Consider the following 44,635-nt stretch of genomic DNA (forward strand, 5'->3'; position numbering starts at 1 on the left):
GTGGGTGCTGGAGCAGGCCTGCGCGCAGGCGGCGATCTGGCAGAGGTCGGGGATTGCTCCGTTCCGGCTGGCGGTGAACGTGTCGGCGCGGGAGTTTACGCCGTCGTTACCTTCGCGGGTGGCCGATACCTTACGGCGCTACCAGCTCGATCCGTCGTGGCTGGAACTGGAGATCACCGAGAGCACGCTGATGCACGACTTCGAGCGCGTGACGGCGATCATGGACCGGATCACGGCGCTGGGGGTGTCGTTGTCGCTGGACGATTTCGGGACCGGGTATTCGAGCTTGTCGTACCTGAAGCGGTTTCCGATCCAGACCCTCAAGATCGACCGCTCGTTCACGACCGGGATACCGAAGGATGCGAGCGATTGCGCGATCGCGGGTACCATCGTCAGCATGGCGCGGCAGCTGTGTTTGCGGGTGATCGCGGAAGGGGTGGAGACGCTGGATCAGCTGGAGTTTTTGCGCGAGGCGGGGTGCGATGAGGTGCAGGGGTATCTGTATGCGGCGCCGTTGCCGGCGTATGATTTCGAGCGGTGTTTGCGGGATAACTGGTTATTGATCGGGTGAGCAGGATCCTGGGGTTTGTCCGGCTGCGCGCTGGCGGCTCATCAATGGCCGCTCGCTGATGCACATCGCTTCCGCGCAGGCGGGAGGCTCAGCTCGCCGGTCTCATCCTGGCACGTGAACAACCTGACCAGCCCAGATGATTTATGTATAATGCCGGTTCCTCACAGGAAGCGTGGCCGAGTGGTTGAAGGCAGCAGTCTTGAAAACTGCCGACGGGGGAACCCGTTCGTGAGTTCGAATCTCACCGCTTCCGCCACCCCATTCTAAGTCCTTGATTTTTAAGGCTTTTTATTTCCCCAGGAAAGTTTGGTGAGACACATTAGTGAGACACTTCACTATCTCAACCAATGCGTATCCCCTCACACCTCCGCCGTTCGGTAATCCCCCCGCAAAAAGAGCGCGTTTAGAAGTAGAATTTTCTACTTAAGACAGAAAGCTCTACATGAAGACGTCCCGCTTTACCGACAGCCAGATCATCGCCATCCTCAAGCAAGCCGAAGCAGGCAGCCCTGTACCGGAGCTGTGCCGCGAGCACGGCATCAGTAACGCCACGTTCTACAAGTGGCGCGCCAAGTTCGGCGGCATGGACGCGTCGCTGATGGCGCGCATGAAGGAGCTTGAGGAAGAGAATCGTCGCCTCAAGAAGATGTACGCCGAGGAGCGCCTGAAAGCTGAAATCGTCGCCGAGGCCCTCGCAAAAAAGTGGTAGCGCCATCTCGGCGGCGAGAGATGGCGCAACGTGCCGTAACGGAGCGCTCAGCGACGGTCAGGCTGGCCTGTCAGGCATTTGGCATCAGCCAGACCTGTTACCGGTACAAGGCCAAGCTCGACGCTGAAAACATTCTGATTGCCGACTGGCTGGTGCGGTTGACGAATAACCAGCGCAACTGGGGCTTTGGGCTGTGCTTCCTGTACCTGCGCAACGTCAAGGGCTTCCCATGGAACCACAAGCGGGTCTACAGGATTTACCGTGAGCTCGAGCTGAACCTACGCATCAAACCACGCCATTGGCTGGTACGCGAAAAGCCGTCGCCGCTAGTGGTGCCAACCGCGATCAACCAGAGCTGGTCGATGGATTTCATGCACGACCAACTTGCCGACGGGCGCTGCATTCGTCTGTTCAATGTGATCGACGACTTTAACCGCGAAGGCCTCGGGATCGAGGTCGACTTCTCGCTGCCGTCTGAACGCGTGATTCGGTCGCTCGACCGGATCATCGAATGGCGTGGCAGGCCGGAGGCAATTCGATGCGACAACGGCCCTGAATACATCAGCGCAGTGACCTCGGCGTGGGCCGCAAAGCGCGGTATTCGCATCGACTTTATCCAGCCTGGCCAGCCCCAACAGAACGCGTATGTCGAGCGTTATAACAGGACGGTTCGCTATGATTGGCTGGCCCATCATCTTTTCGAAACACTCGACGAAATCCAAGAATTTGTCACCAATTGGCTGTGGACCTACAATCACGACCGGCCCAACATGGCACTCGGCGGTATTACGCCAAAAACAGAAACTTGCCCTCGCCGCTTAACCTCTACTTTTAGCGTGCTCTAAAAACGGGGGGGATTACCGAGCCCCACAAGTTGGGGCTTTTTTTCGTCACACACGGTCAATTCCTGCCCGACCAGCCAGGAAGCTGCGCCCTCCGCACAACTGGCGAAAATTCCGAACGACAAAAAACACATGGACCAATCCCGTCACGAACGCAATAATCGTGTCAGGACCATCCATCACTTTCCCGCCACATGACCGACATCGACGTTAACCAGCCAGGCCCGCCACTGAGCGCGGAACACCGCAGCGAACTGGAATCGCTCCTCCACCCGATCAGGGAAGACCTGCCCACCGGTCCGCCGATCCGCTTCGCCCCCATTTTCGACGTGTTACGCGAGGCGCGCCGGGAAGACGATCCGCGTCTGCCGATGGGCGCTTGGGAGCAGCCTGGGAAGCGCGTCGATTGGGCCAGAGTCGAGATGCTCTGCAAGACGACATTGCGCGAATATGCCAAGGATCTGCAGATCGCCGCCTGGCTCATGGAGGCGTGGACGCGCCAGCATGGTTTCGAAGGGCTGTTGCGCGGTTTGCTGCTGGTGGAGGGCCTGCTCGTGCGTTTCTGGGAGACCGTGCATCCGCAGGTGGACGAGGATGGCGACCCGGGTTTTCGCGTGGCGCCGCTCGAGTGGATGAAAAATTCGTTGGCGATCACGATCAGGATCCACGTTCCAGTGCTGGGCCAATCCGGCGAGCCGCTCGGGCGATTCAGCCTGGCGGACTGGGAAAGCATGCCGCGCGACGCTTCCTCACCGGCTGCGCGAGAAATGGCGCGCAGGGCAACGGACGAGGGCGCCCAGCCGCTGCAGGCGCGTGCCGACGTCATCGACTATGCCAGGGCTTGCCGGGGAGCGGACGCCGAGCGCAGCCTTCGGCAGGTTCGCCATTGCGTGGCCGCCATGCTGTCGATCGCCAGCGTGACCGAAGCGCGCCTGGGTGAGGATGCGCCGGATATGTCGAGGCTGTGCGATACACTGCGCGCGGTCGAGCGCGTATTGCTGCAACTTGGGGCCACTGGCGAAGCCGGCGCCGTCCCTCGGGATGCGGTGCAGGAGCAGGCGCAGCTCGGCGCGGTCGCGGACAAGATCCCGCCCGAGCAAGCAGTGCCTGACGATGCTGCCCCGACAAGCCACACATCGACCGCCCACGACTCGCCGCCAAATGCGTCGGAACTGCTCGGCCGGCGCATCGACGCCATCTGCAAGGCGGCGGGAATCCATGCGCCAGGCAATGCCGAGCGCCTGATGGCGATGCAGATTGGACTGCTGCACGATCAGAACACGATCCTGCAAGGCGCCACGAAGGACGCGGCGGGCCAGGCGCGTCGGGCCGGGGCGGATGCCGCTTGCGCTGAGTTCACGGCGCTCGTTGGTGCCGTGCTGTCCAGCAAGGGGATGGCCCGCTAAATCGGCGCCGCCCGCTTCGATGCGGGCAAGCTGGTGCGTTCACCGGGCGGGCGGTATGGCCGTCTCGGGTTTCCAGACATAGATGCCGCCATCGGCCATCAAGCTCAAGGACAGCATGTCGCCCTGCATCATGTATGAGCGAACATAGCCCATATCCCTGGCGATGCGGCTGTCGAGCGATCCAGGCGGGCACATCGCTCGGGTCATCGCCAGGTTGCTGAACGTAATTGCGCCCCGGCCCGGCTCGCTGGTCCCGATGGTGTACGACGTCGAGCCCCGGTTGCAGTCCAGCTGGAACGCGGCGCGGCCGTCCGGCGTCAGCCGCATCGTATAGATCCGGTCCGGCGGCGGCCGCGTGTTGCCCTTGGCGTCGTCCATCGACTGGATTTCGTGCAGGCGCCAGGTCGTGCCGGTCCAGGCGATGGCCTGGGTGTCCGGTCCGGCGGGACTGGTCGGTGGCGCCGTGTAGGTGCTGCAGGCGGCGCACAGTACTGTCGCGAGCGCGACGGCAATGCTCGATGGCTTCGACATGGTTGGTTTCCTCACGCGTGTCCGGGACTGTCCCGGTGTAGTTCCTGGGGTTTGTATTTTCATCATCATCCCATGCGAGGGTCGACGGCAGGTGCACAGTTGGGTCATCCGATGAACACATGAGCGCGGGCCGCGTCGGCCAAACGCTGGAGCGCGTTCCCGGAGCCGGGAACGCCGCCAGCTTGTCTACGGCGCCTTGCGCTTCTTGCCCCCGGCCGCGAACATCTCGATCTTCTTGGTCGGCCCCGACACGATCAACAGGTCGGCCGAGCGGATCGTCGTCTCCGGCAGCGCATGCTGGAAGTCTTCGTTGGCGCGCTTGACGCCCACCACGGTCACGCCGAAGCGGCTGCGCACATGGGCTTCGGCCAGCGTGCGATTGTGCGTCTCGGCGGGCGCGTTGATCTTGGCGATCGCAAATCCATCCTCGAACTCGATGAAGTCCATCATGCGCCCCGTGATCAGGTGCGCCACGCGCGCGCCCATGTCGGCCTCGGGATAGATCACGTGGTGGGCGCCGATACGCTGGGCGATCTGCCCGTGCTCCGGCGTCATCGCCTTGACCCAGATGTCCTTGATCCCCAGTTCGGTCAAGACCATCAGGGTCATCAGGCTGGCCGCCAGGTCCGAGCCGATGCCGACGATCGCATGCGAGAAATCGGCCACGCCCAGCTGCAGCATCACGTTCTCGTTGGTCGAGTCGGCCTGGACCGCGTGGGTCAGGCGGTCGCCCCACACCTGCACTAGGTCTTCGCGCGTGTCGATGCCCATCACGTCGTGCCCAAGGCGCATCAGAGACTGCGCCACCGCGCCGCCGAAGCGTCCGAGGCCGATGACGACCACGCTGTCGCCGGCCGAAAACGCGAACTGCTCCGTAAAAATTCTACCCAACAATTGGATGCTCCTCAGGATAACGGTAAGGCATGCGCCGCTCGCCCAGCACCAGCGAGGTCGCGAAGGTGATCGTGCCGACCCGCCCCACGAACATGAGCAGGGCCAGCATCAGCTGGCCGGACACGGGCAGGTCGGCGGTGATGCCGGTCGACAGGCCCGCGCTGCCGAAGGCCGCGATCACCTCGAAAATGACCTGGTCGGTCGGGAAATGCGAGATACGAAGCAGGGCGACGGTGCCGAAGGCCACGATGACGCTGCCCAGCACCAGCACCGTGATCGCCTGGCGCTGGGCGGACGAGCCGACTCGGCGCCCGAACGCTTCGGTATCGGCGTGGCCCTTGGCTTCGGCAATCACCAGGAGCACCAGCACCGCCACGGTGCCCACCTTGACCCCGCCCGCCGTGCCCGCGCTGCCGCCGCCGATGAACATCAAAAAATAATGCAGGGCCCAGGTTTCGCGGGTTAGCGCCGCCACGTCGACCGTGTTGAAGCCCGAGGTGCGGGCCGCCGCCGACATGAACATTCCGTTCATGAGCTTGTCGACCAGGCCGAAGGCGCCCAGGGTCTGCGGGTTCTTCCATTCGAACAGCAGGATGGCGAAGTAGCCCAGCAACAGCAGGATCAGGGTGCCGGACAGGGTCAGCTTGGTGTGCAGCGACCAGTGGCGCGGATCGCGGAAGCGGTGGCGCAGGTCGTGCAGCACCGGAAAGCCGACGCCGCCGATGATGGCGGCCAGCATCACCGGCACCAGGATGCCGGCGTCGCCCGCGTAGCGGATCATGCTGTCCGGGTGGATCGAAAAGCCGGCGTTGTTGAAGGCCGACACCGCATGGAACAGCCCCACCCAGCCGGCCTCGCCCCAGGCCATGCCGTAGTCGGACTGCAGCCTGAGCGTCAGGATCGCCGCGATCGCCAGCTGGAACAGCACCGACACCACCAGCACCACGCGCGCCACGCTCGAGATGTCGCCCATGCCGATCGAGCGCGTCTCGGTCTGGGTCATCAGGCGCGTGCGCAGCTTGGGCGAGCGGTTCACCATCAGGCCGAGCAGGGTGGCGGCGGTCATCATCCCCAGGCCACCGAGCTGGAATAGCACCATGATCGTCGACTGGCCGAAGCCGGACCAGTAGGTTCCCGTATCGACCAGGACCAGCCCGGTCACGCACACCGCCGACACCGAGGTGAAGAAGGCTACCATCAGCGGCGCGGCGCTGCCGTCGGCGCGCGCCAGCGGCAGCATGAGCATCGCGGTGCCCGCGAGGATCGCCAGCAGGAAGCCCAGGGCGACCGCGCGCGCGGGGTGGATGACCTTGTTCATCGGCAGTGTGGTTTATTTCGCTTGCGTGGGCGGATCGACGTCGAAGTCCATGGTGTCGAGGTCGCGGTCGGAAGCCAGCGGCGCGCCCATGAGCTTGAGCCAGGTAAAACCGATCGTCCCCGCGATCACCGAAGCGGACAGGATCGCCATCTTCGAGGCATTGATGATATCCGCATGTCCCACGAAAGCGAGGTTCGTGATGAAGATCGACATCGTGAAGCCGATGCCGCCCAGCATGCCGGCGCCCAGCACGTGGCGCCAGGCCAGGTCGAGCGGCAGGCGGCACACGCCGATCGCGACCGCCGCAAAGCTGAACAGCAGGATGCCGACCGGCTTGCCGAGCACCAGGCCAACCAGGATGCCCAGGCTGTTGAGCGAACTTAGCTCGCCGGCCCAGTCGGCGCCGATCACGATGCCGGTATTGGCCAGCGCAAAGATCGGCAGGATCAGGAAGGCCACCGGCTTGTGCAGCACGTGTTCCAGGCGGTGCGACGGCGAAGCGGCGTCGTCTTCCAGCGCGGAATAGGGGATGGTGAAGGCCAGCAGCACCCCGGCGATGGTCGCGTGCACGCCCGACTTGAGCATCAGGAACCACATCAGCGCGCCGCCGAGCAGATAGGGCCACAGCGCCAGCACGCACAGGCGGGTGTTCATCAGGCGCAGCGCCACGAAGACCGCGAGCGCGCCCACCAGGTGGGCAACCGACAATTGCGCGGTATAGAACACGGCGATGACGATGATCGCGCCCAGGTCGTCCATCACGGCCAGCGCGGCCAGGAACACCTTGAGCGAGGCCGGCACGCGCTTGCCCAGCAGGGCCAGTACGCCGAGGGCGAAGGCGATGTCGGTGGCCATCGGGATGCCCATGCCGGCTTGCGCCGGCGTGCCGCCGTTGAGGGCGAAATGGATCGAGGCCGGCACCACGATGCCGCCCGCCGCAGCCAGGATCGGCAGCAGCGCGGTGCGCATGTCGGACAATTCGCCGTTGACCAGTTCGCGCTTGAGTTCCAGGCCGACGAGCAGGAAGAACACCGCCATCAGGGCGTCGTTGATCCACAGTTCGACGCTCAGGCCGCCGAGCGGGATGTGCCAGAAGCCCAGGTAGGAAGGACCCCAGGCCGAATTGGCGATGGCCAGCGATACGAGGGTGCACAGGATCAGGATGGCGCCGCCGGCCTTGCCCGATGCAATGAATTCTTGGAATGTTTTAGAAAGTCGTCGTTCGATGCGCATAAAGGTCCTCCAGCCGTGACGGCGTGCATGCCGTCCGGCGTGTCTCATGAATTGGCGGCCCACGGACCGGCGTGGCCTGCGGTGAGTGAAGGTGGAAAGCGATGCGGCCACGATATGGCCGAAATGATGAGAGGATGAGTGACAGGTGACATGATGATGTGCGTGAGCGAGCCGCGTGGCGGCCCGACCAGCGCAAATCCTGTCATACCCTCAGCGGTATGATCACCCAGACAATATTATAGGCGATGTTCCGCCGCACCGGCGACGTCTCGTTTGTGTGGCGCAGGTTCAACGGCGAGACGCGGCCGCCGCGTCGATCTCGCCGCCCCAGGGATCCTTGAGCGCCTCCGGCTTGCCCGATGCCGAGAAGTCCATGATCCGGTCTTCGCTGCGCGCGTAGCGCGGCCAAGCCGGCAAGCCCGCGCCATTCGGATCGCCACGTTTGGCGAAATTTACCATATACGTGCTCATCGCCTTGCCGACGGCGACGTCCTTGGCCGTCGCCTGCTCGCCGTACTTGACCGTCACCGTATCGAAGAAGAAGGGGATGTCGGTTGCGTGACCGGCACCGGCCCCTGGCTTGGCGACGGAATCGGCCACATACGAGAAGCGGTAGGCGTAGACCGGCACGCCATGGCCGGCCAGGGTCGCCGCCAGGCTGCGCGCGCCGGCGACCATATAGCCGGTCTTGCCGCCGATGTCGGCGCTGGTGGCGCCGATCATCACCGGCACCTCGTGCATGCGACCGGCGCCGAAGGCGGCGCCCGAATCGATCGCCAGCCTGCCGTCGGCGAACGGGCCGTGATAGGTCGGCATGCCCTGCATCCTGAAGTTCGCCAGGTTCATCCCGTCCACCACCTGTTCGGCCGGCAGCGCGCGCAGCTTGTCGAGCGCCTTCGGATCGTCGGCCGCGATGCCCTTGCCGGCTGCGAAGTTCACGCCGACCTTTTCGGCGCCGGCCAGCGGCGTCGGCGCCGTGCCGCCATCGCCGCCCGACATCACCACGGCCTTGGCGAACAGCCCCCGGCTCTGTGGCGACGTGAGCAGGAAATTGACCGACATGCCGCCGGCCGATTCGCCGCTGATGGTGACATTGGCGGGATCGCCGCCGAAGGCCGCCACATTGCGCTTGACCCACTGCAGCGCCGCGATCTGGTCCATGAAGCCGTAGTTGCCGAGCGATGCCTCCCGGCCGGCTTCCTGCGTCAGTTGCGGATGGGCGAAGAAGCCGAAGCGGCCGATCCGGTAATTGAAGCTGACCACCACCACGCCCTGTTTCGCCAGCTCGGCGCCGGAATAAGTCGGCGGCGACGAGCCGCCATTGACGAAGCCTCCGCCATATATCCAGACCAGCACCGGGAGCTTGCCCTTGGCATCCGCCGGCTTCCAGACGTTCAGGTACAGGCAGTCTTCATCGGGCTTGGTGCCGAGCGGCGCGGCGTCGCTGGGGAAGGGCAGTTGCATGCAGTCCGCCGCATAGCTGGTCGCCTGGCGCACCTCGGCCCAGGGCTGCACGGGCTGCGGCGCGCGCCAGCGGAGCGTGCCCACCGGCGGCGTGGCGAAGGGGATGCCTTTCCAGCTGGCGATACCGGCGTCGACCTTTCCCTCCACCTTGCCGCTGTCGATCGTCACCACCGGACCCGCGAGCGACAGTGGTGCGGCGATGGCCAGGGTGGCGGCGAGCAGGGGGTAGAGGGGGGAACTCGGCATCGGGGTCTCCTTATTCATTATGTAAGCGTGTGGCCATGGTAACCGAATCGCTCAGCCGAAGCCGGCGAACGCGTCCTTGAGGAAGTCGACGAAGACCCGCACCCGCGGCGACAGCTGGCGGCTCTGCGGATACAGCACATACACGGGCAGGGCCGGCGGCGCGAGATCGGGCAGCAGGACTTCGAGCTCGCCCCGGTTCAGCTCGTGCTCGACGCGGTAGCGCGGCACCTGCACGATGCCCAGTCCGGCAAGCGCGCCGGCCGTGTACATATCGGCGCCGGTGACCGACACCGCGCTGCGCAAGGTTAGCTGGCGCAGCGCGCCGTCGACCAGGAATTCGAGCGGATACGGCTTGCCGGTCGCCGAGGAGATGAAGTTGACGGCCTGGTGCTGCCGCAAGCCGTCGGGCGTGGCGGGCCGGCCATGGCGTTCCAGGTAGGCCGGGCTGGCGCAGGTCACCTGCGCGATCTGCGCGATTTGCTGGGCCACCATCGACGAGTCCTGCAGGTTGCCGACGCGCAGCACGCAATCGATGCCTTCGCGCACCAGGTCGACCAGCCGGTCGCCTTCGCCGATCTGCAGCTCGATGCCCGGATAGCGCGCCAGGAAAGCGGGCAGGCGCGGCGCCACGACCCGGCGCGCCAGCGTGGCTTGCAGATTTACGCGCAGCAAGCCGGTTGGGGTCGCGCGGGTGAAGACGCTTTCCATTTCGCCGAGGTCGGCCAGCAGGCGCACGCAGCGCTCGTAATACGCTTCGCCGTCGAGCGTCGGCGCAACCACCCGCGTGGTGCGGTCCAGCAGACGGGTAGCGAGTCGCGCTTCCAGGCGCTTGATCGCATTCGTTACCGTCGCACGCGGCAGCGACAGCTCCTCCGCCGCCAGCGTGAAGCTGCGTCGCTCCACGATGCGCGTGAAGATCTGCATCTCCTGGAAGCGGTCCATATGCGTGGTCATCGATATCGTCCTTGTGCCAGTCGGCAAAAACGAATGGTGACATGGTCGAATGTCTTATTCCCCATATTCGATTTTTCCGAAAATGCCTGTTCTAGAATGGAGAGAAATGAATACAATTTTTTGCTAAAAGAAATGCTACAACGACGTCAGCTTGCGTTAAAGTGTTGCGTTCTGTCCAAAATCCTCGGCGACCGATAAATTTCCCTTGTGCATTGTTTCCAGCGATGAACTCACCCGTGGTTTCAGCGCTATCATGACGGGTTATTACGTTTACGCAAATCTCTTATGCAAGGTCTGCTCTGCAAATTTCGCCTGTCCACCCTGATGACCTTGGCAGTGTGCATCACCGTGGCATTGACCGTGGCGTTGCAACTGACGGTGGTGAACCATTTCGCCGTACGCCAGGCCAATGCCGAAGCCGAGCTGCGCCTGCAACAACTGTCGTGGCAGATGCGCGATGCGCTCAATCGCGTCGTGGAGCAGGCCGTCGGCGACGCCCGCCTGCTGGCCGCCTTGCCGTCGGTGCGCCAGGCGCGCAATCCCGCGGCGGCGCGCGTCACGCTCGAGAGCCTGCAGCAGACCTTCCCCGACTACGCCTGGATCGGCATGGCCGACACCACGGGCACGGTGGTCGCCTCGACCATGGGGCTGCTGGAAGGGAACGACGTCAGCATGCGTCCCTGGTTCCAGGTCGGCCGCGATGGCGTACGCGCCACCGACTACCATCCGGCGCTGCTGCTGGAGAAGCTGATGCCGCAAAGGCCCGACCCCTGGCGTTTCGTCGACGTGTCGACGCCCGTGTTCAGCCAGGAGGGCGAGCTGTTCGCCGTGCTGGGCCTGCACCTGAGCTGGGAATGGGCGCGCCGCCAGGCGCAGATGCTGCTCACGCCGGCGCTGCGCGAGTATGGCGCCGAGATCCTGGTCGTGCGCGCGGACGGCACCGTCATGCTCGGGCCGCAGGAGCTGGTCGAGCAAAAGATCGATACCGCCAGCCTGCGCCGCGCCAATATGGGCGACACCGGCGCGCTGCGCGAAGCGTGGCCGGGCGGGCGCACCTACCTCACCGGATTCAGCCAAACGGGCAACGCCGGCAACCCGGCGACGCTGCGATGGTCGGTGCTGGTACGGCAGGATGAAGAAAGGGCCCTGCAGGGGGCGAGCGAGCTGAAACGCCGCATGCTGGCCTGGAGCACATTATTGGGCCTGCTGCTGGTGCTCGCGGCCGCGCTGCTGGCGCGCCGCCTGGCGCAGCCGATGGCCCAGCTGGGCCAGGCGATCGAAAAGGTGACCGAGGCCACGGCGAGCGGGAAAGACTTGCCGGCGATTCCGCAGATTCGTGGTTTCCATGAAGCGAACATGTTGTCGGGCACGATGCGCGACCTGGTCAGCAGCGAAGCGCAATACCGGCGCGCGCTGCAGCAGATGAACGAGCATCTCGAATCGAAGGTGGCCGAGCGCACCGCCGAGCTCAATGCGCTGTTGCTGCGCGACGTGCTGACCGGCTTGCCGAATCGCCGCGCGCTCATGGAGGCCTTGCCCGAGGCCATGGCCCGGGCCTCGCGCGGCGCGAGGCCGGCGGCGCTCCTGTTCATCGACATGGACGGGTTCAAGGCGGTCAACGACACCCATGGCCACGAAGAGGGCGACGAGCTGCTGCGCCAGTTCGGCGCGCGCCTGGCCGCGGCCGTGCGCAAGACCGACCTGGTGGCGCGCCTGGCCGGCGACGAATTCGTGGTGGTGCTCGAGATGCTCGCCAGCCCCGGCGACGCGGAAGATACCGCGCGCAAGCTGCTCGCCTGCATCCGCGAACCCTACACCTTGCGCACCACCGACGTCACGGTGGGCGCCAGCATCGGCGTGGCGCTGTTCGCGCCCGCCGACAAGCCCGACCTGGACGCCTGGCTGGCACGCGCCGACCATGCCATGTACGCCGCCAAGCGCGACGGCAAGAACGCCGTCAGGCTGGCCGCGGTGCCGGTCTGGCATGCGGCGGTGACCGGTACCGTTTCCTGATCGTTCCTCGAGTTCCCACCATGACCCAAATCAGCCAGATCATCGCCACCATCAAGCGCCAACTGAAGCTGCAAGGCTTGACCTACCGCGACGTCGCCGTCGCGCTCGACCTGTCCGAGCCCAGCATCAAGCGCCTGTTCGCCAGCGAGCAGTTCACGCTCGAGCGCATCGTGGAAATCTGCAGCCTGCTCGGCTTCACCCTGGCCGAGATCGCGCAGGAAGCCCAGAACGGCCAGCGCCGCCTGCGCACCCTGAGCGCCGAGCAGGAAGGGGAACTGGTGCAGGACGACAAGCTGCTGCTCGTGGCGGTGTGCGCGCTGAACCATTGGCGCATGCTCGACATGCTCAATGTCTACCGGCTGAGCGAGGCCGAGTGCCTGCAATACCTGCTGCGCCTTGACCGCCTGCAACTGATCACGCTCCTGCCCGGCAACCGCATCCGGGTCAACGTCGCGCGCGACTTCGACTGGCTGGCCGACGGCCCGATCCGGCGCTACTTCAACGGCCAGGGCATGCCCGAGTTCGTGGCCGGCGGCTTCGACGGCAGCGGCGAAACCCTCGATTTTGCCCACGGCATGCTCACCGACAGCGCGCGCGCCAAGCTGCAGCACGAGCTGCGCCTGCTGCGCGCCCGCTTCGCCCAGCTGCACGAGGAAAGCCTGGCCGCGCCACTGGCGCAGCGGCGCGGCAGCGGCCTGCTGCTGGCGCTGCGCGAATGGGAGCCGGCCGCCTTTGCCGCGCTGCGCCGTTGACGCCGACATTTCTGGAAGCATCGTAAAGGTTGCACCGGTTCATCATTCGGTGTACGGTGGACAGCAATGGACGAACCGTGCGCCAGATCAAGGACGACCATCAGGTCATGCGCTGGCGCATAGGCGAACCGAAAGGCGAGCCGAAACTCTCGGTTATGTGAGGTATTAGACAGATCAGGTTGCCATAACAGGCAGATAGTAGGTGTCAGGGAGAGATTGACGCCATGAGAATGTCCATCGTCGCATTGGCCGTGCTCGGAGGGAGCGCGGCGTGCGCTTCGGCGCAGAATGACCCGGCGCCTTTGCAAGGGGCCGGCGCCGGAGCGATCCAGGAAGCGGTCTGCGGGCCGGACTGCCTGGCGGAGCTGCAGCTGGCGGCGCGCGCGGAAGCGGTGCCGTCGGGACTGTCCATCTTCACGCACGAGCGCGCAACCGACCTCGAGCGCGCGCACACGCGCGAACGCCAGGGCGTCGTCACCATCGGGCGCCAGTACAACCTCGATTACACCACCCTGAACGACGTCGGCGACCCATTCCAGGGCGGCCTGGCGGCCCAGTCGGCACCGCGCGGCATGCGCGCCGACGACAGCGTGGGCTACGAAGGCCGCGTCGCCGGGATCAGCACCGGCGCCAAGTGGCGCAAGGGCGATGTCGACGGCTCGCCGTCGGGCCGGGCCTGGGGCATGACGGTCGGCTTCAACCTGGGGCCGCTGAACATCCGCGCCGCCCACCAGAACCGCAACGTGGCCAAGGTCACGCGGGTCAACGAGATCGACATCACGATGGCCGCCAGGAATTCCATCGTCGCCGCCAATATGCGCTTCGATTGGGGCACGGCCTACGCCGCCTACAGCGCAAACCGCGGCTGGGGCAATTCGCCGCTGTTCAATCCGGACAATCCCTATGGCGCCAGCGTCGCCGCCACACGCTCGACCGACAGCCGCGACGTGCTGATGGGGGTGGCGGTGCCGGTGTCGCGCCAGACCACGCTGCTGGCGTCCTACGTGCAGCGCAACGACCGCGACCCGGCCAACAACGACGCGCGCCAGCTCGCCGTCGGCGCCAGCTATGCGGTGTCGCGCCGGCTGGATTTCTATGCCGCGTACTCGCGCATCCAGCACCTGGCCGGCGCGCATCTGGGGGACAATCGGGGCGATGGCTCCGCGCTCAACGTGGGCATGCGGCGCGCGTTCTGAGTTTGCCTGCCGTGCCTGCGCTGCGACAGACAGTGGCAAAATTCAGTACTCTGTCTCCATGGTTCATCAACACATATGGAGGCATTATGACTGGCACCAGCACACTTGATCCGGACAACTTCCCGGAACGCCCAGACCGCAACCTGGGCAAGGGCCACGGCATCGACGCGCTCGGCCCGAGCGATATTTCGGACACCGGCAGCGACGTCGTCGGCGGCCCCGGTTTCGCCGGCAATCTCGACCCTGAGCAGACGCTCGATTTCGACGAAGGCACGACGTCCGACCTCGAAGCCAGCCATGCCGGCGACACCGCCGGGCCCGACGTCGGCGACGCCGATTTCTCGGGCGACAGCGATATGGGCGGCACCGGCGAGCGCGCCGCGGCCGGCCGCGACGCCGTGTCCAGGGATGGCGCCGACATCGATACCGACCGCATCGAGTCCATCCCCGATCTGCCGCTGACCGAGGAGGACACCGATTTCTTAACGAGCCGTCCGCCGACTCAGGGCGAAGGCCGCTAGCAGGGCGCCGCCGCCCAGCAGGGCGGTGGCGATCTGCTTCGAGCGCAGCTGGGCCGCGGTGTACGGGCTGCGCTCATGGGTCTGGTAAATGCCCTGACGCTCGCGCAGTTCGCGCGTGTGGTCGGGCTTGTGCAGGGCGTCGCGGCGGCCCGGATCGGCCGGCGCATCCGATTTCTGGCCCTTGAACATGGTCGCCGTCACGTATTTGTCGAAGGCGCGGGGCAGGAAGCGCGCCCCTGACGAATTCATCTTTGCCGCGCCGCCGACGAACACGTCGCGCTTCGGATGCTGGGCCGAATACAGGATGGCGTCGGCCACCAGCTCCGGCGCATACACCGGCGACGGCAGCTTCGGTTCCTTTTCCATATAGTTCTTGGCGTGCACCGCGAACATGGTGTCGATGCCCGACGGCTTGACCAGGGTGATCGACATCGGCGCGCCTTCCTTTTCCAGTTCCATGCGCAGCGAATCGGTGAAGCCTTTCACCGCGTGCTTGGACGCCGCGTACATGCCCTGCAGCGGGATGCCGTGGTCGGACAGTTCGCTGCCCAAATTGATCAGGGCGCCGCCGCCGCGCAGCTTCATGCGCTTGACCGCTTCCAGCGAGCCGTTCACGACGCCCCAGAAGTTGGTCTGGAACAGGCGGTGGTGGTCTTCGGGCGAGATATCCTCGATGCGGCCGAAGATCGAGATGCCGGCATTGTTGACCCAGGTGTCGATGCGGCCGAATTCGCGGATGGCGGCGTCGCCGATGCGCTCGACGTCCTCGATCTTGCCGACGTCGGCGGTGACGGCGATGACGTCGGTGCCGCGCGCGCGCAGTTCGTGGACCAGTTCATCCAGCGCATCGTCGGCGCGCGCCGCCAGCACCAGGCGGGCGCCGCGCTCGGCGGCCATGCGCGCGGTCGACAGGCCGATGCCGCTGGTGGCGCCGGTGATGACCATGACTTGCTCGTTGATCTTGCGGAGTCTGACTGACATTGGGTGATCCTTTCCGTGTTCGGGTTATGCGGGGAAGGACCGCCGCGTTCGCGACAGCGATGCGCGGCAGGCCACGAGTTAGTGAATTGTTCACTTCGTGACCGAGTTTGCTATTTCAAGGGATTTTTTGGCGCGCGGGTGAAGCGATGCGTCATGCGCGAAAAAAACGCCGCCCCACCAGTGGCGGGAACGGCGTCCAGGAGACATGGTGCGGTGTAGGGCTTACTTCTTGGTGTAGATCTGGTCGAAGATGCCGCCGTCGGCGAAGTGGTTCTTCTGGGCCGCGGTCCAGCCGCCCAGCTCGCTGATCTGGAACAGCTTGATCTGCGGGAACTGCGACGCGTACTTCTTGGCGAACTTGTCGACCGCCGGGCGATAGTAGTTCTTGGCGATGATGTCCTGGCCTTCGTCGCTGTACAGGTATTCCAGGTAGGCCTGGGCCACCTTGCGGGTGCCTTTCTTGTCGACGTTCTTGTCGACCACGGCGACCGGCGGCTCGGCCAGGATGCTCAGCGACGGCGCGACGATCTCGAATTTGTCGGGGCCGAGTTCGCGCAGCGCCAGCAGCGCCTCGTTTTCCCAGGCCAGCAGCACGTCGCCGATGCCGCGCTCGACGAAGGTGGTGGTCGAGCCGCGCGCGCCCGAATCGAGCACCGGCACGTTCTTGTACAGGGCGCCCAGGAACTCGGCCGCCTTCTGCGGATTGCCGCCCGGCTGGCGCAGCGCGTAGCCATAGGCCGCGAGGTGGTTCCAGCGCGCACCGCCCGAGGTCTTCGGATTCGGCGTGATCACCGAGACGCCCGGCTTGACCAGGTCGTTCCAGTCCTTGATCTTCTTCGGATTACCCTTGCGCACCAGGAACACGATGGTCGAGGTGTACGGCGCGCTATGGTATTGCAGCTTCTTTTCCCAGCCCGGATTGATCAGGCCCTTGTCGCGGATGGCGTCGATGTCGTAGGCAAGCGCCAGGGTGACGACGTCGGCCTGCAGGCCGTCGATCACGGAACGCGCCTGCTTGCCCGAACCGCCGTGCGATTGCTTCACGGTGACGTTGTCGCCGGTTTTTGCTTTCCAGTGCTTGGCGAAGGCCGCGTCGAACTCGTGGTACAGCTCGCGGGTCGGGTCGTACGACACGTTGAGCAGGTTGACGTCGGCGGCAAATGCCGAGGTCTGCACCAGCAGGGTCAGTGCTGCCAGCGAATGGATGAAGGTTTTGCGAAGCATTTATTATCTTTCTGGAGGGTGGGAAACCGTAGCGTACGGTCTCGGCCCACCGAAAGAGAAGGAATAAATTCAAGCATCCATATGCATTTTTCCAACGTAGATCAGCTTGCGCATCCCTGCCTGCTACTTGTCAGTGTGCCTTGGAAAGAATGAGCAGCCAGCGGCGGAACAGCAGGATCTCGACGTGGCCGGCCTCGACGCCGGTATCGCACTCGATGACCGGATTGACCGCGTAGAAGCGCTTGCGGAAATCGCGGGTAATGAGGATTTCGCGGCGGCCGATGCGCGCCAGGAAAGGGACGGGTGCGTGTTCCAGGCCGAAGGAGCTGTTCAGAGTGGTCATGTTCGTTTCCTCGTATCGAAGTGGTTGTGCAGTGAGGAAAGAATAACACAACTACTGTACAAATCTACAGCTACTGTTCGGATATACAGTAATTTTTTGCGTGTGTGGTTTTTTCGCCAAGTCAGTCATAATCAATGTCATGAGCAATATCCTGCCCCGTCTTCACCGTTTTGCCGCCGCCCGCTTCTCGCCGGAAGGCGAGTACGGCCTCCATCTCACCGTCGGCATCGCCTTCCTGCTGCTGGCGATGGCGGGTTTTGCCCGGCTGGCCGGCGCCGTCGTCGCGGGCGCCCCGATCACCCAGCTCGACGTGGTGGTGGCCGACTGGCTGCACGCGCACGCGCGCCAGGGCGGCCTGCTGCGCGATGCGCTGCTGGTGCTGACCCACGTCCACAGCACGCCCGGCGTACTGGCGATCGCCTTCGGCGTCGGCGTCTGGCTGTACCGGCGCGGGCATCGCTACTGGGTCGTGGCGCTGGTCTCGAGCGTGCCGGGCGGGATGCTGCTCAATGTGGCGCTCAAGCATACCTTCGAGCGCGCGCGTCCCCATTTCGAGGAGCCGATCCTCACCCTCACCACCTATAGTTTCCCGAGCGGGCACACGATGGCCGCCACCGTGCTGTACGGCGTGCTGGCCTGCTACTTCGCGCGTCATGCCAGGTCGTGGATCGGGCGCCTGCTGCCCTTCGTACTGGCGGCGCTGATGATCGGCCTGATCGCGTTCTCGCGCATGTACCTCGGCGCCCACTACCTGACCGATATCCTGGCCGCGCTGGCCGAGGGCTGCGGCTGGCTGGCGATCTGCATCGGCGGCGCCGCCACCCTGAACCGGCGCCATGCCCGCGCCGCGCGCGAGCGCGGCGAGCAGGGCGGGGCGCCGCCGCAAGAGATATAAAGACATCAAGGAGACCCCGATGCGCACTCTCGTTCACCTGTCCGACCTGCATTTCGGCCGCGTCGACCAGGCGCTGCTCGGCCCCTTGCGCGAACTGGTCGAGCGCATTGCGGCCGACGTGGTCGTGATCTCGGGCGACCTGACCCAGCGCGCCAGGGTCGAGGAATTCGAAGAGGCGCGCGCCTTTCTCGATTCGCTGCCCGGTCCGCAAATCATCGTACCCGGCAACCACGACATCTCGCTGTACAACGTGTTCCGCCGCTTCATGCGGCCGCTGGCGCGCTACAAGCGCTACATCACCGACGAGCTCGAGCCCGTGTTCATCGACGACGAGATCGCCGTGGTGGGCGTCAACACCGCGCGTTCGCTAACCATCAAGGACGGCCGCATCAGCCACGAGCAGGTGGCGGCGCTGCGCGAGCGCCTGGCGGGCCTCCCGCCGGAGGTCACGCGCATCGTCGTCACCCATCACCCCTTCGACTTGCCGGAACACTTCGAGAAGCGCGACCTCGTGGTGCGCGCGCCGATGGCGATGGAGGTGTTCGCCGAGACCAACGTCGACATCCTGATGGCCGGCCACATGCATGCCAGCCACGCCGGCAGCACGGCGGCGCGCTACCAGATCGCGGAATACGCGGCGCTGGTGATCCAGGCCGGCACCGCCACTTCCACCCGCGGGCGCGGCGAGGTCAACTCCTTCAATGTGGTGCGGGTGGAACCGCAGCGGGTCGAGATCGACCGCTATGGCTGGGACGTGGTAGGGGGCAGGTTCGCGCTGGTCACGACCGAGAAGTTCGTGCGCGCCGGGAGCATCTGGTCGCCGCACAGCGACGGGATGCTGGCGGCCGGGCTCTGAGTCAACGAGCTGTCAAATCCAATATTCAGTCAGGCGCGACATCATCTCGCGCAGCCGATCGCCCCAAGGCCGTCGCTTCCAGTCGGCCAGCTTGATCTCCTTCGAGTGCCGCAGGTCCTCCCTGAACGCCGCTTCCATATCGCGTCCGAAGTGCGGATCGAGCACCACCACATTGACCTCGTAGTTATGGATGAAGCTGCGGCGGTCGATATTCGCCGAGCCGATCGACGACCACATGCCGTCGATCACCGTGGTCTTGGCGTGCAGCACCGCCACCTGCAGCTGGAAGATGCGCACGCCGCCTTCCAGCAGCTCGTGGTAGAACGATTCGCCCGCATACTTGATGAAGTCGTGGTCCGACACGCCCGGCAGCACCAGTTGCACGTCGACCCCGCGCTGGGCCGCCGCGATCAGGCCGTCGACGATCTGCCGGTCCGGCACGAAGTAGGCGGCCGTCATGTGGATCGATTTCTTCGCCTCGCCGATCGCCAGCACCAGCGATTTGTAGATTTCCGAATCGCGGTCGGGCGACGTCGCCAGCACCCGCACCACCTTTTCGCCCACCGGCGCCAGTTTCGGGAAGTACTCGATCTCGGGCAGCTCGCCCGCGTCCTGGTGCACCCAGTTGTCGATGAAGGCCCATTGCAGGGCGCCGACGGCCGGACCCTCGATCTTGATGTGGGTGTCGCGCCAGCCGACGTCTTCTTCGTTGACCTTGCCGGCGCGCTTGTTCGAGCGGAACAGCGAGCTGTTGGCATAGGTGCTGCTGATATTGATGCCGCCGGTGAAGGCGACCTTGCCGTCGACGATCATGATCTTGCGGTGGTCGCGGTTGTTCAGCGCCCATTTGCCGGGCCGCTTGGTCGGGTTCACCGGATTGAACACCAGCACGTTGATGCCGGCCTGTTGCAGGCGCTCGAAGAATTCCTTCGGCGTGGCCAGGGTGCCGACGCCGTCGACGATGATGTTGACGGTCACGCCCTCGGCGCGCTTCTGCATCAGGATCTCGGCAAACTGGGTGCCGATCTCGTCATGGTCGAAGATATAGGTTTCGAGGTTGATCGAGGTCTTCGCGTTCTTCGCCGCCTCCATCATGGCGCGCATCGTGGCCGGGCCGTCGAACAGCAGCGAGACCTGGTTGCCGGCGATCAGCGGCACGCCGGTCGCCTGCTCTTCGAGCACCGCCAGTTGCTTGAGGTCGGGCGAGGCGCGCGCCCAGCGCCGCTTGAGCAGCGCCGCCGCCTGTCCGTCCTTCAGCTCGCCGCGCGGGGTGGCGACGGTGGGCACGGCTTTGTCGGGTGTTCCAACGATGGTGCTGCGGTCGGGCAGGGCCTTGCATGAGGCGACCACGCAGACGAAACCGATGAATCCCAACCAGGCGGCAACGCGCTTCTTGTTCATTTTGTTCCCCTCGAGGACACGGTATCGGGCGGCGGCAGTTGGCGATGCCGCGGGCCCAGGAAGAATTCGACCGGCGAATAGGCGAAGCGCCGGCCCAGTGCCTGCACCAGCAGGATCCAGCGCTTGAAGACGATCTTGCGTGCGCGCAGCGCCACCCACAGCGCGAGGCCGAAGCTCACCAGGAGGTTGACGGTGCCGATCAGCAGCACGCCGGCGGTGGCGTTGGCGATCTGGGCCCAGGTCATGCCGTAGTCCAGGGCCACCAGGGCCGTGGCGAAGTTGGCGGCCGAGAAGGTGATGTGACGGATGTCGATCGGCAGGCCGAGCAGGAAGCCGATGGTGCCGGTGGTGCCGAGCAGGATGCCGAAGAAGAAGTTACCCATCAGGCCGCCGAGATTGTCCTCGACATAGCCGCCCAGGCGCGCCGTGCGCTCGGCGCCCAGCAGGCGGCGCAGGCCGCGGATCTGCTGCACGCGCTGCCCCATGCGCGTGTACAGCGCCTTGTTGTCGTAATAGCCCGAGATCAGGCCGGCCACGAACAGCCAGACGCCGGCGACGGCGGCGTAGAACAGGGCCGGGCTGTGCAGCGGGTCGATGTCGTTCAGCAGGTGCAGCGCCTTGATCGGGTCGACCAGGTGGTGGCCGGTGTACCAGCGCACGAACTCGGCGATGCCCAGGGCGACCGGGAAGGCCACCAGCACGTTGCCGAGCACCGCCACCATCTGGGTGCGGAACACTTTGTTGACCAGTTCGGCCAGCTTGTCGACGTCGATGCCGCGCCCGCTGGCGGAGCGGTGCAGCGAGGCCGCGATGCGCTGCGCCGTCATGGCCGGCTGCTTGGTGGCGACCGTGAAGTGCAGCATGTGGATCAGCACGAAGCCGAGCGAGTAGTTCATGCTGAACAGGAAGGCCTCGACCAGCGGCGGCGTCCTCAGGTAGCCCAGCAGGATCTTGAACAGCGCCATGAAGCCGACGATGAAGCCGGCGCCGGACGAGGACCACAGCATCTTGCGCAAGTCCTTGCGGTCTTCGGCGATGTAGTGCTCGCCGGTGCGGCTGGCGTTCTCGGTGACGTTGCGCGCCAGCAGGTGCACATTGTCGCGCACCAGGCCGCTGACCTGGTACTTGGTGTTGTGGGCCTCGATCAATTCCTCGGCCAGCGCGATCGCGGCGCGCTGGCGCGGTGTGAGCAGCGGGGCGTCGGGCAGGGCAAGCTGGCCCGGCCTGTCGGCTTGCGGCGCCACGGGCGGCAGCACCTCGCCGTCGATGACCAGCTCGTCCATGATTTCCGGCGCCGGCGCCGGGGTCGAGCCCTTCTCGTCGGTGACGTCGACCAGGAACAGCAGCTTCTGCAGGCGGTCGATGCTCTGCTGCACCGCCACCAGCAGATAGGTGAGGGCGATGCTGGTGCCGTTCGACAGCGCCAGGCGCCGGATCTTGAGCACCACGTCCTCGCACTGGTCGAGCATCACCAGCAGGTGGCGCGCGTCGTCGGGACGCTCGCGCTCACCGCTCAGGTAACGCGCGTATTCGTCGAGGTAGCGGTTGGCCTCGATATTCTGCATCAGGAAGGGCGAATCGAAATTCTCGATCTGGCTGTAGCTGTGCACCAGGCGCGGCTCGAGGCCGAGCGCGCAGATGCGGCAGGACAGGGTGCGGATCGCGTCCAGCAAGCCCTTGAGCGTGACCACGAGCGCGCGGCCGGGCGCGCTGCCGTCTGGCGGCGCGGCATTGGCGATGACGTCGAACAGTTGCATCCAGTCGCCGTCGGGCACCGCGCGGATCCATTCGAAGTCGTCCTCGCGGTACAGCACCTGGTCGAGCGCGTCCGACAGATACAGGTCGTCGAGCGCCGGCGGCAGGAGACGGTAGGTGATGCGGCTCTTGAGTTCGGTGACGAAGCCGTCGTTCGACAGGATGCCGATATCGCTGTAAAGACTGGTGTGCCGCCGCTTCTCGAGCAGGGTCGTGATGTAGCGGCGCAGCGCCCAGGCCTGGACTGGATTGCCTTTCAGGAGCTGGGTCAGCGTGCGCACCGCCTGGGCGGGATCGTCCACGTCCTGCCACACCCAACGCTGGCGCGGGCGCAGGTGGCAGACCAACTCGACCAGCAGGTCGATGTTGTCGCTGTAGGGATCGATCCGTTCGAGAGTAGCGAGCATGAAAACAATTTTTACTGGAAAGCCGTAGTGTACGCGACGAGGCCGGTAAATATGGTGTGGCAACGAACAGTAAGGGAATGGATGAAACCGCCGGCAGCGGGATATTTGCAAGTCAGGCGAAATAGTGCTTGCTCTCCCGAGTGTTTCCTTGGAGCATGTTCTTGCTGCGCGGCGCCGTTGCCGCGGCGGCCGCATGCGAAAGGCGACGAGATGAAACGAAGAATACTGACCGTGATGCTGTCTTGGGCTATTGGGGGCGCCGCCATGGCCCAGCAGGCTGTGCCGCTGCCGGCATTGGGCGCCGACCTGGGCCAGACGACGGTCTCCGGCCTCGATTCCGGCGGCTTCATGGCCGGCCAGCTCGCGGCCGCCTATTCGAGCCGGATCGCGGGGGTAGGCATCATCGGCGGCGGCCCCTTCTATTGCGCAGGCACCTACCCCGAGCGCAGCACGCTGGAGAATGCGGCCGATGCCTGCATGAACCCGATCGCCCGGCCGGTCGGCGCCGATGGTGCGGTGTCGTTCAGGAATGCGCGCAAGTTCGCAGCAGACGGCCGCATCGATCCGGTGCAGAACCTGGCGCGACAACGGGTGTACGTCGCCAGCGGCGGCAACGACGTGGTGGTCAGGACCTCGGTGGTGGAAGAGGTGCGGACGTTCTACCAGCAGGCGGGCGCGGCCCCCGGCCAGATCAGGTATGTCTTCAACGGCGAGGCCGGCCATGCGATCGCCACCGATAATCCGGACGACCCGCCATGCGCGGCCACCCAGCCTCCCTATATCAACAATTGCGGCTTCGTGCAGGCGCACGACGTGCTGCGGCACCTGTACCCGGAACGCACCCGCGCGGCCGGCGGCGCGCCATCGGGCCAGCTGATCCGCTTCGACCAGCGTGAATTCGTCCGCGGCCTGCGCACCAGCATGGATGCCGAGGCGTATGTCTACGTGCCGGACGCCTGCCGTGGCGGCGGATGCGCGGTGCACGTCGTCTTCCACGGCTGCAGCCAGGGCGCCTCCGAGATCGGGAGCCGGTTCTACCGGAATGTGGGCTACAACGGATTCGCCGATGCCAACCGCCTGATCGTGCTGTATCCGCAGGTGTCCCGTTCCAATCGCATTCCAGCCAACCCCAGGGGCTGCTGGGATTTCTGGGGGTATTCGCAAGACCAGCAGGGCGCCCTCTTCGCGACGAAGGGGGCGCCGCAGATGCAGTCCGTGATGGCCATGGTCGAGCGGCTTGGCCGCAAGTGATGTGCGCGAGCCCCGCTAGCCCGGGCGGCGTGGCGCGGCGGCGGCGCTGGACGGGCCGGCGCCGATCCCGCTACACTGGTACGGTTTTGCAATGATGAAGGAAACCATGTACCTCACTTATTACAACGGCCAATGGGCTGAAGGTAACACTCCACTGTATGGCGCGATGGACCACAGCCTGTGGCTCGGTTCGTCCGTGTTCGACGGCGCGCGCGCGATCCGCGGCAAGCTGCCCGACCTGCGTCCGCACCTGGAGCGCGTCATCGCCTCCGCCGAAAAACTCGGCCTGCGCTGCCCGCTGACGGTCGAAGAGATGGAAGCCCTGGTGCGCGAAGGCGTGACCAAATTCCCGCCTGATGCCGAACTCTATATTCGTCCGCTGGTGTTCGGTTCCGAGGGCTTCCTGATCCCGGTCGCCGAAAAAAGCCAGTTCGCGCTGACCCTGTTCGATGCGCCGCTGCCACCGTTCACGGGCTTCTCGGCCTGCCTGTCGACCATGCGCCGTCCGCAGCCGAACATGGCGCCGACCGACGCCAAGGCCTCGGCCCTGTACGCCAATTCGACCCGGGCGATGCGCGAAGCGAAGGAACGCGGCTTCGACCAGGCCATCATGCTCGACGCCGAAGGCCACGTGGCCGAATTCGCCGCGTCGAACCTGTTCCTGGTGACTGAAGACGGCAAGGTGGTGACGCCGGCGCTGAACGGCACCTTCCTCGCCGGGATCACCCGTGCGCGCGTGATGGCGCTGCTGGCCGAGGCCGGCGTGCAGGTCGAAGAGCGCAGCGTCAAGGCCACCGAACTGAATACCGCGCGCGAAATCTTCAGCACCGGTAACTATGGCAAGGTCACGCCATGCACCCGTTATGAGGACCGCACGCTGGAAGCGGGCCCGGTCGCGCGCCAGGCGCGTGAGCTGTACCTCGCGTTCACCGAAGCGGCGTAAACCAGCTGCATCGGAAACGACAAAGGCCGGCATTGCCGGCCTTTGTCGTTAGTGGGAGGGCGATCAGCCGCGCGCGGGTTCGGCGACGTAGATCTCGACGCGGCGGTTGCGTGCCTTGCCTGCGTTGTCGTTGTTCGAGGCGATCGGTTCGCGCGAGCCGCGGCCTTCGATGGTGATGCGGTTCGGGTTCACGCCGCGGCCGGCGAGGAAGTCGCGGGTGCGCGAGGCGCGGTCGACCGACAGCGGCTGGTTGATCGCATCGCTGCCGGTGCTGTCGGTGTGGCCGATGATGACGACGTTGGTGTTCGGGTTCTCTTGCAGGGTCTGGGCGAAGCGCTGCAAGATCGGCTGGAAATTGCCCTTGATGTCGGAACGGCCCGTGTCGAACGAGATGTCGCTCGGGATTTCCAGCTTCAGGCGGTTGTCCTGGGTCTGCGTGACTTGCACGCCGGTGCCCTGGGTGGCTTGTTCCATCTGCTGCTTCTGCGCTTCCATGCGCTTGGACCAGATGTTGCCGATCACGGCGCCCGCGGCCGCGCCGATGGCGGCGCCGCCGGCAACGCGGCCACCGCCGCCGCCGCTGGTCGTGCCGCCGATCAGGCCGCCCAGGCCGGCGCCGATGCCGGCGCCGGTCGCGGTGCCGCGCTGGGTGGCGGACATGTCGGCGCAACCGGTCGCGGTCAGGGCGACGATGGCGATGGCGGCGGTGGTTTTGATGAAGTTTTTCTGCATAGTGGAACTCCTTAAGTAAAAAATCCGTTTCGTCGTCACGCCCGAATCAGGCGCGACCGCGAAACGGATTGGGTGCTGCGACAAGCGTGACTTGTCATTCTACTGCTATATGCCGCGTCCGCTGATCAGGCGTACCAGGATCATGATGACGGCGACGACGAGCAGGATGTGGATGAAGCCGCCGATGGTGTACGAGGTCACCAGGCCGAGCAGCCACAGGATAACGAGAACGACAGCGATGGTATACAACATGATGGTTTCTCCTCTACTGTTTGCGCCGGTTGCGCTGTGATTCCAGTATGTACTTGCCCACTGTTGTGTACCGTTCGATGGCGTACATTATGCGCAACTTTTTTGTTTTCGCAATCCCGGGATCCAGCCCATCATGCCCACCAGGCCGGTGCAGCCGATCAGGCAGGTGAGCAGGCCGCCCGCGATCAGGAACACGATGTCCTGCGGTTGCAGGTGTCCCTGCCCATCGGGCGATCCCCCGGCCGACAACAGGCCGAACAGAGTGAGTACGATTCCCCAGACGATGATGCCGATCCATGCCATGCTGTTCATGCGCTTCTCCCACGGTTGATGGTGTCCCGCTTTTCGTTTCAGCGTGATTCGATTGTCGGGTCAGCTCATCCATATTTCCGTGCGTTGGCGCACATTGCATTCAGGAAAAAGATTGGCCGGGACGCTTGCGCAATCCCGGCCATGTGCTAGCCATGCAGCCTGCCTGATTCAATCCATCGGATTCAGGCGACCGCGCGCAGCTTGCCCTTGACGATGCGCACGCGGTCGCCGCTGCGCCATTGCGGCTGGCTGTTCTGGCGGAAGGTGCGCAGGGTGCCGTCGTCCAGGCGCACGCGGATCTCGTAGCTGGTGGTGGCCTTCATATTGCCTTCGACCTGGTTGCCGACCACGGCGCCGCCGATCGCGCCGGCCGCGGTGGCCAGGGTGCGGCCGTTGCCGCCGCCGACCTGGTTGCCCAGCAGGCCGCCGATGACGGCGCCGCCGGCCGCGCCCAGACCACTGCCTTCGGCGCGCTGGGTGATGGTGCGGACCGATTCCACGTTGCCGCAGTTCTCGCACCAGTTGCGCTCATTGGCGGCGACCTGGGTCGGCCTGGTTTCCTTGACCGGCGTCGCCACCACTGGCGCGGCGACCGGTGCGGGGGCTGGCACCGGCGCAGGCGCATATGCCTGCTGCTGTGCCTGCTGTGCCGGCGCGAGCGGTGCGCCCGGATAGGCGGCGTAGCCCGGCGCCTGCTGGGGAACGTCCTGCGGCAGGGTGGAGGCCAGGGCCTGGCGGTCGGCTTCGGTCAGCGGACGGTTGGCGGTGCCGCCGGTGGAGGAGGGCAGCCAGCCCATGATGGCGGCGGTGCCGACCAGGCTGAACAGCACGACCGCAGCGGCCGCCAGCAGCAGCAGTGGGTGGGTGCGGTTCTTGATGGGATGTTGTGGGGGCGTATTCATCTTTATTCCTTTCGTATGGCGTTGACGCCTTGGTACGTTGATTGTCTTCAGGAACAACCCGGGGTTCCGTGCGTCACCGTACATACTCGCTCAAGGGGCGACGGTTACGCTGCCATAAATTGTTTGCAAATGTATCTGGAACGGGGCGCTTCCGGCTTGCGCTGCGTACTGATCCTTACAATTCTCTCTGAGGAAAGAATGAACTCTGCCGTCCATCCGCCCGTTACCGACTGCAACAGCAACCTGCTGCTGGCTGCGCTGCCGTCGCAAGAGATGGCGCGCATGCTGCCGATGCTGGATCAGGTCAGGGTAGAGGCAGGGCAAATACTGTGCGAAGCTGGCGATCCGATCGAGCACATTTATTTTCCCCACGATTGCCTGGTGTCCCTGCTGGGTGTGGCCGAGGGACGCATGACGCTCGAGGTCGGCCAGGTGGGGCGCGAAGGCATGCTGGGCGTGACCACCGCATTGGGCCACGACACGACCCAGGTGCGCGCCGTGGTCCAGCGCGCCGGCAACGCCAGCCGCATGGATGGCGCGCACTTTCGCAGCGAGGTCGAACGCAATCCGGCGCTGCAAAAGGTGCTGTACCGGTATACCGATGCGCTGCTGGCGCAGGCGATCCAGATCGCCGTCTGCAGCCGCTTCCACGTGCTCGAAGCGCGGCTGGCGCGCTCGCTGCTGGTCACGCGCGACCGCCTGCAATCCGACAAATTCCACCTGACCCATGAATTCCTCGCGCACTCGCTCGGCGTGCGCCGCGTCGGCGTCACCAAGGCTGCCAGCGCGCTGCAGCAGCAAGGCCTGATCGACTATAGCCGCGGCAATATCGAGATCCTCGATCCCGAAGGACTGGCGGCGGCGGCCTGCAGTTGCTACGCCATCGTCAGGGAGGCCGGCGCCATGCCGGTCGCCAAGTAGAAACGCCCGGCAAGCCGGGCGTTTTGCTGTCGGACGCCGACGCCGATCAGTTGGTGGTCTTGACCTGGTTGCCGATCACGCCGCCGACGGCTGCGCCGCCCACGGTGCCGAGCGCGCTGCCGCCGCTCACGGCGCCACCCAGCACGGCGCCGGCGCCGGCGCCGATGGCGGTGTTACGGTCTTGCTGCGACATGTTCGAGCAGCCGACCATGCCGAAGGCGGCGGTTGCCAGGGTTGCGGTCACTACCAGCGATTTGATGTTTTTCATGATGATCTCCTTTGATGGGGTTACTTCAGGCGCAAGTCATTCCTGACCGATTTGACGCCCTTGACGGTTCGTGCGACCGAGGCCGCAGCGGCTACGCTGTCGGCAGAGCTCACGAAGCCGCTAAGCCGGACAATGCCTTGATACGTGTCGACATCGAGATCGGAAACCGTCAGTTCGGGATCGAGCCTGATGGCGCTGCGCACGCCGGCGCTGATGGCTTCGTCATTGACGGTCTCGGCGCTGCCGAAACCGGGAATGCCTGAGGCACAACCTGCCAGCGGTCCGCAGGCCAGGAAGGCCAGCAGGACTGGAATGCTTGCGTGACGCTTGATGCTCGATCCGTTCATTCGGGTATGTCGCTTTCTCGGTGACTTGGTTCAAGACTAGAGTCCGTTGCTAATTTGATCTGTTCGGCAACACACAATCGGCGCGCCGTGTTGTTACAGGGTGTTTCAGCGGCGACGTGGTGCGAGCCCTGTTCGACCGCTGTGGAAATCAATGTGCGTCAACGAACTGAGTGCCGGGCATAACAGGTTTATAACGTTCTCTACAACACTTCCCCAGGAGAATATGCGATGAATAAACATCAAACGATGACCGGGCTTCGCCTCAGCTGCGCCGCAGTTGTGCTGACACTGACCGCGTGCGCCAGCCCCGACCAGGCCCCCGCGACGGCCGACGTGGCGGTCTCGCGCCACGCGGTCGAGAACGCCGTGTCGGCGGGCGCCGCCGAACTGGCGCCGGCCGAGATCAGCGCCGCGCGCGACAAGATGGGGCGCGCCAACCAGGCCCTGGCCGCGCGCGACTACAAGCTGGCGCGCGAACTGGCGATCCAGGCCCAGGCCGACGCCAAGCTGGCCCAGAGCAAGGCCGTCTCGGCCAAGGCGACTGCCGCTTCGACCCAGCTGAACGAAGACCTGCGCGTGCTGCGCGAGGAAGTCGATCGCGCCAACAGCCAGTGAGATGAACCGTTGACGTCCGCATGAACGCATGAGTCCGCGCCGTCGAACGGCGCTTCAACAAAAAGAGGAACAAGAACATGAAAAACCGTAAATCCGCCGTCTCGATCCTGGCCGCCGCCGTGCTGGCCGCCGCCTGCGCCAGCGCCCCGGTGACCACCGCGACCCTGGACCAGGCGCGCGCCGACTTCGTCAGCGCCAACAACAATCCGCAAGTGTCGACCTATGCGCCGATGGAATTCAAGCAGGCCAGCGAAGCGCTCGACCAGGCCAACCAGGCCGCGCATCGCCGCGAAAGCCTGGAAGACATCGACCGCCTGGCCTATGTCGCCAAGCAGCGCATCGCCACCGCGCAGGAAGTGGCCAAGGCCAAGGCCGCCGAAGCCGACATCGCCGACGCCGCGCGCCAGCGCGACCAGGTCCGCCTCGAGGCGCGCACCGCCGAAGCCGAGCGCGCCAAGCGCGAGGCCGAAGCCGCCACCGCCGCCGCCCAGCAGGCCCAGGCCCAGGCCCAGTCCGCCCAGCAGCAGAACGCCGCCCTGGCCGAGCGCGCCGCCCACCTGGAAGCCTTGCTGAACGACATCCAGGCCGTCAAGACCGAGCGCGGCTACGTGGTGACGATTGGCGACGTGCTGTTCGCGACCAACCAGGCGACCCTGAATCCGAACGGAATGTCGACCCTGCGCAAGCTGGCCGACGTGATGCGCGAGAACCCGGACCGTACGGTGCTGGTCGAAGGGTTTACGGACAGTACCGGCAGTGCAAGCTACAACCAGGACCTGTCGCAGCGCCGCGCCAACGCGGTCGCCAGCGCCCTGGGCGAAATGGGCGTGCCGCGCGACCGCATCTCGATGAAGGCCTACGGCCAGGCATTCCCGGTGGCGTCGAACGACAACGCTTCCGGCCGCCAGCAGAACCGCCGCGTCGAGATCGTGCTGTCCAACGATGGCGCCCAGATTCCACCACGCGCAGCAATGCGTTGAACCGCTTTGAACACTGATTAAGGAAATACCATGGAACAAACGAACAACCTGGCACATGGCTTCGACATCTCGGCGATTCGCCGCGCGGCGGCCAACCTCGACGACGGCGCCGTCACCGAGGGTTACCAGGCCGACCGCGAGGCGGTCATCGCGATGCTCAACGACGCCCTGGCCACCGAACTGCTGTGCGTGATGCGCTACAAGCGCCATTACTACACGGTGGCCGGTCCCAACACGGGCCACATCAAGGCCGAGTTCCTCGAGCACGCCCAGCAAGAGCAGGACCACGCCGACCGCATCGCCGAACGCATCGTACAGCTCAACGGCTCGCCGAACTTCAACCCGGCCACGCTCACCGCGCGCAGCCACGCCGAGTACGACGAGTCCGACGACGTGCAGGCGATGGTGCGGGCCGACCTGATCGCCGAGCGGGTGGCGATCGAGTCCTACCGCCAGATGATCGCGGCGATCGGCGACAAGGATCCGACCACGCGCAATATGCTCATCGACATCATGGCGGTCGAAGAAGAGCATGCCGACGATATGCGCGACCTGCTGGCGTGAGTCGTCAGTCCCGTGCTGGCCAGGGCCCCGGCCCTGGCCAGCACGGGGCGTTTGCGTCCGTTTTTTTGATTTTCAGTGACAGGAGTAGAACATGCTAGAAACTTCCCGCAATACCAACGGCAGCATGCACCCGATCAGCGGCAGCACCTATGCAACCCAGTCCGACATGAAGGCGCTGGTGCGCGATGCCCAGTCGATGCTGACCGCGGCCGCTTCGCTGACCGGCGAAAAGGCCGAGGAACTGCGCGCACGCGGCATGGAGCTGCTCGACCGCGCCCTGGGTGGCGCCAGCCTGTTGCCGACCCAGGCCGTGGAAAAGGGCAAGGAACTGGCCCACACCGCCGATGTCTACGTTAAGGACAATCCGTGGCGCACGATGGCGATCGCGGCCGGCGTCGGTGTGCTGCTCGGCATCCTGCTGAGCCGCAAGCAATAAGGCCGGAGAGCTGACGTGGATAAACAAGACGCGATCGTACATAACCCTGGTGTCATCAGCGGCATTTCCAGCCTGTTCAAGAGCCTGTTCGGGCTGGCGGTCTCGCGCGTCGAACTGGCGGCGCTCGAGCTGTCCGAGATCCGCAACCACGTGATCGAGCTGCTGGCCATCTTCGCGGCCGCGGTGCTGGCGGTCTGGTTCGCCATCGCCTTCGGCGCCATGACGGTGGTCGCGCTGGCGTGGGAATCGATGGGCTGGACCATCCTGCTGATCATGTTCGCGGTCTTCGCCCTGATCACGGCGGTGCTCGTGACGAAGGGGCTGGCGCTGCTCAAGCAGAACAAGCTGGCCTTCCCGGCGACGATGAAAGAACTCAAGAACGACCGCGAGATGTTGATGTAAGCGGTTGATGCAAGAGGCCGTTGCAAGCGGCTGTTGCAAGCGCCTACCAAGGGAGAAAGTATGCAGAATCAAAACGGAACGACAGGATTGGCCGGTCACCAGCACAGCCTGGATCCGGCGGTGCGCAAGGCGGAGCTGCTGCGTGAAGGCGAGTTCTTCCGTGCAGGCGTGGCGCACGCCAAGGCCAGCATCCAGTACGGCATCAAGCCCGAAGTCATGCTGCACTCGGCGATGGATCACGCGACCTGGGCCTTGCGCGCCCGGGCCGATGCCATGCTGAAGCCAACCGGAACCAATGTGTCGGTGCTGTTGCCCTATGCGCTGGGCGTCATCAACTTCGTGCGCCAGCGCCGGCTGGGCAAGCAAGCGGCGGGCGCCGCCCTGGTGCTGGGCGCACTGGGCTGGTACGTCAATCGCAAACGGGCGCAGCAAATACCAGAATAAGGGTAAGCTGTATTCCAGACGTTGCTGCAGGGGCTCTTGCGGCAACTCCCAGCCCGAACGTGGCTGGAGCATGCGGCCGGAATATCAACGATCGCGCCGCCATCGAGAACGACAGGGCGGATCGTGTAGTACAGAATATCGTGGGGCTTGAGCGGCGTCGCAATCGGGGATTGGGCGCCGTCTTTTTTTGTCGGCTGAACATATAACGCATGCCTCGGCTGGCGGTTGACGCGCCGCGCGTTCATTTTTTTCGGCAAGATTTCCTGCGCACGGTTGGCATACGTCTCGCCTTGCGCAAGCCGATGCTTCGCGCGCAGGCTCATGCGTTATGCTGGAGTTCATCCCGATCGCGAGGCGCACCATGCATCCGTCCAATATCGTCCTGCTCGAATTCCACCCTGAACGCGACGACCTCAGCCCCGACAAGGAGTTGCGCAACGGCCTGTCGGTGGCCCTGCGCATGGGCGATACCTTGTGGCTGGCCAACGACGAGTCGCTCAGCATCGAGCGCCTGACGCTGGCGGCCGAGGACAGCCGCGGCAAGACCAGTTTTGCGCGCGCGCACCGCCAGTTCGCGCTGCACGACTTCCTGCAACTGCCCCTGCCGCCGCATGGAGAGGAAAGCAAGCGCATCAACGAAGCCGATATCGAGGGCCTGGCCAGCGACGGCGATTACTTGTGGCTGACCGGCTCGCACAGCCTGCGCCGCAAGCGGCCGGAGCAGGGCGACGGCGTGCGGCGCACGCACAAGCGCCTGGCCAGCGTCAGCGCCGACGGCAACCGCTACCTGCTGGCGCGCATCCCCCTCGTCAGGCAGGACGGCGGCTTCACGCTGCAGAAGGAAGCCGCGGACAAGGGCAGGCGGCGCACCGCGGCGCAGCTGCGTGGCGACGAGCACGGCAACGAACTGACGGGGCTGCTGCGGCAGGATGAGCACTTCGGTCCCTTCCTGGCCATCCCCGGCAAGGACAATGGTTTCGATATCGAGGGCATCGCCCTGGCCGGCAAGCATGTGCTGCTGGGCCTGCGCGGCCCGGTGCTGCGCGGCTGGGCCGCGATCGTCGAAGTGGCGCCGGTCGAGGATGGCGAAGAGGGCTGGCTGCGGCTGGCGCCGCTCGACGACGAAGGCGCCCTGTACCGCAAGCATTTCCTCGACCTGGACGGCCTGGGTATCCGCGACCTGTGCGTGCAAGGCAAGGATCTCCTGATCCTGGCCGGGCCGACGATGGACCTCGATGGGCCGGTGACCTTGCTGCGCTGGCCCGGTGGGGCGCGGCCCGGCAAAGCCTCGGTGGTGGGCCGGGACATGCTGGAACACGTGCTGGCCCTGCCGTTCGGGCACGGCGTCGACCATCCGGAAGGCATCTCGCTGTTTTCGAGCCAGGACGGGCGCGAAGAGGGGGTGCTGGTGGTGCATGACGCGGCCTCGCCCAGCCGCCAGATCGGCGACAGCATCCTGGTGGCCGACGTGTACCCGCTGCCGCCGCGGCGTAAAAAGAAATAGGCGAAAAAAAGCGGCCATCGCGATGGCCGCTTTCGTCGATGCGCCTCGAACTTATTGCCGCGGCATCGGCTTGCCGAGCTGCGCCGTCTCGCGCTGCCAGGTGGCGCGCGCCTCTTCCATGCACGACTTGCGTTCGGCCGCCGGCGCCTTGCGGCAGGCGTTCTGCGCTTCCTGCAGCGCCGCGCCGAGCTCCTTGCGCAGCGTTTGCTGCGCCGGATCGTCGCGGTACCAGCGCGGCGGATCGCCTTTGGCAATCTCCTGGGCCTGTTGCCGGGCGACGGTCGGGTTGACGGCGGCGTCGGTGCCGGCTTGCGCTGCTTCCTGGGCCGATGCGTGGGCCGATGCCGCGAAGGCGGCGCCGGCCAGTGCACAGGCGCAGGCGCCGCGCACGATGCGGGTGAGAGTAGCCATGGTTGTGCTGCCTCGTGCCGCTGGATCAGTAGCGGTAGACGCGGCCGTCGACGATGCGCACGCGGTTGCCCACGCGCAGATCGTAGGCACTGTCCTGGGTCACGGCGCGGTATTCGCCGTTATCCATGCGCATATTGATCTGGTACATCTCCGGGCCTGCGGCGTTGCGGTTCTTCTCGACGTTGTTGCCAACCACGGCGCCAGCCAGGCCGCCGGCCACGGTCGCCGCGGTACGGCCGCCGCCGCTACCGATCTGGCTGCCGGCCAGTGCGCCGACCACGCCGCCCAGCACGCCGCCGGCGCCGCTGGTGCGGTTCTCGCCCTGGACCACCTGGATCGATTCGATCACGCCGTAGCCGGCCGAGGCGGTGCTGCTGCCCGAGCCGTAACCATTGTTGTAGCCGTAGGGCTGGGAGCTGTTGCTGGCGCAGCCAGTGAGAAGCGCGCCGGTCGCCAGCAGGGCGACGATAAATTTACGGTTAGCATTCATGTTGTTCTCCTGACAAAAGTATGTGTCCAGAATAGTCAGGTGCCCAATGAGGGTCTGTGCGTTGCCGCACCCACCTTGTTTCGAGGGTAGAGCCTCCCGCTATCACTCTTTTAGCGATGGGCAGCGCATCCGGTTTCGGCTAGTGGCTTGTTCTATATCTACTCATCTATATGCGCGGGCCAAGAGTCTGTTAGTTGTGTTCGGCATCGAACAGAAACCGGGTGCGCGGCATGTAAAGATGTCTCCAATGTTGACAAATGGAGAACAAAAACAATGAAGACGTCTCACGCGCTCCTTCTGATCGGTGCAGCTCTCGGCTGGGCTGGCCAGGCTGTCGCCCAGCAGCCGGCGCCGGAGCCGAAGACCGTCTATCAACAGGCGATGGATGCCGCCGAAGCCGCCTACGACATCGCCAAGGCGCGCTGCGATGCGGTGGCCGGTGTCCCGCACGAGATATGCGTCGCCGACGCTCGAGCCGCCCGCGTGCGTGTCGAGGAAGAAGCGGGCGCCGCCTACAAGAACACGCTGGCGGCCTATACCCAGGCGCGCATGCGCATCGCCTCGGCCTATTACGAGCGCGACAAGACGCGCTGCAGCGCCGCGCTTGGCAACGACCGTGAAGTGTGCCAGCGCCAGGCCAAGGCAACCCTGGTGGCCAGCCAGGCCGACGCCCGCGCCGACCGCAAGGCGATCGAGGCGCGCCTCGAAGCGCAGGACGCCAGGATCGATGCCGAATACCGCGTCGCACTGCAGAAGTGCGATGCCTTCGCCGGTGACGTCAAGGAAGGGTGCGTCAGCACCACCCGGACGGCCTACGGCAAATGAAAGAACCTGCGGGCCGGATTGCCGGCGCCGCCCAACCCGCCCGCAAGGGTATTGCACCACCATGACTATCAATAAGGAGCCATCATGAAAATCGCCAAGAACCTCATTTCCGCCGCTTTCGTCGCCACCGTCGCCATCACCGCCGTCGGCTGCTCGTCGACCAACCAGCAAGCCAGCACCGGCGAGTACGTCGACGATACCGTGATCACCACCAAGGTCAAGGCTGCCCTGATCAACGACCCGAACGTGAAAGCGCGCGAAGTCAACGTCGAAACCTTCAAGGGCGACGTCCAGCTGTCGGGCTTCGTGGCCGATCCACGCGATGCGCAGCGCGCCGTCGAGATCGCCCGTGGCGTCAAGGGCGTGACTTCGGTCAAGAACGACATCCGTGTGAAATAATATGCGCTCAGCCGGGGCGGCCCGGCATCTCGTTCAGGCAAACCATGCAGCTAGCACCAACCGATCCGGCCATGCCGGCAGCGTCCAACCCTTCGCCTGAACCAGCCGCCCCTCCTGGCGACGCCGCCCGCGCGGAAACGCGCGCGGCTGGCGACGACATCGCCTTGCACATCGGCGGCATGCGCGTGCCGCTGCACGTCAATGCGCGCGGACTGTCGCTCGGCATCCTCGCCACGATCGCCTTCGTGTTCGCGCTCCAGTGGGCGCAGAAATTCTTCGTGCCGCTGCTGCTCGGCATCCTGATCGCCTACACCCTCAATCCCGTCGTGCGCTGGCTCGAACGCTGGCACATCAAGCGCATCATCGGCGCCACCCTGGTCACGGCCGTGATCGTGGGCGCGATGGCGGGCACCCTGTACCGGCTGCAGGGCGAGTTCTTCAATATTCTCGACGAATTGCCGACGCTGACCCACAAGGTCACGCGCATCCTTACCAATACCAGCGGCCAGCGCTCGACCCTGCAGCAGATGCAGGCGGCGGCGGCCGAGATCGAGCGCGCCGCGAGCAATGTCGGCGCCGACGCCAAGCGCCTGGCGCAGCAGCGGCGCCAGTATCCGCCGCCGGCCGCCGCGGCGAGTTCGCCGATCCGCGTGATGGACTGGGTGCTGGCCGGCTCCATGAGCCTGGCCGCCTTCATGTCGCAGGCGACCATGGTCGTGTTCCTGGTGTTCTTCCTGCTGCTGGCGGGCGACACCTTCAAGCGCAAGCTGGTCAAGCTCACCGGCCCCTCGCTCACGCGCAAGAAAGTCACGGTCCATATCCTGGACGACATCAATACCTCGATCCAGAGCTATATGTTCATGCTCCTGGTGACCAATATCCTGCTCGCCCTCATGATGTGGGGCGCGCTGCGCCTGATCGGCCTCGAGAACGCCGGCGCCTGGGCCGCCTTTTCCGGCGTGGCCCACCTGATGCCGTATTTCGGTCCCCTCGTCATCACGGTCGCGACCGGGATGGCGGCCTTCCTCCAGTTCGAGACCCTGAGCATGGTGATGCTGGTGGCGGGCGCCTCGCTGGTGATCGCGACCCTGGTCGGCATGGTCGTCGCCACCTGGATGACCGGCAAGATCGCGCGCATGAATCCGGCCGCGGTCTTCGTCAGCCTGCTGTTCTGGGGCTGGTTGTGGGGCGTCTGGGGCTTGCTGCTCGGCGTGCCGGTGGTGATGGTGCTGAAGGTGGTGGCCGAGCGGGTCGAGGGGATGGAAGTGGTGGCGGAGCTGCTGGGCGAATGATCATCCGGCGCGCTCGCTGGGTGTAGGGTGGAAGGCTCTGCCTTCCACGCGTTCAGATATCGCCTGTGTTGCGGTGACGCATACCCTCGTCGGACGCGTGGAAGGCGAAGCCTTCCACCCTACATGTCTTACGCGGTGCTGGCCTTCGGTTCGACGCCGGTGATTTCCTTCGGCTTGTTGTGCAAGCTCCCCATTTGCAGGGCGTACTGGCGCGCGAATTCGGCGCCCAGGAAGAAGATCTGCGCCGAGTAATACACCCACAGCAGCAGGGCGATCAGCGAACCGGCGGCGCCGAAGCTGTCGGTGGTGCCGCTGTTGCCGATATACAGCCCGATCCCGAACTTACCCAGCGTGAACATCGCGGCAGTGCCGAGCGCACCGATGGTAACGTCCTTCCACGACAGCCGCACGCGCGGCAGCAGCTTGTAGATCACGCCGAACAGGGTGGCGATGACCAGGAAGCCGACGCCGGAGGCGATCCAGCCCATGACGATGGCGGCTTCCTGCCACACACCGGTGATGAACTTCTCGGCCACCGTGGTGGCGGCGCTGACGACCAGGGACACCATCAGCAGGAAACCCAGCACCAGGACCATGCCGAACGACAGCAGGCGGGTGCGGATCGTGTTCCAGATGCCGGCATCCGGCGGCGCCGGCAGGCCCCAGATCTCGTCCAGGCTGTCCTTCAGCTCGGAAAACACGGTGGTGGCGCCGACGATCAGCAGCACGGTGGCGACGATCGTGGCGAAGCGGCCCGTTTCCTTGTTCTGGGCGCCGGCCAGAATGGCCTGGATCGTGTCCGCCCCCTGTGCACCCAGCAGTCCGCGCAGCTCGGCCAGCAACTGGCCTTGCGCGGCTTCCTCGCCGTAGAAGAAACCGGCCACGGCGATCACCAGCACCAGGATCGGCGCCAGCGAGAACAGGGTGTAGAAGGCCAGTGCTGCGCCCTTGCTGGAGGCACGGTGGTCCAGCCATTCCGTTACCGCGCAGCGCAGGACTTTCAGAATCTGGTGCGTGTAAGGGAACCATTTCTTAACTGCCATATCCCATCCTCCAAATGAAAAGGGGGCCGAAGCCCCCCGAATTAGCGTTGCCGCCTAAGCGATTACTGCTGCACTGGCACTTCGACCGTGATCTGGTCGACTTCGACGCGGCGGTTCGGTTCCAGGCAGGCGATCAGCTGAGCGCGGTTCTTCTGGTTGCACTCGACCAGCGGGTTGGCTTCGCCCTTGCCGATGGCGCGCAGGCGGTTGCCGTCGATGCCCTTGCCGACCAGGTAATCACGCACGGCGTTGGCGCGGCGCTCCGACAGCTTCTGGTTGTAGGCTTCCGAACCCAGACGGTCGGTGTAGCCGGTGATCTCGACGTTGGTGACCGAGGTGTCGGCCTGCAGGGCAGCGGCGATCTCGTCCAGCTTCGGCGCCGGGGTGATCACTTCAGCCTTGTCGAAGGCGAACAGCTTGGTGGCTTCCAGGGTCACTTTCTGGAAGCGTGGTGCTGGTGGTGGCGGCGGTTCGACCGGAGCCGGTGCTGGAGGCGGCGCCTCGACCACTGGGGCTGGAGCCGGTGCCGGTGGTGCTGGCGGCGGGTTGAACGCGTAGTTCAGGCCGACGGTCAGCATCTTGTTGTTGCTGCGCTTGAAGCCGAATTCTTCGTCATCACGCAGGAAGCCGCGCACGGTGCGCAGGTCGGCTTGCAGCGACCATTGCGGGGTCAGGCTGGCCTGGAAACCGATACCGACGGTGGCGTACGGCGAGTTTTTCTCGACGAAGCGGCCGGCGACGCGGTTCTCAACCTTGTCACGCTCGGCGCCCAGGCCGAACAGGACGAACGGACGGAAGCGATCGCGGCTCAGCATCAGCAGGGCGTCGACGCCCAGCAGGGTCTGGCGATAGTCGTTGATGCCTTGCTCGAAGCGGGTCTGGCTGGCGCCGATCTGGATATCCCAGTTCTGGTGCACCGCCTTACCGAACTTCAGGCCGCCACCGGTGTCGCGATCATCCACGCCGAAGTCCGCATCCGGCTTCACGTGGTTAACGCTTGGCTGGATGTACCACGATGGGTTGATCTCTTGGGCGAGGGTGGCGCCGGATGCGCACAGCAGTGCAGCAGCCAGGGCGATCTTCTTGGTATTGTTCACAGGTAACTCCCGTAGGTTAAAAGTTGATGACAACGCATACGTCAGCTGCGATGTTGGATAAAGAATAACAGTGCAAGTTCCATAAGCTCGGTGCGGTAGCGCACCCAACGCGGAAAGGCTGTGCGATTTTACAACAGTGGTAAAAACTCCACATTTCCAAGATGAAACGAACTGTAACGACGCTGTCATGTTCAGAGTGCGCGTGCAGGGCGTACGCACTGTCACCCGGCTGTCATGCCGACATATTTATATTAGGTAGGTGACATGCAATCCTGACATCGTCATGCGGTGTACGCATGCATGCCAAAAGAGGGCTTGCATTTTTGTATCGTCACGTGTCGGTAGAGGCAGACGAAAAATGCTTTTAGGAATGTTGTCGAATGTTGGATGGCGCACAGACCATGATGTCTGATGCAGGCAATCTTGAGTCCAGTTAAGCGGAACCGAGATGTTGTCAGGGTGTCATACGACACACAGCGACCCGGACCACACAGTCTCACTCTCTATATTGGAGCTCATCGATATGCATGCAACGACTCAGCACAACGCGGTCCCAGGCGAAACCGGCGCAGTGCACACTTCCGGCAATTCGGCGCTGATCGAGCGCGTCCCACCACAACCGACCGAGCGCGCCCCGATTTCGCTGGCCCCGATCGAGCGTGTGCGTTCGACCTCGGCCACCCAGCGTCGCATCGAAAACATGCAAAAGCTGATCAACGAGCTGTCGAACCACGAAATGCTGGCCGACGAGATCGCATGGTTCCTCAAATTCTCGCCATCGGGCGCCCGCAAGTACATCCGCGACCTGCGCGAAGCCGGCGTGATCGAACTGGCGCGCTATATCGAAGGCACCGCCACCTACCTCGGCAAGGCCGTGTACCAGATCTCGCCGGATCCGGAGCGCGTCAAGGCCTTCCTGGCCGCGATCTGCCAGCCGAAGCGCGAGGGCGCCGCCCCACGCAAGGAGCGCCCAGGCCTGCGCGAACAGAATATGGCCGGCAGCGGCCGCCATTTCCACATCCTGGCCGACGACACCCATTACGCGATCCGTGTGAACCGCAGCCCGGTCGCCCGCGATCCGCTGGTGGCAGCACTGTTCGGGCCGGCGCCAGGCCAGAACGCCGCCACCGCCAAGGAACGCGCCTGAGTGCGCGCCCGGGGCTGCTGCGGTAGAGACCCGCAACGGCTCCGGTTCGACGATCGCTGTCGTCATTTTTGCCGCGCTTGATGCGCGGCTTTGTTTTTTTATGGGGCCACCGCGCCGGGCCCTTCAGGTAACCAACTTATTGCAACTCCTGTGTTGAAAACCGGTCAATAATCCTCACTTGTCTGCCATGCCGCCGCTCAGCCGGCAGGTTCAACCAGATAGGAGTGACGATGTTACCGAGTGCCGAATCGCTGGAAGGCAAAGCAGTCCCGAACGTGGTCTTCAAGGCCAGGCCCGACGACCAATGGCGTGATCTCAGTTCCGACGAGCTGTTCAAGGGCCGCACGGTCGTCGTGTTTTCCCTGCCGGGCGCCTTCACCCCAACCTGTTCCTCGACCCATTTACCGCGCTATAACGAACTGGCGCCGGTGCTGCGTTCGCATGGCGTGGACGACATCCTGTGCGTCTCGGTCAACGATGCCTTCGTGATGAACCAGTGGAAGGCCGGCCAGGACGCGGCCAATATCACGGTCATCCCGGATGGCAACGGCGACTTCACCGAGGGCATGGGCATGCTGGTCGACAAGCGCGAGCTGGGTTTCGGCCGCCGCTCATGGCGCTATTCGATGCTGGTGCGGGATGGCGTGATCGAGAAAATCTTCATCGAGCCGGAGCGCGAAGGCGATCCGTTCGAGGTCTCGGACGCCGATACCATGCTGGCCTACCTGGCGCCGGATGCCGAAGTGCCGGAACCGGTGGTCATGTTCTCGCGGCCCGGCTGCCCCCATTGCGCCCGCGCCAAGCAGGCGCTGCGCGACAACGACATCCACTATACCGATATCTCCGAAGACCAGAAGATCAATACCATCGTCCTGCGCGGCGTCACCGGCCGCATGACCTGGCCGCAGGTCTTCGTCGGCGGCGAGCTGATCGGCGGCGCCGACGAGGTGCAAGCCTGGCTGGCCGGCAAGGCTTGACCATGGAAGCAATCGCAGTCGGTGCGCTGGGCCTGGCCGCGCTGGCGGCCTGGCTGTGGCCGAAGTGGCGCCTGCGGCAGGCGCTGGCGCGGCCCTTGCCGGCCTCGCATGCCGCCATCCTGGCGCGCAACCTCGCCCAATACCGTGCGATGGACGAGGGGCAGCGCCGGCGCCTGCAGCGCATGGTCCAGCAATTCCTGCACGAGAAGAAATTCGTCGGCTGCGCCGGCCTGGACGTCACCGACGAGATGCGGGTGACGATCGCGGGCCAGGCCTGCCTGCTGTTGCTGGGGCGGGTCGCAGACACCGGCAAGCCCGCCATCTATCCCACGCTGGACCTGATCCTGGTCTATCCCGGCGCCTTCCTGGTGCCGCGCAAGCAGGTCGACGTGTCCGGCGTGGTGACCGAGGAGCGCCAGGATTTACTGGGCGAATCCTGGGGCGATGGCCGCGTGATCCTGTCGTGGGACCATGTGCGGCGCGCCGGACATGCCGACTCGGCCGGCCATAACGTGGTGCTGCACGAATTCGCCCACCAGCTCGACAGCGAGTCGGGCAATACGAACGGCGCCCCCTACCTGGGCAGCAGCGAGCGCTACCGCAGCTGGTCCGAAGTGCTGTCGCGCGACTATGCCAACCTGCGCCAGGAGGCCATGTGGGGCATGCAGGGCGTGCTCGACCATTATGGCGCGACCAATCCGGCCGAGTTCTTCGCGGTGGCCACCGAAAGCTTCTTCGAGCAGCCGCACCAGCTGGCGGCGCGCCATCCGGCCCTGTACGAGGAATTCCTCAAGTATTACCGGATCGATCCACGTCAATGGCAGAGCGCACCACCGCCGCCTGCGGAGGAACCGCCGAGCTATGGGGTGGTCTATGGACAGTGGCGGTAGCAGGGTGATATCGGTGGCAATGAGCAGCGTGCGATCGCGTACAGAGCGGCCGGCGCGGCCCGCGTACGCTTGAGCTACCGTAGTTGCCACTTAGTTGCTACTCTTTTGCCACGTAAAATTGGGGAGGAATCGCCGATGTCCACCATCATCGCAGGACGTTTCCAGCTTCAGGACGACGTCGACCGTGCGCGCGACGCCCTGGTCGACGCCGGATTCGATGCCGACCGCATCAGCGGGTTTTACCTGACCCAGCCCGGCCAGCACGATATGACGCCCATCGGCGGCGACCACATCCAGTCGCCCGGCGCCAAGGAGGCGCCCGAAGGCGTGGTGAAGGGCGTGGCCACGGGCGGCGCCGTCGGTGCGGCCGTGGGCGCCGCCACCTCGCCCGTCACCGGGCCGCTGGGGCCGGTGGTCGGCGGCCTGGTGGGCGGCCACGTCGGCTCGCTGTTCAGCTTCAGCAAGATGAAAGAGCGGGGCGAACCAGAAGAGGGTGGCGAAAATGCCGTGCCGCCGCGTCCGGCCGGCATGCTGGTGGCGGTCGCCTTCGACGATCCCGACCTGCAGGCGCGCGCCGTCGACCTGCTGCGCCAGCTGGGCGCCCACCACATCGAGCGGGCCCAGGGCAATATCGTCGGCGGTGATTGGGCCGATTTCGATCCCGCCAGCAGGCCCGACGTCATCGCCTGAGCCGTCCAGGATCAGCGCACCGTATTGGCTGCGCCGTTCGTTGCACATGGGCTTTGCCCCTTCACACTTGATCCTAATCAACAGCCTGCTGTTGTCGTTTCCCTACACTCGGATGCTCGCAGTCGCGTCATTGGCGCCAACGAGAACAGGAGGTCGACATGGCAGGAGACAAGGTAGCACGGCAAGAAAAGCGGGTAGCCCTGGTGACGGGGGCGATGGGTGGGCTGGGCACGGCGCTATGCCGGCGCCTGCATGCGGAGGGGTTTTTGGTGGCGGCGACCCATTCGCCGCAGAATGCGCGCCGCGATGCCTGGCTGGCCGGCCAGGAGGCGGACGGCGTCAAGGTGCGGGCCTACGAGCTCGACGTTTCCAACGGTAATGCCTGCGAGAGCGTCGTGCGCCGGGTGCTGGACGACTTCGGCCGGATCGACGTCCTGGTCAATAACGCCGGCATCACGCGCGACCGCAGCATGCGCAAGATGAGCCAGGAAGACTGGCATGCGGTGATGGGCGCCAATCTCGACAGTGTGTTCAATATGACCCGGCCGGTGCTCGAGGCGATGATCGCGCAGCGCTGGGGGCGCATCATCAATATCTCTTCGGTCAATGGCCAGCAAGGCGCTTTCGGCCAGGCCAATTACGCCGCGGCCAAGGCGGGCATGCATGGCTTCACCAAGTCGCTGGCGCTGGAAGTGGCGCGCCACGGCATCACGATCAACACGGTCTCGCCCGGCTACCTGGACACCGCCATGGTGGAAAAAGTGCCGCAGGACGTACTGCGCGACCGCATCCTGCCGCAAATCCCCGTCGGCAGGCTGGGCAAGCCGGCGGAAGTGGCGGGGCTGGTGGCCTATCTGGTGTCGGACCTGGCGGGCTATCTGACCGGCGCCAATATCGCCATCAATGGCGGGCAGCATATGTACTGAGAGTAGGGGCCGCCATGCGGCGGCCACCTTGCCGGCATCCGCAGTTCAGGCCGCGGCCGTCGGCGGCGTCGGCGTGAGCGCATCGAGGGTGGTGCTGTGCAGCTGGATTTTCTCGATGGCCAGCACGATCGGCGTCGGCTGGCCGGCGGCGACAGCGCCGGCCAGGGACAGCAGGCCGCCGACGAGGCCGGTGACTTCGCCGATCACGCCGATGCGCCGGATCTTTTCGGCGGCGGCGGCGGTGAGGGCATTGAGCCGGCTTTGCGGCTGGCCGAGGCCCTGGATGACGAAGGCGGCGGCGTCGGCATACAGGGTGTTGGCGCGCTGGCGCAACACCATTTCATCGTCCAGCAGGCGGCGCATGGCGTCCTGCACCGGGACGGGGACGCCGCGGTCGTCATAGCTGCGGATCTCGCGCAGGATGCGTTCGTGCAGGCGGTCGGCTATCGTCGACAAGCCATCGGCCAGTTCGACCACCTGCTGCATGCTGGACAGGCCGCCGCCGTCGCCAGCACCGTGGGTGGTCCTGGTGGCGTCGCCTTTGGCATTGGCGGTTGGCGCGGCCTGGGCGCTGGCGGTAGTGGTGACCTTGGACGGAGTGGCACCGTCCTGCGCGGCGCCCGCATCCGAGCGGGTGCTCTTGTCGTGTGATGGCTCCTGCATGACGTCCTCCTCAATCGCCGTTCAGCCCATCGCGGATCATGCGCAGGTCGCGGGCGTAGTTGGCGAGCATGCGCCGCGTCTCGTCGCCCGTCAGCTTGTTCATGTTCTCGCGCATCTTCTGGTGGCCGAGCGCCACCTTGGTCAAGCCCTGCAAGGCCAGCTCGTAGCGGCGGTCGATCAGCTTGTACTCGGTCGACTTGTTCAGGTAGTGCACCTTGGCCAGGGTGACGAGCATGCGATCGGTGTTGCGATTCGAAAACGGAAGCTCCACATCGAAGAGGCTTTGTTGCATAAATCAATTGAGCGCGTAGTACCCCAAACCCCAGACGGATTTACGGCATGGTCACCGCTACGGTCGTGGGCGTGCCCAAGCGCGTGAAGCGATTGAGGATGGCGGCAC

General features: G+C 65.0%; 49 protein-coding genes, 1 tRNA gene and 1 pseudogene (1 of these 51 running past the window's edge). 28 read left to right on the plus strand and 23 right to left on the minus strand.

Translation table 11 applies throughout. The features are described from left to right. From J3U95_RS22335 to tssA, 4 genes and pseudogenes are all read left to right on the plus strand, one after another. Positions 1-571, plus strand: the final stretch of a protein-coding gene (locus tag J3U95_RS22335; protein ID WP_208280833.1) for a putative bifunctional diguanylate cyclase/phosphodiesterase. The gene continues 1,484 nt to the left of window position 1, outside the view; 571 of the gene's 2,055 nt are visible here — the last part of the coding sequence; its start codon lies beyond the left edge, outside the window; the stop codon is at positions 569-571. Positions 572-737: 166 nt separating this feature from the next. After that, positions 738-827 (plus strand) — tRNA-Ser (locus tag J3U95_RS22340). A 186-nt stretch (positions 828-1,013) separates the two neighbouring features. Beyond that, positions 1,014-2,102 (plus strand): annotated as a pseudogene (locus J3U95_RS22345) (IS3 family transposase). 214 nt (positions 2,103-2,316) lie between these two features. Next, on the plus strand, positions 2,317-3,528 hold the full coding sequence (gene tssA / locus J3U95_RS22350) for a type VI secretion system protein TssA (protein WP_208280835.1): 1,212 nt from the start codon (positions 2,317-2,319) through the stop codon (positions 3,526-3,528). Positions 3,529-3,567: 39 nt separating this feature from the next. On the opposite strand, the gene J3U95_RS22355 is transcribed toward tssA, so the two are convergent. The 6 genes from J3U95_RS22355 to J3U95_RS22380 all read right to left on the minus strand — a co-directional run bounded on the left by J3U95_RS22355 (position 3,568) and on the right by J3U95_RS22380 (position 10,156). After that, positions 3,568-4,059 (minus strand): META domain-containing protein, encoded by a 492-nt coding sequence (locus J3U95_RS22355; RefSeq protein WP_208280836.1) that lies wholly within the window; start codon positions 4,057-4,059, stop codon positions 3,568-3,570. 186 nt (positions 4,060-4,245) lie between these two features. Then, entirely contained in the window at positions 4,246-4,950 is a 705-nt protein-coding gene (locus tag J3U95_RS22360) for a potassium channel family protein (RefSeq protein ID WP_109344216.1), read from the minus strand. Continuing rightward, positions 4,943-6,271: a TrkH family potassium uptake protein gene (locus J3U95_RS22365; RefSeq protein WP_208280837.1), complete on the minus strand. Its 1,329-nt coding sequence runs from the start codon at positions 6,269-6,271 to the stop codon at positions 4,943-4,945. The genes J3U95_RS22360 and J3U95_RS22365 overlap by 8 nt, the downstream gene beginning before the upstream one ends. A gap of 12 nt (positions 6,272-6,283) precedes the next feature. Then, positions 6,284-7,504: a Na+/H+ antiporter NhaA gene (nhaA, locus tag J3U95_RS22370; protein WP_208280838.1), complete on the minus strand. Its 1,221-nt coding sequence runs from the start codon at positions 7,502-7,504 to the stop codon at positions 6,284-6,286. Between the two features lie 288 nt (positions 7,505-7,792). Then, positions 7,793-9,214 (minus strand): carboxylesterase/lipase family protein, encoded by a 1,422-nt coding sequence (locus J3U95_RS22375; RefSeq protein ID WP_208280839.1) that lies wholly within the window; start codon positions 9,212-9,214, stop codon positions 7,793-7,795. A 51-nt stretch (positions 9,215-9,265) separates the two neighbouring features. After that, positions 9,266-10,156 (minus strand): LysR family transcriptional regulator, encoded by an 891-nt coding sequence (locus J3U95_RS22380; RefSeq protein ID WP_208280877.1) that lies wholly within the window; start codon positions 10,154-10,156, stop codon positions 9,266-9,268. A 297-nt stretch (positions 10,157-10,453) separates the two neighbouring features. Here J3U95_RS22380 and J3U95_RS22385 point away from each other — a divergent pair, with 297 nt between their 5' ends. The 4 genes from J3U95_RS22385 to J3U95_RS22400 all read left to right on the plus strand — a co-directional run bounded on the left by J3U95_RS22385 (position 10,454) and on the right by J3U95_RS22400 (position 14,650). Then, entirely contained in the window at positions 10,454-12,181 is a 1,728-nt protein-coding gene (locus J3U95_RS22385; protein WP_208280840.1) for a diguanylate cyclase domain-containing protein, read from the plus strand. A 20-nt stretch (positions 12,182-12,201) separates the two neighbouring features. Beyond that, positions 12,202-12,933, plus strand: coding sequence for a helix-turn-helix domain-containing protein (locus tag J3U95_RS22390; protein WP_208280841.1), 732 nt, complete (start codon positions 12,202-12,204; stop codon positions 12,931-12,933). Positions 12,934-13,157: 224 nt separating this feature from the next. After that, positions 13,158-14,129: a porin gene (locus tag J3U95_RS22395; RefSeq protein ID WP_208280842.1), complete on the plus strand. Its 972-nt coding sequence runs from the start codon at positions 13,158-13,160 to the stop codon at positions 14,127-14,129. Positions 14,130-14,215: 86 nt separating this feature from the next. Next, complete coding sequence (locus J3U95_RS22400) at positions 14,216-14,650, plus strand: hypothetical protein (protein WP_208280843.1); 435 nt, start codon at positions 14,216-14,218, stop codon at positions 14,648-14,650. Here the strand turns inward: J3U95_RS22400 and J3U95_RS22405 are convergent. The 3 genes from J3U95_RS22405 to J3U95_RS22415 all read right to left on the minus strand — a co-directional run bounded on the left by J3U95_RS22405 (position 14,612) and on the right by J3U95_RS22415 (position 17,198). After that, positions 14,612-15,631, minus strand: a complete 1,020-nt coding sequence (locus J3U95_RS22405) for an SDR family oxidoreductase (RefSeq protein WP_208280844.1) — start codon at positions 15,629-15,631, stop codon at positions 14,612-14,614. The two genes, J3U95_RS22400 and J3U95_RS22405, sit on opposite strands and share 39 nt — an antisense overlap. 222 nt (positions 15,632-15,853) lie before the next feature. Next, positions 15,854-16,855: a sulfate ABC transporter substrate-binding protein gene (locus J3U95_RS22410; protein WP_208280845.1), complete on the minus strand. Its 1,002-nt coding sequence runs from the start codon at positions 16,853-16,855 to the stop codon at positions 15,854-15,856. Positions 16,856-16,985: 130 nt separating this feature from the next. Continuing rightward, positions 16,986-17,198 (minus strand): hypothetical protein, encoded by a 213-nt coding sequence (locus J3U95_RS22415; RefSeq protein ID WP_123069738.1) that lies wholly within the window; start codon positions 17,196-17,198, stop codon positions 16,986-16,988. A gap of 139 nt (positions 17,199-17,337) precedes the next feature. Here J3U95_RS22415 and J3U95_RS22420 point away from each other — a divergent pair, with 139 nt between their 5' ends. Together J3U95_RS22420 and J3U95_RS22425 are read left to right on the plus strand one after the other, a co-directional pair. Beyond that, positions 17,338-18,093, plus strand: a complete 756-nt coding sequence (locus tag J3U95_RS22420) for a phosphatase PAP2 family protein (protein WP_208280846.1) — start codon at positions 17,338-17,340, stop codon at positions 18,091-18,093. Positions 18,094-18,112: 19 nt separating this feature from the next. Beyond that, positions 18,113-18,949, plus strand: coding sequence for a metallophosphoesterase family protein (locus tag J3U95_RS22425; protein ID WP_208280847.1), 837 nt, complete (start codon positions 18,113-18,115; stop codon positions 18,947-18,949). Positions 18,950-18,961: 12 nt separating this feature from the next. Here J3U95_RS22425 and cls read toward each other — a convergent pair whose 3' ends face one another. After that, entirely contained in the window at positions 18,962-20,350 is a 1,389-nt protein-coding gene (gene cls / locus J3U95_RS22430; protein WP_208280848.1) for a cardiolipin synthase, read from the minus strand. Beyond that, positions 20,347-22,512 carry a site-specific recombinase gene (locus J3U95_RS22435; RefSeq protein WP_208280849.1) on the minus strand — a complete coding sequence of 722 codons (2,166 nt, stop codon included), beginning with the start codon at positions 22,510-22,512 and terminating at the stop codon, positions 20,347-20,349. The genes cls and J3U95_RS22435 overlap by 4 nt, the downstream gene beginning before the upstream one ends. A 210-nt stretch (positions 22,513-22,722) precedes the next feature. Here J3U95_RS22435 and J3U95_RS22440 point away from each other — a divergent pair, with 210 nt between their 5' ends. After that, positions 22,723-23,763 (plus strand): extracellular catalytic domain type 2 short-chain-length polyhydroxyalkanoate depolymerase, encoded by a 1,041-nt coding sequence (locus tag J3U95_RS22440; RefSeq protein WP_208280850.1) that lies wholly within the window; start codon positions 22,723-22,725, stop codon positions 23,761-23,763. Between the two features lie 94 nt (positions 23,764-23,857). Continuing rightward, on the plus strand, positions 23,858-24,706 hold the full coding sequence (locus J3U95_RS22445) for a branched-chain amino acid aminotransferase (RefSeq protein ID WP_267877807.1): 849 nt from the start codon (positions 23,858-23,860) through the stop codon (positions 24,704-24,706). Between the two features lie 63 nt (positions 24,707-24,769). On the opposite strand, the gene J3U95_RS22450 is transcribed toward J3U95_RS22445, so the two are convergent. The 4 genes from J3U95_RS22450 to J3U95_RS22465 all read right to left on the minus strand — a co-directional run bounded on the left by J3U95_RS22450 (position 24,770) and on the right by J3U95_RS22465 (position 26,904). Next, positions 24,770-25,438, minus strand: a complete 669-nt coding sequence (locus tag J3U95_RS22450; RefSeq protein WP_208280852.1) for a YiaD family glycine zipper/OmpA-like lipoprotein — start codon at positions 25,436-25,438, stop codon at positions 24,770-24,772. A 105-nt stretch (positions 25,439-25,543) separates the two neighbouring features. Continuing rightward, the gene (locus J3U95_RS22455) at positions 25,544-25,690 is read right to left on the minus strand and encodes a lmo0937 family membrane protein (RefSeq protein ID WP_005671362.1); all 147 of its coding nucleotides are present in this window, start codon (positions 25,688-25,690) and stop codon (positions 25,544-25,546) included. An 87-nt stretch (positions 25,691-25,777) separates the two neighbouring features. Then, positions 25,778-26,002 (minus strand): hypothetical protein, encoded by a 225-nt coding sequence (locus J3U95_RS22460; RefSeq protein ID WP_208280853.1) that lies wholly within the window; start codon positions 26,000-26,002, stop codon positions 25,778-25,780. A 182-nt stretch (positions 26,003-26,184) separates the two neighbouring features. Next, complete coding sequence (locus tag J3U95_RS22465; RefSeq protein WP_208280854.1) at positions 26,185-26,904, minus strand: outer membrane lipoprotein; 720 nt, start codon at positions 26,902-26,904, stop codon at positions 26,185-26,187. Between the two features lie 198 nt (positions 26,905-27,102). On the opposite strand from J3U95_RS22465, the gene J3U95_RS22470 reads away from it, so the two are divergent. Then, positions 27,103-27,825, plus strand: coding sequence for a Crp/Fnr family transcriptional regulator (locus J3U95_RS22470; protein ID WP_208280855.1), 723 nt, complete (start codon positions 27,103-27,105; stop codon positions 27,823-27,825). Between the two features lie 46 nt (positions 27,826-27,871). On the opposite strand, the gene J3U95_RS22475 is transcribed toward J3U95_RS22470, so the two are convergent. After that, a complete protein-coding gene (locus tag J3U95_RS22475) occupies positions 27,872-28,093 on the minus strand; it encodes a YMGG-like glycine zipper-containing protein (protein WP_208280856.1) in 222 nt (73 codons plus the stop codon). A gap of 20 nt (positions 28,094-28,113) precedes the next feature. Next, complete coding sequence (locus J3U95_RS22480) at positions 28,114-28,440, minus strand: BON domain-containing protein (RefSeq protein ID WP_208280857.1); 327 nt, start codon at positions 28,438-28,440, stop codon at positions 28,114-28,116. A 228-nt stretch (positions 28,441-28,668) separates the two neighbouring features. On the opposite strand from J3U95_RS22480, the gene J3U95_RS22485 reads away from it, so the two are divergent. The 7 genes from J3U95_RS22485 to J3U95_RS22515 all read left to right on the plus strand — a co-directional run bounded on the left by J3U95_RS22485 (position 28,669) and on the right by J3U95_RS22515 (position 33,385). Then, positions 28,669-29,055 (plus strand): DUF4398 domain-containing protein, encoded by a 387-nt coding sequence (locus J3U95_RS22485; protein ID WP_005671349.1) that lies wholly within the window; start codon positions 28,669-28,671, stop codon positions 29,053-29,055. A 77-nt stretch (positions 29,056-29,132) separates the two neighbouring features. Next, positions 29,133-30,035, plus strand: coding sequence for an OmpA family protein (locus J3U95_RS22490; RefSeq protein ID WP_208280858.1), 903 nt, complete (start codon positions 29,133-29,135; stop codon positions 30,033-30,035). Between the two features lie 30 nt (positions 30,036-30,065). Continuing rightward, on the plus strand, positions 30,066-30,599 hold the full coding sequence (locus J3U95_RS22495) for a ferritin-like domain-containing protein (protein WP_208280859.1): 534 nt from the start codon (positions 30,066-30,068) through the stop codon (positions 30,597-30,599). Positions 30,600-30,690: 91 nt separating this feature from the next. Continuing rightward, positions 30,691-31,035 carry an ElaB/YgaM/YqjD family protein gene (locus J3U95_RS22500; RefSeq protein WP_229446495.1) on the plus strand — a complete coding sequence of 115 codons (345 nt, stop codon included), beginning with the start codon at positions 30,691-30,693 and terminating at the stop codon, positions 31,033-31,035. A 15-nt stretch (positions 31,036-31,050) separates the two neighbouring features. Then, a complete protein-coding gene (locus J3U95_RS22505) occupies positions 31,051-31,437 on the plus strand; it encodes a phage holin family protein (protein ID WP_208280860.1) in 387 nt (128 codons plus the stop codon). A gap of 60 nt (positions 31,438-31,497) precedes the next feature. Continuing rightward, positions 31,498-31,881 carry a hypothetical protein gene (locus J3U95_RS22510; protein WP_147937083.1) on the plus strand — a complete coding sequence of 128 codons (384 nt, stop codon included), beginning with the start codon at positions 31,498-31,500 and terminating at the stop codon, positions 31,879-31,881. Between the two features lie 328 nt (positions 31,882-32,209). After that, the gene (locus J3U95_RS22515; protein WP_229520026.1) at positions 32,210-33,385 is read left to right on the plus strand and encodes a DUF3616 domain-containing protein; all 1,176 of its coding nucleotides are present in this window, start codon (positions 32,210-32,212) and stop codon (positions 33,383-33,385) included. Positions 33,386-33,436: 51 nt separating this feature from the next. On the opposite strand, the gene J3U95_RS22520 is transcribed toward J3U95_RS22515, so the two are convergent. After that, complete coding sequence (locus tag J3U95_RS22520) at positions 33,437-33,796, minus strand: hypothetical protein (RefSeq protein WP_208280861.1); 360 nt, start codon at positions 33,794-33,796, stop codon at positions 33,437-33,439. A gap of 25 nt (positions 33,797-33,821) precedes the next feature. Further along, positions 33,822-34,286: an outer membrane lipoprotein gene (locus tag J3U95_RS22525; protein WP_208280862.1), complete on the minus strand. Its 465-nt coding sequence runs from the start codon at positions 34,284-34,286 to the stop codon at positions 33,822-33,824. A 273-nt stretch (positions 34,287-34,559) separates the two neighbouring features. On the opposite strand from J3U95_RS22525, the gene J3U95_RS22530 reads away from it, so the two are divergent. From J3U95_RS22530 to J3U95_RS22540, 3 genes are all read left to right on the plus strand, one after another. Next, entirely contained in the window at positions 34,560-35,111 is a 552-nt protein-coding gene (locus J3U95_RS22530; protein ID WP_208280863.1) for a hypothetical protein, read from the plus strand. A gap of 84 nt (positions 35,112-35,195) precedes the next feature. Further along, positions 35,196-35,510 (plus strand): BON domain-containing protein, encoded by a 315-nt coding sequence (locus J3U95_RS22535; protein ID WP_208280864.1) that lies wholly within the window; start codon positions 35,196-35,198, stop codon positions 35,508-35,510. A 44-nt stretch (positions 35,511-35,554) separates the two neighbouring features. Then, entirely contained in the window at positions 35,555-36,802 is a 1,248-nt protein-coding gene (locus tag J3U95_RS22540) for an AI-2E family transporter (RefSeq protein ID WP_208280865.1), read from the plus strand. Between the two features lie 128 nt (positions 36,803-36,930). Here J3U95_RS22540 and J3U95_RS22545 read toward each other — a convergent pair whose 3' ends face one another. Together J3U95_RS22545 and J3U95_RS22550 are read right to left on the minus strand one after the other, a co-directional pair. Then, a complete protein-coding gene (locus J3U95_RS22545; protein ID WP_208280866.1) occupies positions 36,931-37,845 on the minus strand; it encodes a YihY/virulence factor BrkB family protein in 915 nt (304 codons plus the stop codon). Between the two features lie 62 nt (positions 37,846-37,907). Further along, the gene (locus tag J3U95_RS22550) at positions 37,908-38,942 is read right to left on the minus strand and encodes an OmpA family protein (protein WP_208280867.1); all 1,035 of its coding nucleotides are present in this window, start codon (positions 38,940-38,942) and stop codon (positions 37,908-37,910) included. Between the two features lie 523 nt (positions 38,943-39,465). On the opposite strand from J3U95_RS22550, the gene J3U95_RS22555 reads away from it, so the two are divergent. From J3U95_RS22555 to phbB, 5 genes are all read left to right on the plus strand, one after another. Continuing rightward, the gene (locus tag J3U95_RS22555) at positions 39,466-40,089 is read left to right on the plus strand and encodes a winged helix-turn-helix domain-containing protein (protein WP_208280868.1); all 624 of its coding nucleotides are present in this window, start codon (positions 39,466-39,468) and stop codon (positions 40,087-40,089) included. A 230-nt stretch (positions 40,090-40,319) separates the two neighbouring features. Beyond that, positions 40,320-41,066: a glutathione peroxidase gene (locus tag J3U95_RS22560; RefSeq protein ID WP_208280869.1), complete on the plus strand. Its 747-nt coding sequence runs from the start codon at positions 40,320-40,322 to the stop codon at positions 41,064-41,066. Between the two features lie 2 nt (positions 41,067-41,068). After that, the gene (locus J3U95_RS22565; RefSeq protein ID WP_208280870.1) at positions 41,069-41,956 is read left to right on the plus strand and encodes a M90 family metallopeptidase; all 888 of its coding nucleotides are present in this window, start codon (positions 41,069-41,071) and stop codon (positions 41,954-41,956) included. Positions 41,957-42,091: 135 nt separating this feature from the next. Then, complete coding sequence (locus J3U95_RS22570) at positions 42,092-42,646, plus strand: glycine zipper domain-containing protein (RefSeq protein WP_208280871.1); 555 nt, start codon at positions 42,092-42,094, stop codon at positions 42,644-42,646. A gap of 158 nt (positions 42,647-42,804) precedes the next feature. Further along, complete coding sequence (gene phbB, locus J3U95_RS22575; protein WP_208280872.1) at positions 42,805-43,572, plus strand: acetoacetyl-CoA reductase; 768 nt, start codon at positions 42,805-42,807, stop codon at positions 43,570-43,572. A 45-nt stretch (positions 43,573-43,617) separates the two neighbouring features. Here the strand turns inward: phbB and J3U95_RS22580 are convergent, their stop codons facing one another. Beyond that, positions 43,618-44,235 carry a hypothetical protein gene (locus tag J3U95_RS22580; RefSeq protein ID WP_208280873.1) on the minus strand — a complete coding sequence of 206 codons (618 nt, stop codon included), beginning with the start codon at positions 44,233-44,235 and terminating at the stop codon, positions 43,618-43,620. A 10-nt stretch (positions 44,236-44,245) separates the two neighbouring features. Beyond that, positions 44,246-44,470, minus strand: a complete 225-nt coding sequence (locus tag J3U95_RS22585) for a hypothetical protein (protein WP_229520027.1) — start codon at positions 44,468-44,470, stop codon at positions 44,246-44,248. Positions 44,471-44,635 lie beyond the last annotated feature (165 nt).

The sequence above is a fragment of the Massilia oculi genome, assembly GCF_017582745.1.
GTDB lineage: Bacteria > Pseudomonadota > Gammaproteobacteria > Burkholderiales > Burkholderiaceae_D > Telluria > Telluria oculi_A.

What these genes read in the sequence shown, in the direction of transcription:
- J3U95_RS22495 (WP_208280859.1), top strand. Translation starts at nt 30,066, where the DNA reads ATGGAACAAACGAACAACCTGGCACATGGCTTCGACATCTCGGCGATT.
- J3U95_RS22540 (WP_208280865.1), top strand. Translation starts at nt 35,555, where the DNA reads ATGCAGCTAGCACCAACCGATCCGGCCATGCCGGCAGCGTCCAACCCT.
- J3U95_RS22435 (WP_208280849.1), bottom strand. Translation starts at nt 22,512, where the DNA reads ATGCTCGCTACTCTCGAACGGATCGATCCCTACAGCGACAACATCGAC.
- J3U95_RS22455 (WP_005671362.1), bottom strand. Translation starts at nt 25,690, where the DNA reads ATGTTGTATACCATCGCTGTCGTTCTCGTTATCCTGTGGCTGCTCGGC.
- J3U95_RS22570 (WP_208280871.1), top strand. Translation starts at nt 42,092, where the DNA reads ATGTCCACCATCATCGCAGGACGTTTCCAGCTTCAGGACGACGTCGAC.
- J3U95_RS22545 (WP_208280866.1), bottom strand. Translation starts at nt 37,845, where the DNA reads ATGGCAGTTAAGAAATGGTTCCCTTACACGCACCAGATTCTGAAAGTC.
- J3U95_RS22520 (WP_208280861.1), bottom strand. Translation starts at nt 33,796, where the DNA reads ATGGCTACTCTCACCCGCATCGTGCGCGGCGCCTGCGCCTGTGCACTG.
- J3U95_RS22395 (WP_208280842.1), top strand. Translation starts at nt 13,158, where the DNA reads ATGAGAATGTCCATCGTCGCATTGGCCGTGCTCGGAGGGAGCGCGGCG.
- tssA (WP_208280835.1), top strand. Translation starts at nt 2,317, where the DNA reads ATGACCGACATCGACGTTAACCAGCCAGGCCCGCCACTGAGCGCGGAA.
- J3U95_RS22415 (WP_123069738.1), bottom strand. Translation starts at nt 17,198, where the DNA reads ATGACCACTCTGAACAGCTCCTTCGGCCTGGAACACGCACCCGTCCCT.
- J3U95_RS22560 (WP_208280869.1), top strand. Translation starts at nt 40,320, where the DNA reads ATGTTACCGAGTGCCGAATCGCTGGAAGGCAAAGCAGTCCCGAACGTG.
- J3U95_RS22380 (WP_208280877.1), bottom strand. Translation starts at nt 10,156, where the DNA reads ATGGACCGCTTCCAGGAGATGCAGATCTTCACGCGCATCGTGGAGCGA.
- J3U95_RS22490 (WP_208280858.1), top strand. Translation starts at nt 29,133, where the DNA reads ATGAAAAACCGTAAATCCGCCGTCTCGATCCTGGCCGCCGCCGTGCTG.
- J3U95_RS22555 (WP_208280868.1), top strand. Translation starts at nt 39,466, where the DNA reads ATGCATGCAACGACTCAGCACAACGCGGTCCCAGGCGAAACCGGCGCA.
- J3U95_RS22480 (WP_208280857.1), bottom strand. Translation starts at nt 28,440, where the DNA reads ATGAACGGATCGAGCATCAAGCGTCACGCAAGCATTCCAGTCCTGCTG.
- J3U95_RS22485 (WP_005671349.1), top strand. Translation starts at nt 28,669, where the DNA reads ATGAATAAACATCAAACGATGACCGGGCTTCGCCTCAGCTGCGCCGCA.
- J3U95_RS22425 (WP_208280847.1), top strand. Translation starts at nt 18,113, where the DNA reads ATGCGCACTCTCGTTCACCTGTCCGACCTGCATTTCGGCCGCGTCGAC.
- J3U95_RS22535 (WP_208280864.1), top strand. Translation starts at nt 35,196, where the DNA reads ATGAAAATCGCCAAGAACCTCATTTCCGCCGCTTTCGTCGCCACCGTC.
- J3U95_RS22445 (WP_267877807.1), top strand. Translation starts at nt 23,858, where the DNA reads ATGAAGGAAACCATGTACCTCACTTATTACAACGGCCAATGGGCTGAA.
- J3U95_RS22420 (WP_208280846.1), top strand. Translation starts at nt 17,338, where the DNA reads ATGAGCAATATCCTGCCCCGTCTTCACCGTTTTGCCGCCGCCCGCTTC.
- phbB (WP_208280872.1), top strand. Translation starts at nt 42,805, where the DNA reads ATGGCAGGAGACAAGGTAGCACGGCAAGAAAAGCGGGTAGCCCTGGTG.
- J3U95_RS22465 (WP_208280854.1), bottom strand. Translation starts at nt 26,904, where the DNA reads ATGAATACGCCCCCACAACATCCCATCAAGAACCGCACCCACCCACTG.
- J3U95_RS22475 (WP_208280856.1), bottom strand. Translation starts at nt 28,093, where the DNA reads ATGAAAAACATCAAATCGCTGGTAGTGACCGCAACCCTGGCAACCGCC.
- J3U95_RS22500 (WP_229446495.1), top strand. Translation starts at nt 30,691, where the DNA reads ATGCTAGAAACTTCCCGCAATACCAACGGCAGCATGCACCCGATCAGC.
- J3U95_RS22525 (WP_208280862.1), bottom strand. Translation starts at nt 34,286, where the DNA reads ATGAATGCTAACCGTAAATTTATCGTCGCCCTGCTGGCGACCGGCGCG.
- J3U95_RS22450 (WP_208280852.1), bottom strand. Translation starts at nt 25,438, where the DNA reads ATGCAGAAAAACTTCATCAAAACCACCGCCGCCATCGCCATCGTCGCC.
- nhaA (WP_208280838.1), bottom strand. Translation starts at nt 7,504, where the DNA reads ATGCGCATCGAACGACGACTTTCTAAAACATTCCAAGAATTCATTGCA.
- J3U95_RS22510 (WP_147937083.1), top strand. Translation starts at nt 31,498, where the DNA reads ATGCAGAATCAAAACGGAACGACAGGATTGGCCGGTCACCAGCACAGC.
- J3U95_RS22405 (WP_208280844.1), bottom strand. Translation starts at nt 15,631, where the DNA reads ATGTCAGTCAGACTCCGCAAGATCAACGAGCAAGTCATGGTCATCACC.
- J3U95_RS22470 (WP_208280855.1), top strand. Translation starts at nt 27,103, where the DNA reads ATGAACTCTGCCGTCCATCCGCCCGTTACCGACTGCAACAGCAACCTG.
- J3U95_RS22460 (WP_208280853.1), bottom strand. Translation starts at nt 26,002, where the DNA reads ATGAACAGCATGGCATGGATCGGCATCATCGTCTGGGGAATCGTACTC.
- J3U95_RS22365 (WP_208280837.1), bottom strand. Translation starts at nt 6,271, where the DNA reads ATGAACAAGGTCATCCACCCCGCGCGCGCGGTCGCCCTGGGCTTCCTG.
- J3U95_RS22530 (WP_208280863.1), top strand. Translation starts at nt 34,560, where the DNA reads ATGAAGACGTCTCACGCGCTCCTTCTGATCGGTGCAGCTCTCGGCTGG.
- cls (WP_208280848.1), bottom strand. Translation starts at nt 20,350, where the DNA reads ATGAACAAGAAGCGCGTTGCCGCCTGGTTGGGATTCATCGGTTTCGTC.
- J3U95_RS22390 (WP_208280841.1), top strand. Translation starts at nt 12,202, where the DNA reads ATGACCCAAATCAGCCAGATCATCGCCACCATCAAGCGCCAACTGAAG.
- J3U95_RS22385 (WP_208280840.1), top strand. Translation starts at nt 10,454, where the DNA reads ATGCAAGGTCTGCTCTGCAAATTTCGCCTGTCCACCCTGATGACCTTG.
- J3U95_RS22355 (WP_208280836.1), bottom strand. Translation starts at nt 4,059, where the DNA reads ATGTCGAAGCCATCGAGCATTGCCGTCGCGCTCGCGACAGTACTGTGC.
- J3U95_RS22410 (WP_208280845.1), bottom strand. Translation starts at nt 16,855, where the DNA reads ATGCTTCGCAAAACCTTCATCCATTCGCTGGCAGCACTGACCCTGCTG.
- J3U95_RS22375 (WP_208280839.1), bottom strand. Translation starts at nt 9,214, where the DNA reads ATGCCGAGTTCCCCCCTCTACCCCCTGCTCGCCGCCACCCTGGCCATC.
- J3U95_RS22400 (WP_208280843.1), top strand. Translation starts at nt 14,216, where the DNA reads ATGACTGGCACCAGCACACTTGATCCGGACAACTTCCCGGAACGCCCA.
- J3U95_RS22585 (WP_229520027.1), bottom strand. Translation starts at nt 44,470, where the DNA reads ATGCTCGTCACCCTGGCCAAGGTGCACTACCTGAACAAGTCGACCGAG.
- J3U95_RS22515 (WP_229520026.1), top strand. Translation starts at nt 32,210, where the DNA reads ATGCTGGAGTTCATCCCGATCGCGAGGCGCACCATGCATCCGTCCAAT.
- J3U95_RS22580 (WP_208280873.1), bottom strand. Translation starts at nt 44,235, where the DNA reads ATGCAGGAGCCATCACACGACAAGAGCACCCGCTCGGATGCGGGCGCC.
- J3U95_RS22440 (WP_208280850.1), top strand. Translation starts at nt 22,723, where the DNA reads ATGAAACGAAGAATACTGACCGTGATGCTGTCTTGGGCTATTGGGGGC.
- J3U95_RS22565 (WP_208280870.1), top strand. Translation starts at nt 41,069, where the DNA reads ATGGAAGCAATCGCAGTCGGTGCGCTGGGCCTGGCCGCGCTGGCGGCC.